The 57,671-nt window shown below is 45.9% G+C and carries 41 protein-coding genes, 4 tRNA genes and 1 other RNA gene (1 of these 46 cut by a window edge); 8 read left to right on the top strand and 38 right to left on the bottom strand.

Annotation, left to right across the window (positions count from 1 at the left end; translation table 11 throughout):
- Both DMI82_RS00535 and DMI82_RS00540 read right to left on the bottom strand, forming a co-directional pair.
- Positions 1–292: the 5' end (the start) of a GGDEF domain-containing protein gene (locus DMI82_RS00535; protein ID WP_242981791.1), read on the bottom strand. 1,613 nt of this gene lie to the left of the window's left edge; the window shows 292 of its 1,905 coding nt (coding positions 1–292); the start codon lies at positions 290–292; its stop codon lies off the left edge, out of view.
- Entirely contained in the window at positions 279–1,958 is a 1,680-nt protein-coding gene (locus DMI82_RS00540) for a GGDEF domain-containing protein (protein ID WP_110102016.1), read from the bottom strand. The genes DMI82_RS00535 and DMI82_RS00540 overlap by 14 nt, the downstream gene beginning before the upstream one ends.
- A 212-nt stretch (positions 1,959–2,170) precedes the next feature.
- Between DMI82_RS00540 and DMI82_RS00545 the strand changes: the two genes are divergently transcribed.
- A tRNA-Glu gene (locus DMI82_RS00545) sits at positions 2,171–2,242 on the top strand.
- A gap of 226 nt (positions 2,243–2,468) precedes the next feature.
- A complete protein-coding gene (locus DMI82_RS00550) occupies positions 2,469–3,632 on the top strand; it encodes a ComEC/Rec2 family competence protein (RefSeq protein WP_110102018.1) in 1,164 nt (387 codons plus the stop codon).
- Positions 3,633–3,759: 127 nt separating this feature from the next.
- Here DMI82_RS00550 and DMI82_RS00555 read toward each other — a convergent pair whose 3' ends face one another.
- From DMI82_RS00555 to DMI82_RS00575, 5 genes are read right to left on the bottom strand one after another with little or no spacing between them, the layout of a single operon-like run.
- Positions 3,760–5,913 carry an RNA degradosome polyphosphate kinase gene (locus tag DMI82_RS00555; protein ID WP_110102020.1) on the bottom strand — a complete coding sequence of 718 codons (2,154 nt, stop codon included), beginning with the start codon at positions 5,911–5,913 and terminating at the stop codon, positions 3,760–3,762.
- A gap of 16 nt (positions 5,914–5,929) precedes the next feature.
- Positions 5,930–7,465, bottom strand: coding sequence for a Ppx/GppA phosphatase family protein (locus DMI82_RS00560; protein ID WP_021650327.1), 1,536 nt, complete (start codon positions 7,463–7,465; stop codon positions 5,930–5,932).
- A 34-nt stretch (positions 7,466–7,499) separates the two neighbouring features.
- Positions 7,500–8,816, bottom strand: a complete 1,317-nt coding sequence (locus DMI82_RS00565) for an ATP-binding protein (RefSeq protein ID WP_044960616.1) — start codon at positions 8,814–8,816, stop codon at positions 7,500–7,502.
- 25 nt (positions 8,817–8,841) lie between these two features.
- Positions 8,842–9,972 carry a prephenate dehydratase gene (gene pheA, locus DMI82_RS00570; protein WP_110102022.1) on the bottom strand — a complete coding sequence of 377 codons (1,131 nt, stop codon included), beginning with the start codon at positions 9,970–9,972 and terminating at the stop codon, positions 8,842–8,844.
- The gene (locus DMI82_RS00575; protein WP_021650330.1) at positions 9,969–11,267 is read right to left on the bottom strand and encodes a bifunctional folylpolyglutamate synthase/dihydrofolate synthase; all 1,299 of its coding nucleotides are present in this window, start codon (positions 11,265–11,267) and stop codon (positions 9,969–9,971) included. Before DMI82_RS00575 ends, pheA begins: the two co-directional genes overlap by 4 nt.
- A 253-nt stretch (positions 11,268–11,520) precedes the next feature.
- Between DMI82_RS00575 and DMI82_RS00580 the strand changes: the two genes are divergently transcribed.
- The 4 genes from DMI82_RS00580 to DMI82_RS00595 all read left to right on the top strand — a co-directional run bounded on the left by DMI82_RS00580 (position 11,521) and on the right by DMI82_RS00595 (position 14,785).
- Entirely contained in the window at positions 11,521–11,922 is a 402-nt protein-coding gene (locus DMI82_RS00580) for a putative ABC transporter permease (protein ID WP_022426606.1), read from the top strand.
- Between the two features lie 69 nt (positions 11,923–11,991).
- The gene (gene pyrB, locus DMI82_RS00585; protein WP_022426605.1) at positions 11,992–12,915 is read left to right on the top strand and encodes an aspartate carbamoyltransferase; all 924 of its coding nucleotides are present in this window, start codon (positions 11,992–11,994) and stop codon (positions 12,913–12,915) included.
- Positions 12,909–13,346: an aspartate carbamoyltransferase regulatory subunit gene (locus DMI82_RS00590; protein WP_015525765.1), complete on the top strand. Its 438-nt coding sequence runs from the start codon at positions 12,909–12,911 to the stop codon at positions 13,344–13,346. Before pyrB ends, DMI82_RS00590 begins: the two co-directional genes overlap by 7 nt.
- Positions 13,347–13,900: 554 nt before the next feature.
- Positions 13,901–14,785 (top strand): hypothetical protein, encoded by an 885-nt coding sequence (locus DMI82_RS00595; protein WP_173722576.1) that lies wholly within the window; start codon positions 13,901–13,903, stop codon positions 14,783–14,785.
- Positions 14,786–14,874: 89 nt separating this feature from the next.
- Here the strand turns inward: DMI82_RS00595 and rnpB are convergent.
- From rnpB to purF, 26 genes are all read right to left on the bottom strand, one after another.
- An RNA gene (gene rnpB, locus DMI82_RS00600) (RNase P RNA component class A) lies at positions 14,875–15,225 on the bottom strand.
- A 68-nt stretch (positions 15,226–15,293) separates the two neighbouring features.
- On the bottom strand, positions 15,294–16,667 hold the full coding sequence (locus tag DMI82_RS00605; protein ID WP_092069463.1) for a sodium-dependent transporter: 1,374 nt from the start codon (positions 16,665–16,667) through the stop codon (positions 15,294–15,296).
- Between the two features lie 679 nt (positions 16,668–17,346).
- Entirely contained in the window at positions 17,347–18,387 is a 1,041-nt protein-coding gene (gene selD, locus DMI82_RS00610) for a selenide, water dikinase SelD (RefSeq protein WP_110102024.1), read from the bottom strand.
- A 209-nt stretch (positions 18,388–18,596) separates the two neighbouring features.
- Positions 18,597–20,264, bottom strand: a complete 1,668-nt coding sequence (locus DMI82_RS00615) for a nucleoside kinase (RefSeq protein WP_173739874.1) — start codon at positions 20,262–20,264, stop codon at positions 18,597–18,599.
- A 148-nt stretch (positions 20,265–20,412) separates the two neighbouring features.
- Positions 20,413–21,195 (bottom strand): Nif3-like dinuclear metal center hexameric protein, encoded by a 783-nt coding sequence (locus DMI82_RS00620; protein WP_092069324.1) that lies wholly within the window; start codon positions 21,193–21,195, stop codon positions 20,413–20,415.
- Positions 21,182–21,910 carry a tRNA (adenine(22)-N(1))-methyltransferase gene (locus tag DMI82_RS00625; RefSeq protein WP_227573898.1) on the bottom strand — a complete coding sequence of 243 codons (729 nt, stop codon included), beginning with the start codon at positions 21,908–21,910 and terminating at the stop codon, positions 21,182–21,184. Before DMI82_RS00625 ends, DMI82_RS00620 begins: the two co-directional genes overlap by 14 nt.
- Positions 21,903–23,030 carry an RNA polymerase sigma factor RpoD gene (gene rpoD / locus DMI82_RS00630; protein WP_021651146.1) on the bottom strand — a complete coding sequence of 376 codons (1,128 nt, stop codon included), beginning with the start codon at positions 23,028–23,030 and terminating at the stop codon, positions 21,903–21,905. Before rpoD ends, DMI82_RS00625 begins: the two co-directional genes overlap by 8 nt.
- A 39-nt stretch (positions 23,031–23,069) precedes the next feature.
- Positions 23,070–24,863, bottom strand: coding sequence for a DNA primase (gene dnaG / locus DMI82_RS00635; protein ID WP_110102026.1), 1,794 nt, complete (start codon positions 24,861–24,863; stop codon positions 23,070–23,072).
- Positions 24,864–24,882: 19 nt separating this feature from the next.
- Complete coding sequence (locus DMI82_RS00640; RefSeq protein ID WP_015525757.1) at positions 24,883–25,893, bottom strand: deoxyguanosinetriphosphate triphosphohydrolase; 1,011 nt, start codon at positions 25,891–25,893, stop codon at positions 24,883–24,885.
- 289 nt (positions 25,894–26,182) lie between these two features.
- Positions 26,183–26,267 (bottom strand) — tRNA-Leu (locus DMI82_RS00645).
- 27 nt (positions 26,268–26,294) lie between these two features.
- Positions 26,295–26,379: transfer RNA gene (locus tag DMI82_RS00650), tRNA-Leu, on the bottom strand.
- A gap of 119 nt (positions 26,380–26,498) precedes the next feature.
- Positions 26,499–28,751, bottom strand: a complete 2,253-nt coding sequence (locus DMI82_RS00655) for a leucine-rich repeat domain-containing protein (protein WP_110102028.1) — start codon at positions 28,749–28,751, stop codon at positions 26,499–26,501.
- 137 nt (positions 28,752–28,888) lie between these two features.
- Positions 28,889–28,973: transfer RNA gene (locus DMI82_RS00660), tRNA-Leu, on the bottom strand.
- 272 nt (positions 28,974–29,245) lie between these two features.
- Positions 29,246–29,572, bottom strand: coding sequence for a cupin domain-containing protein (locus tag DMI82_RS00665; RefSeq protein ID WP_015525755.1), 327 nt, complete (start codon positions 29,570–29,572; stop codon positions 29,246–29,248).
- Between the two features lie 307 nt (positions 29,573–29,879).
- The gene (locus tag DMI82_RS00670; RefSeq protein ID WP_110102029.1) at positions 29,880–31,103 is read right to left on the bottom strand and encodes an LL-diaminopimelate aminotransferase; all 1,224 of its coding nucleotides are present in this window, start codon (positions 31,101–31,103) and stop codon (positions 29,880–29,882) included.
- A 6-nt stretch (positions 31,104–31,109) separates the two neighbouring features.
- Positions 31,110–32,549, bottom strand: a complete 1,440-nt coding sequence (gene gatB, locus DMI82_RS00675) for an Asp-tRNA(Asn)/Glu-tRNA(Gln) amidotransferase subunit GatB (protein WP_110102031.1) — start codon at positions 32,547–32,549, stop codon at positions 31,110–31,112.
- Positions 32,546–34,018, bottom strand: a complete 1,473-nt coding sequence (gene gatA / locus DMI82_RS00680) for an Asp-tRNA(Asn)/Glu-tRNA(Gln) amidotransferase subunit GatA (RefSeq protein ID WP_110102033.1) — start codon at positions 34,016–34,018, stop codon at positions 32,546–32,548. Before gatA ends, gatB begins: the two co-directional genes overlap by 4 nt.
- Before the next feature lie 15 nt (positions 34,019–34,033).
- Positions 34,034–34,327, bottom strand: coding sequence for an Asp-tRNA(Asn)/Glu-tRNA(Gln) amidotransferase subunit GatC (gene gatC, locus DMI82_RS00685; protein WP_110102034.1), 294 nt, complete (start codon positions 34,325–34,327; stop codon positions 34,034–34,036).
- Between the two features lie 14 nt (positions 34,328–34,341).
- Positions 34,342–35,673 carry an aspartate--tRNA(Asn) ligase gene (aspS, locus tag DMI82_RS00690; protein WP_110102036.1) on the bottom strand — a complete coding sequence of 444 codons (1,332 nt, stop codon included), beginning with the start codon at positions 35,671–35,673 and terminating at the stop codon, positions 34,342–34,344.
- A gap of 120 nt (positions 35,674–35,793) precedes the next feature.
- The gene (locus DMI82_RS00695) at positions 35,794–36,348 is read right to left on the bottom strand and encodes an ANTAR domain-containing response regulator (protein WP_110102038.1); all 555 of its coding nucleotides are present in this window, start codon (positions 36,346–36,348) and stop codon (positions 35,794–35,796) included.
- Between the two features lie 38 nt (positions 36,349–36,386).
- Complete coding sequence (glnA, locus tag DMI82_RS00700; protein ID WP_092069303.1) at positions 36,387–37,709, bottom strand: type I glutamate--ammonia ligase; 1,323 nt, start codon at positions 37,707–37,709, stop codon at positions 36,387–36,389.
- A gap of 229 nt (positions 37,710–37,938) precedes the next feature.
- The gene (locus DMI82_RS00705; protein ID WP_021651136.1) at positions 37,939–39,426 is read right to left on the bottom strand and encodes a glutamate synthase subunit beta; all 1,488 of its coding nucleotides are present in this window, start codon (positions 39,424–39,426) and stop codon (positions 37,939–37,941) included.
- A 13-nt stretch (positions 39,427–39,439) separates the two neighbouring features.
- Entirely contained in the window at positions 39,440–43,993 is a 4,554-nt protein-coding gene (gene gltB / locus DMI82_RS00710; protein ID WP_110102040.1) for a glutamate synthase large subunit, read from the bottom strand.
- Positions 43,990–45,618 carry a CTP synthase gene (locus DMI82_RS00715; RefSeq protein WP_022426745.1) on the bottom strand — a complete coding sequence of 543 codons (1,629 nt, stop codon included), beginning with the start codon at positions 45,616–45,618 and terminating at the stop codon, positions 43,990–43,992. Before DMI82_RS00715 ends, gltB begins: the two co-directional genes overlap by 4 nt.
- Positions 45,619–45,939: 321 nt before the next feature.
- Positions 45,940–46,164: an HPr family phosphocarrier protein gene (locus DMI82_RS00720; RefSeq protein ID WP_022426744.1), complete on the bottom strand. Its 225-nt coding sequence runs from the start codon at positions 46,162–46,164 to the stop codon at positions 45,940–45,942.
- Positions 46,165–46,452: 288 nt separating this feature from the next.
- A complete protein-coding gene (gene purF, locus DMI82_RS00725; RefSeq protein ID WP_015525743.1) occupies positions 46,453–47,847 on the bottom strand; it encodes an amidophosphoribosyltransferase in 1,395 nt (464 codons plus the stop codon).
- Positions 47,848–48,238: 391 nt separating this feature from the next.
- On the opposite strand from purF, the gene DMI82_RS00730 reads away from it, so the two are divergent.
- Positions 48,239–50,341, top strand: a complete 2,103-nt coding sequence (locus tag DMI82_RS00730) for a glutamine synthetase III family protein (protein WP_110102042.1) — start codon at positions 48,239–48,241, stop codon at positions 50,339–50,341.
- 291 nt (positions 50,342–50,632) lie between these two features.
- The gene (locus tag DMI82_RS00735; protein WP_110102043.1) at positions 50,633–52,357 is read left to right on the top strand and encodes an ammonium transporter; all 1,725 of its coding nucleotides are present in this window, start codon (positions 50,633–50,635) and stop codon (positions 52,355–52,357) included.
- A 110-nt stretch (positions 52,358–52,467) separates the two neighbouring features.
- Here DMI82_RS00735 and DMI82_RS00740 read toward each other — a convergent pair whose 3' ends face one another.
- From DMI82_RS00740 to nadA, 5 genes are all read right to left on the bottom strand, one after another.
- Entirely contained in the window at positions 52,468–53,118 is a 651-nt protein-coding gene (locus DMI82_RS00740; RefSeq protein WP_022426741.1) for a trimeric intracellular cation channel family protein, read from the bottom strand.
- A gap of 217 nt (positions 53,119–53,335) precedes the next feature.
- The gene (locus DMI82_RS00745) at positions 53,336–53,848 is read right to left on the bottom strand and encodes a transcription repressor NadR (RefSeq protein WP_021651124.1); all 513 of its coding nucleotides are present in this window, start codon (positions 53,846–53,848) and stop codon (positions 53,336–53,338) included.
- Between the two features lie 188 nt (positions 53,849–54,036).
- Entirely contained in the window at positions 54,037–54,891 is an 855-nt protein-coding gene (gene nadC / locus DMI82_RS00750) for a carboxylating nicotinate-nucleotide diphosphorylase (protein WP_110102045.1), read from the bottom strand.
- 101 nt (positions 54,892–54,992) lie between these two features.
- The gene (locus tag DMI82_RS00755; protein WP_110102047.1) at positions 54,993–56,252 is read right to left on the bottom strand and encodes an FAD-binding protein; all 1,260 of its coding nucleotides are present in this window, start codon (positions 56,250–56,252) and stop codon (positions 54,993–54,995) included.
- Positions 56,253–56,325: 73 nt separating this feature from the next.
- Complete coding sequence (gene nadA / locus DMI82_RS00760; RefSeq protein WP_021651119.1) at positions 56,326–57,231, bottom strand: quinolinate synthase NadA; 906 nt, start codon at positions 57,229–57,231, stop codon at positions 56,326–56,328.
- Positions 57,232–57,671: the final 440 nt, after the last annotated feature.

Consider the following 57,671-nt stretch of genomic DNA (forward strand, 5'->3'; position numbering starts at 1 on the left):
TTTGTCTTCCGGTGACGATCCGAATGTAGCAGAAAAGCCCGTAAGTAAGTATGACATCACAGAAATAATAGAGAGTCAGGACCAGCGCTGAACCTCTGCAGCCTTCACTGCTGCCGCCTCCTGCGATTACCGCACTCAGCATATCCAACACCACGTAAACGCCGCTGAAAACCAGAAAACATACAAAATTCCTGTTTTCCGCATTGTTCAGTCTTTTATGAGAAAAATAATGTATTGCGATCATCGTCACCAGAACAAGGGATGTAATCTGAAAACAGTTAATATACTCCATTTTTCAAATCCCCCTTCTTTTTGTTCTCATAAAGCTTCCTGTCTGCCTCATATTTCCATTCTCCCATGGATTTCAGAGAGCCATCCTTATTTCGCAGATGGCTGCCTCCCAGGGACAACGAAAAACGATGCCTGCATCCTCTCCCGATATTCCGGAGCTCTTCTTTCAGGCGTTCCGGCCAGAATTCGTCCGGTACTTCCGGATCATAGACCAGAACCGCAAATTCATCCCCGCCGATGCGGTAGCAGGTTCCTTTTTCCCGGAAAACGTTCTCCACACATCTGGCAGAGCTCACCACCATCTCGTCTCCTGCAGCCCGTCCGTACTCTTCGTTGATCACGCGAAGCTGATCGATATCGATATACATAAGAAGGATATCCCGGTATCTGCCCATATCTGCGGAAATACTTTCCAATTTTTTCTCAAAATTAACTCTCGTCTCAAGTCCTGTCAGCCCATCCTCTCTGGACAGTCGTTCGTAAGCCTGGGATTCCAGACGGTAACGAACGTTATCTGTCATCAGCATGACTGCGTCTGCAATGACAAGCACAAGAAACACAAGATTTCCCAGTTCAAAAATAGATCCATAGTAGGAAATCTCGAACAGCCAGTACAGGATCAGTGCTATGATACCGCTTGCTCCCACGACGATATATGCAATGAGAAGCAGACGTATCTCACGCTGTTTATGCTTCCGGTACTCCCGGATCAGAAGTACCGCTGATATCAGGACCCACACAACCAGCAGAATATGCGTCACAAACAGCATATCCTTAAATTCAAAGGCTCCCAGGATCACCAGGACTCCCTGTAAAGCAGCATTCAGATAAAATGTAAAGATTCCAAGATCCAGGATCCTGTATTTTTTCATGTTTCCGATGTTCTGCAAAAAACGCAGCATCGGAATTGCCAGCAGCATGAACATATAAAAAGAAATAAGACATAATGCTTCGGGGCATCTGCTGTAGCTCTGTGCCAGTGATGAGTCCGTCACCAGCCAGATACTGCACATCATAAGGAACAGTGCCACATCCCGGAACCGACTGTCCGGCATCTGCCTTATCCTCATATAGATGCAGATACACAGAGCGATCATACTTAATACGATCATGATCGCTGCCGCCCCTAAAGGAATGGCTGCTTTTCTGATCTGATACCAGGCTATTGCCCTTCCGGTTCCTATGCATACCGGTTCTATAACATATTTTCCTCTCTGAGGCGCAGAATAGCTAAACGTCAGGACTTTTCCCTCTGTGTCATTACCCAGAGCGGCAATACACTGCACCTTGGAACGCATCTGCACATTTTTGGAAAACATGGCCTCCTTATATTCATACAGGATCTTTCCATTCAGGCGTATCACCAGATCATACTGGGCTCCTGTAGAAACCACGGTCATTCCTCTGCTTTCCGCTCCCAGACTTTCATTGTACAGGATCAGCTTTTCGCCTGTTTTTGCCGGAATTTCCGCAGGCAGGGTGATCTCCTGTTTTTTTCCGTCTTTTATGTAGTACCAACCTTTGTTAAGAAACTGTACACTGTCCTGATGTTGGATCAGCCCCCCTGCGTGGGTCGCTGCAAAGATCGCGCCAAAAACCAGCAGCACCACACCAAAAAGAACGGCTTCTACCTTCCATATCAAATTTTTCTTTTTTCTGTCATTCATACTCTTCCTCTTTATATTTTTTATTCCATTTCGTTTTGTATCTATCATATCATCAATAGATTTTTCCGTCAAAAAAAATGTCAAAAAACAGGATGAAAAATTTTTTCAAAAAAACAAAAAAAGTGCTTGCATTTTGCAAGAAAGTATTATATACTAACGAAGTCGGTTGCGGAAAACAACAGAAAGCTAACGCAAACGACATAAATGAATATGGCCAGTTGGTCAAGGGGTTAAGACACCGCCCTCTCACGGCGGAAACACGGGTTCGATTCCCGTACTGGCTATTAGTTGAAAGCAGTTAGGATTTTTATTCTGGCTGCTTTTTTTGTGATTGTTGTACTTCACTTTTTCCTGTTATCACTTTCAAACTTTGTTCTGAGCATTGCATGTAAAAATCTCGTTCTTCCTGTTTATCTGTTTTCTGTATTTTCACATATATTATTTTTGCATTTCTTTCTCTTCTGTTTTATAATTTCCCCTGAAAATACTTAAGATAAGGGGTGACTTCTCATGCATCACAAACGTTCTTTTCGCAGAAAGCTGCAGACGTTTTTTCTTTCTCTGCTGCTTGTTCTGCTGACAGTCGCAGGAGTTCCCTCTGCTGCTTATACAGCTGAGGCTGCTTCTGCTGACACAACAATGGCTGTACACTTTCTGGATGTGGGGCAGGGGCTTTCGATCCTGGTCCAGTCACAGGGGCAGAATCTCCTGTATGACGGCGGTGACCGGGAACATTCCAGTTTCGTGGTTTCCTATCTGCAGAAGCAGAATATCTCCATCATCGACTATATGATCTCCTCCCATTATGACGAGGACCATGTGGCTGGTCTTGTAGGATGCCTGGACAGCTTTTCCGTAAAAAATGTGATCGGTGCAGATTATGTACAGGATACAAAAATCTATCAGTCTTTTGAAAACAGTGTTGCCGCTCAGGGATTAACTGTGCAGCATCCGGAGCCCGGAACGGATTTTGCTTTCGGAGGCGGGAAATTTACAGTTCTTTCTCCTCAATCGATCAGCAGCAACGATAACGACAATTCTGTTGCGATCCGGCTGGAAAACGGAAACAACCATTTTCTTTTTACCGGGGATGCAGAATCTGCCGGGGAGGAAGCGATCTGCAATCTGGGGCTTGATCTTTCCTGCGATGTGATCGTTCCGGGACATCACGGTTCTGCCACTGCCACCACCTGGGATCTGCTCCAGCAGACTGTTCCGGAGTATGCAGTGATCAGCTGCGGCGCCGGTAATTCCTACGGACATCCTCATAAGGATACCATGGATAAGCTTGCTGATATGGGAATACAGGTATTTCGTACTGATGAGCAGGGCACGGTGATCGCAGTCAGCGACGGAAGCAATATCCAGTGGAACCAGAGTCCCTGTAATGATTATTCTGCCGGAGATGAAGCGGATACCGGCACACAGCCTTCCTCCGCTTATAAGGATTCCGGTGCGTCCGGCTATGGATCTTCTGCTTCGGCTGCTGCAGATCCTCAGACCGGAGTGCAGGCTGATCCGGAGTCAGTGGGTGATATGGTCTGGATCTCCGCTACCGGGAGCAAGTACCACCGGATCCCTAACTGTGGAAATATGAATCCGGATAATGCCACAGAGATGACACGCTCCCAAGCTGAAGCTGCAGGGTATGAAGCCTGCAAGAAGTGTTATTAGAAACGTCCGCAGGCTGTCAGGTTTTCTGAATATCATGCAGTATTGACGTAATATGGATAATCTTTGAGAACATTATTTAAGGACAGCTGTATCATAAATTGATATGACAGGCTGTCCTTTTCTTTTACTATTTTATAATATCCTCCGCCGGTTCAGCCGGTACGAAAACTCTCTTCTTTTCTTTTTTCTCCTTTTTTGCTGCCTTGGCCCGCTCGGTAGCCTCCCTGCAGAATTCCATCTGGGAATTTATCAGCGTTTTGCCACGTTTGTCCTGCTTCTCATACAAACCGGAGGGCTGCAGGATATGTGCTTTTACATTGTCACGGAATTCCAGATCCAGCACATGCATGATCTCTTCCTTGATCCGCTCATCTTCCACAGGGAAAACAATCTCCACACGACGGTCAAGGTTACGTGGCATCCAGTCCGCACTTCCCATATAAATTTCATCGGAACCGCCATTGCGGAAATAGAAAATACGGCTGTGCTCCAGGAAATTACCAACGATCGAACGCACGTGGATATTTTCGCTGATACCCGGAATGCCCACCTTCAGGCAGCAGATGCCGCGGATCAGAAGATCGATCCTGACCCCACAGGAAGAAGCATAATATAGCGCTGCAATGATCTCAGGGTCGCACAGAGAATTCATCTTTGCCGCAATGTGAGCCTCTTCTCCCTTTTTCGCATGCTCCGCTTCTCTTTCGATCATTTTTACAAAACGGTCCTTCATCCAAATCGGTGCAACGATCAGGCGATTCCAGCGCTTCGGCTCGGAATATCCAGAAAGCATGTTGAACACAGCAGTTGCATCCTCTCCAAACCGTTCGTCACAGGTAAATATACCACAGTCTGTATAAAGCTTGGCTGTGGAATCGTTATAGTTTCCGGTTGCCAGATGCACATATCTGCGGATCCCGTTTTCTTCTCTTCTCACAACAAGAGTTATCTTACTGTGTGTTTTCAGGCCCACCAGACCATAGATCACATGACAGCCTGCCTTTTCCAGCATTTTTGCCCAGACGATATTGTTTTCCTCATCAAAACGCGCTTTCAGCTCTACAAGAACAGAAACCTGCTTGCCGTTTTCTGCGGCCTGAGCAAGTGCCGCGATGATGGGTGAATTGCCGCTGACGCGATACAGGGTCTGCTTGATTGCCAGTACATCCGGGTCCTTTGCCGCCTGACGCACGAAATTCACCACCGGATCAAAGCTCATATACGGATGATGCAGGAACACATCACCCTCCCTGATCACCTGAAAAATATCTTTATCATTCTGAAATGCAGGCACTGCTGCCGGTTTGTATTTCGGTTCCTTGAACTGATCGTATCCGTCAATACCATAAACCTTCATCAGCATGGTCAGATCCAGCGGTCCGTTGATAAAAAAGATATCATCTCCATGAACCTGAAACTCCATTTTCAGAATATCCAGAAGCCGCGGATCCATCTTATCTTCCACTTCCAGGCGGATCACCTCTCCCCACTGGCGCTTTTTCAGCTGTTTCTGGATCTCAACCAGAAGATCCTCTGCCTCATCCTCGTCAATAGGAAGATCCGCATTACGCATGATCCTGTACGGATGGGCACAGATCACATCATAGCTTAAGAACAGCTTGTCGATGTTGCGCTCAATGATCTGTTCCAGAAGTGTTACGGTTGTATGGCCTTTTTTCTCAGATGGAATGATCACTACTCTCGGAAGTACAGAAGGCACCTGTACAGTGGCAAAATCAATCTCTTCTTTTCCTTTTTTGGTATCTTTTTTGGAAAGAAGTGCTCCGATATTCAACGTTTTATTACGGATCAGAGGAAACGGTCTGGAAGAATCCATTGCCATTGGTGTCAGGACCGGATATACATTGTCTTCAAAATACTGATCCACAAATTCTTTCTGCTTCTCGGAAAATGCCTCGTGCTCAAAGATCACATGAAGTCCTGCTTTTTCAAGTGCAGGGACCAGAGACCGGTTTAATGTACTGTACTGTACGTGAACAAGATCATGTGTCTGCCGGCTGATGGCTTTCAGCTGTTCCTTGGCTGTCATTCCTGCAATATCTGTTTTTTTGTACCCTGCATGAACCTGATCCTTCAGGGATGCAACACGGACCATATAAAATTCATCCAGATTGGATGAGGTGATACTCAAAAATTTCAGTCTCTCAAACAGAGGTAGATTTTTGTCTCTGGCTTCACTGAGCACACGATCATCAAATTTGATCCAGCTCAGCTCTCTGTTTACAAAATATTCCGATTTGTCAAATTCCTTAAATTTCATACAAAAACCTCCTCCGTTATCTTCTTCCCTTCCGTCTCATTACAAGCCGGATTCCAAACACCTCTTCAAAAAATTCTTTTTTATCTTTCAGAAGCCCCAGCTCCAGAGAAACATCCCTTGCGGAATCCACCACCAGGTAAAGGATCCTGTCTTTTAAGGTTACATTAAGCGCTTTTACCTTCTGGTAATGGCTTCTGTCCATAGCATTGGCCAGGCGGAGAATTGCGGTCAGCTTCGCAGTCAGGAGATAATTTTCCCTGCTCATGGATGTTTCACGGTTGATCTCTTTGTAGCAGCCGAATTCTCTGGTATTGTACCTCACCGCACTAGCGATCACCTGCCGCTCCTCTGTGGAAAGACCTATGATCTCCGTAGCCATGATGATCCGGTAAGAGCATTCTGCCACCTCACTCATACTGATATATTTTCCGCAGTCATGAAGAAGAACTGCGATCTGCAAAAGAAGCCGTTCACGTTTTCCCATGCCGTGGATCTTCCTTGTGCTGTCAAAAATATCCAGTGCCACATCGGTAGTTCCTGCAATGTGGTTCTTTCCACTGGAATACCTTTTGGCAATGTTCCTGGATGCCACCAGGATATCATTTTCAAAATTGTGTACACTTTTCAGATATTTGTTTTTTTCCGCATAGTCATAGGCAATCCCGTCCAGAAGAGAAACACCCGGGATCCAGAGTGCTTCTGCCTGAAAGATTTCTATAAAATTTCGGATGATAACCATGTTCGGCACGATCAGAGACGCATATTCCGGTTCCAACTCCATGGATTCGGCAAGGTCATGATCGGACATGTTTACAATGGTCTCGTATTTCTTCAGGAATTCCTCCTTTGTGATGATATTCTCTCCGGATCTGTCCTGAAAGATCGTATCTGTGAGAAAATCTCCCATCAGGATCAGATTGGAGATTTCCTTGTCCTTAAGATAAAGACGTTGAAAGCTTATCAGATCATTTCGGATAAATTCCTCTATCAGCCGGTCATAATGTGGAGTTGTTTTCTCCAGTTCTTTCAGACGTTCGCGGATACGAAGACTTCCCATACGGATACTCTGGGTCAGCACCAGAGCATCTTTATCAAAGAGAGAGATCTGCAGATTTCCTCCTCCGATATCTAGGATCGCCGTCCCCTTCTGAATAGCCTTTTTGAAGCCGGATTCAATGGCAGCAATGGATTTATATCCCAGAAAATGCTGTTCCGCATTACTCAGGATCTCTACCCGGATACCAGTTCTCTGATAGATCTGCTCCAGGATGATCACCGGATTTTCCAGCTCACGGAGAGAGCTTGTTGCACACGCACGCCAGCTTTCTACCCCAAATTCAGCCATCATGCGTTTAAAATCATTAAGGATCTCGCAGAGCTCATCCACAGTCTCCATCTCTAGCCGTCCTGCAGCATAAGTTCCACGGCCCAGCTCCAGCTGGTAACGGACATCATTGATCTCCCGGAAGCCGATCCGCTTTGACATTTCAAAGATCTTCATACTGACTTCATAGGAGCCTATATCAATTGCTGCAAAGGTTGTCACCGCCATAGTTTTTCATCCTTTCCCCCAATACACAGGTAAACTATTTCTTTTTTTCTTCCTCTGTTCCCACAATGTAATCGATAAACTGCTGCGCTGCACGTCCGGTCAGTCCGCCATGAGAGATCTCCCACTGGTTGGCTTTCAGAAGCAGTTCCTCCTCCGGCATGGTAACTCCATAACGAGCTGCCAGTGTACGGACAATCTCCTGGAACTGTTTTTTGTCCGGTTTGCCAAAGTAGATACGGACGCCAAAACGATATACCAGGGAAAGCTTCTCCTGCACGGTGTCGGAGGAATGCAGATCATTGTCATCTGCGATCTCCAGCTTATCTGTGGCACGCTCACGGACAAGATTACGCCGGTTGCTTGTGGCATAGATCAGGACATTGTCCGGTTTTTTCTCAAGACCGCCCTCGATCACGGCTTTCAGGTATTTATATTCGATCTCAAATTCCTCAAAGGAAAGATCATCCATATAAATGATAAAACGATAGTTACGGTTTTTGATCTGGGCGATGACTTCATTAAGATCCTGGAACTGATGCTTATAGGCCTCAATGATACGAAGTCCCTGATCATAATACTGATTCAGGATTCCCTTGATACTGGAAGATTTACCGGTTCCCGCATCACCAAAGAGCAGACAGTTGTTCGCCTTTCTCCCCTGTACAAATGCCTCTGTATTATCAATGAGCTTTTTCTTGGCGATCTCATATCCTACCAGATCATCGATCTTCACATGTGCGATCCTTGTGATAGGCTGGATCTCCACCTTTCCCTCCTCATCGTGACCGATACGGAATGCCTTATGGAGACCAAGCTTGCCAACACCGAAATCTTTATAGAAGGATACCATATCATCCATAAATTCTTCGGTTGTGGTGGCTGCTGCCAGGGTTTTGCTCATCTGACAGATACGGTCACGGATCCTGGTATTAAAGAGCTTGCTGTTCTCATCCGGTGTCTGGTAATCACAGATCACCCTGCAGCATACAGTTCCGAACACTTTATCAAAGACCGTGATGTCAAAATCATACAATTCCTTGAAAATCTGGAAATCATTTTTTGCCAGGTCGTTAATGCTGCCCTTGATCGCTCCTCGTATCTCGCTTGCCATACTGAAAGCGTTCTCATGATTTACCAAAAGGAAGGTAAGATATGTATGCCAGATATTTCCGGAAAAACCGTACATTCCTGCCAGCTCCACCAGCCCGTTGACACTTTTGAAAAACTGGTCTTCTCTTGCCTTGAGTGCTTCTTCATCTGCTTCATAAAGATTAATAAGTTCTGTCATATCGTCCAGTATCTCACCGTTTGAAAATCCACGGTAAAGGATACATTCCTGAATTCTTGCCAACATAATAATTTAACTCCTCTGTATCTTAATAGTTTCCAAGAACACGGAGAACATTCGCCTCCGCCTCGATTCCTCTTAACGCATTCTCCACAGCGCTTTCGCCAAGTTTCCCTGTGAAATCCACGAAAAAACGGTATTCCCAGGATTTTCCCGGAATCGGACGGGATTCAATTTTGGTCATGTTCAGTCCGTTGTAGATAATATGGGAAAGCATGTTGTAAAGAGTTCCGCTTTCATGAGGCAGCTCAAAACAGATGCTGATCTTCCCGGCCTTTTCCTCGTATTCCGGTTTCCTGCTTACAATAATAAAACGTGTAGAGTTTGCTTTTTCTCTGCAGATATTTTCTGCAAGGACCTTCAGACCGAATACCTCACCAGCCTCACGGCTTGCGATAGCTGCCACGCCTTTGTCCCCCACCTCACTGACCTTTTTGGCCGCGCCTGCGGTGTTTTCCACTTCCTTCTTTTTCCAGGAAGGGTTTTCCTCCAGAAATGCCTTGCACTGGGCAAGCCCCTGAGGATGAGAGCAGACTTCCTTGATATCCCCTATCTGTGCATCCGGCATGCCCAGAAGCACATGATCCACACGGATGATCTGCTCGCCTACGATATACAGCTTGTACTCCATAAGAAGGTCATAGATATCAGCCACGATACCTGCAGTAGAATTCTCAATAGGAAGTACCGCATAATCGGCCTTGCCATGGGTTACATCCTCCATAGCTGTCCTCCATGTTTTTACATGGTAGCTTTCGATATTTTTCCCAAAGTACTGCCGCATAGCCGCATAGCTGTAGGCTCCCTCTACACCCTGGAACACAACCGTTGCGTTTTCAAGGGGAACATGCTTCACAGTTGTGAAATTGCGCTCTCCGTAAATCCCATGCTCTGTCAACAGCTGGTACTGTCTCTTACGGCTGATAGCCATGATCTGACGGAAAAGCTCCTGCACGCCGAGGCTGTTAAAGTCCCCGTGGGCCTTGTTTTTCAGCGTATGGATCTTCTGGCTCTCACGTGCCGGATCCAGTACCTGCTTACCGGTTTTTATTTTATATTCAGCGACTTCCTCACTCACCTTCATTCGTTTTTCAAAGAGACGTACAATCTCACTGTCGATCTCATCGATCTCGTCTCTGTATCTTTCCAAATCCGTCATTGGTTTCCTCCGTTATGTTTCCTGATAATTTCTGTAAGATCCCCCAGGAACGCCAGGGAACCAAAAGCAATGATCACATCCTCTTTTCCTGCCAGCTGATAGGCCTCTGCTACTGCGGCTTCGATGTTGTCAAAGGGCCTTACATCAGAATGAAATTCCCGCACCGCATCTGCCAGCTCCTGCGGGGTCAGAGCCCTGGGGTTATCCGGTGCCGCAATCGTCAGGATGGTATCTGCGTATTTTTCTGTTTTCCGGATGACCTTGCGGTAATCCTTGTCACGGAACATTCCCATGATGTAGATGATCCTTTTTCCCTTAAAATACCGTTCAATGGATGCAGCCAGCATGTCTGCCGCTGCAGGGTTATGAGCTCCATCAACCACAAAATCCGGTTCTGTCCCGAGAAGTGCAAATCTTCCCGGCCAGGTGGTACGTTTCAATCCATCCTGTCTCTGGACCAGTGTTGTGGGATATCCCTGTTCATTCAGGATTTCCAGTGCCCGGAGCGCTGCCACCGCATTTTCCTTCTGATAGGCACCTGCCAGGGATATTGTATATTTTTCTCCTTTATAAAGAAAGGTCTGGCCGGTTATGGATGCTTCCAGTACCTCTGCGCTGTCCCGGTCTGCTGCCTCGTATGGCACATTCTGTTCTGCGCATATTCTTCGTATGACCGCCTCTGCCTCCGGCTGCTGCTTTACAGTTACCATATGACTGTTCGGTTTAATGATGCCGGCCTTTTTTTCTGCTATCTCGCCCAGGGTATTTCCAAGAAATGCCGTATGATCCATACTGATGGATACCAGAATGGAAAGAACTGTAGTACTTATAATGTTGGTGGCATCCAGATCACCGCCCATACCAACTTCCATTAATACCAGATCGCATTTCTCATCCCGAAAATAAAGAAATGCGGCTGCAGTTTCAATTTCAAATACTGACGGATGCGGTTTTCCCTCTTTTACGATCTCATCGATCACCTCCGCGATCCTTGTCACATATGCTGCAAATTTCTCTCTGCTGACAGGTTCTCCGTTAACCTCCATCCTCTCTCTGTAGGAATAGACCGCCGGGGAAATATATCTTCCGACCCGGTAACCTGCACCTGATAAAGCGGAATACAGATATGCGATCACAGAACCCTTTCCGTTAGTTCCCGCTACATGAACATACTTCAGTTCATCCTGGGGATCTCCAAGCCGCCTCATCAGTTCTCTCATATTTTCCAGTCCCAGAACAATTCCCTTTTTCAATTCCGCAGCTCTGATGTAGGCACGACTTTCTTCATAATTCATCGTCTGTTTTCTCCTTCCGCATGTGTTGATGATCCATTACTGCTTTTTCACTTTGCAGTAATAATTTTGTTCATTATAACCCACGTGTATATTTTTTTCAAGGCAGGGAAGGCTATTAAAGACGCTTTTCCACGTTAAATATATTTAAAGTCCAGGCGGATATTCGCAGCCCCGCAGGGGACTTTCTTAATTCAGTTAAACTGACATTTTTCCGGAAAGCGCAGGATTTCTGCTGATGAGAAGGAGCTTTAAAATGCAAAAGAAGGATTTTTTTCTGTGTGGTTTTACAGGCTGGTGTCTGGAGATCTTATGGACAGGACTGCACTCTCTTGTCACCGGACATTTTACTATGATGGGCAAAACCTCTCTTCTGATGTTCCCTGTTTACGGACTTGCAGCACTGATCCGTCCGGCTTACTACAAGCTTGCCCGCTTTCCGGTTATGGTACGGGGGATCATTTACAGCTGCGGGATTTTTTTCGTGGAATTTTTAAGCGGATCTTTTTTTCAGAAGCTTCACATCTGTCCCTGGGATTATTCTCATGTTCCGCTTCAGTATAAAGGAGTGATCCGGCTGGACTATGCTCCTCTGTGGTTTTTTACCGGTCTCTTTTTCGAATGGCTTCTTCGACAAAATCCTCGGAAAGTCTCTTGAAAATCTCACAGTTATATTATATGATAACTGGAAGGAATCTTATTTCCAGTAAATAATTGGAGGTACAACATGAGACATTTAATGAGTCCATTGGATTTCTCGGTTGAAGAGCTTGATAAGCTTCTGAATCTCGCCGACGACATCGGGAAAAATCCAAAAAAGTATGCGCATACCTGTGATGATAAAAGGCTTGCGACATTGTTTTACGAACCAAGTACACGTACACGTTTAAGTTTCGAAGCAGCCATGATGAATCTTGGAGGAAAGGTTCTCGGTTTTTCTTCTGCTGATTCCAGCTCCGCATCCAAAGGCGAAAGCGTTGCCGATACTATTCGCGTTGTTTCCTGTTATGCAGATATCTGTGCTATGCGTCATCCGAAAGAGGGTGCTCCGCTTGTAGCTTCTATGTCATCCAATATTCCGGTGATCAATGCCGGTGATGGCGGCCACCAGCATCCTACCCAGACATTAACCGATCTTTTAACTATCCGCTCCCTGAAGGGCAGACTTGACAATATTACCATCGGCCTCTGCGGTGACCTGAAATTCGGCCGTACCGTTCACTCTCTGATCGAGGCTCTGGTCCGTTATGAAAATGTGAAATTTGTTCTGATTTCTCCGGAGGAGCTTCGTATTCCAAGCTATATCCGTGAGGATGTTCTGAAACGCAACAATGTCGAGTTTGTCGAGGAGGAACGTCTGGAGGATGCACTTCCGGATCTGGATATCCTGTACATGACCCGTGTTCAGAAGGAACGTTTCTTCAACGAAGAGGATTATGTCCGCATGAAAGATTTCTATGTTCTGGACAAACAGAAAATGGAGCTTGCACCGAAGGATATGTATGTCCTCCACCCACTCCCACGTGTTAACGAGATTTCTGTTGAAGTGGATTCTGATCCACGTGCCGCTTATTTCAAACAGGTCCAGTATGGTGTGTATGTCCGTATGGCCCTGATTCTTACATTACTGGAGGTGGAACTGCCATGTTAAACGTAGGTGCTCTTCGTGAGGGTTATGTTCTGGATCATATCAAAGCCGGCAAGGCAATGACGATCTATCATGACCTGAAGCTGGATAAGCTGGACTGTACGGTTGCTATCATCAAAAATGCCCGCAGCCAGAAAATGGGAAAAAAGGATATCATCAAGGTTGAATGCCCCATCGAGGATCTGGATCTGGATATCCTTGGTTTTATCGATCATAATATTACCGTAAATATCATCAAGGACGAAAAGATCGTTGCAAAGAAAGAGCTGAAGCTGCCGAAGCAGGTTGTGAACGTGATCAAGTGCAAGAATCCTCGCTGCATTACTTCCATCGAGCAGGGACTGGATCAGATTTTTGTTCTTGCAGATGAAGAGAATGAGGTTTACCGGTGTAAGTATTGCGAGGAGAAATATAGAGGTAAACGGAATAAATAGAGTTCATATGAGCATGATTAACAAACGGACGCGTCCGGTCCCCGCTTCGATATTTGGCTGTTTCGGAGCCTAGTAATACTAAGCCTGCGAAAGACTGCTAAAAACATTTTCTAAAATCATGAACTCGCTCCTGACGTCGCTCAGACAGCATGATTTTGAAAAATAACGCAGTCTCCCGCAGACCAAGTATTACTACGGCTCCTGCAAAGGCCTGAATATCGAAGCGGGAACCGAGCGCTGTGTTTTCATAGATTTTGAAATGGTGGGCTCCTGCTCATTGCTCCTCTGTTTTTTATTGTTGACTTTTTGTGTTAGATATTTTATTCTTTTAGAAACAGATTTGCATTTCCGGAAAGGATTGTCTGTATTACATTTTTTAGTTTTTCTATTTTTATTCTTATTATAATCTACCGATTCTGGTATTTTTTCATTTTATCAAGTTTACATACACATAGCTGTTGCGCAAAGGAAAATGTATTGTCTGTTTTTATTTTTTCTGTTATATTGTAATCAGACAATTTCTTTCTGATTTCCTTTTGCAGGAAGGATTTTTTATGACACAGAAAGAAATGATTACAAATGATAAAATCGGTTCTGCAACTGTATTTCAGCATGAAGATACGGTTCTAAAGACTGCCGCTCAATTCTTTGCCGAGGAGCTGATTCCTTATCTTGGCATTGATGGAAAGGTTGTATCTTCTGCTCCTACAGAGTCCATTGTTCTTAATCTTAAGAAATTCTACGAAGATATCAATCTCATCATGGAAGATGGTACGTGGAAACACTTTGAATTTCAGAGTAAGAATGAAGGGATTCCCGGTTTGAAGCGTTTTCGATCCTATGAAGCTGTGACCAGTTATCAGTATAGCGTTTCTATCACCACATACGTTCTTTATTCGGGAAATATCCGAAATCCGGTCACTTCATTTACTGAAGGAATAAATACTTATCGTATTATTCCGATCATAATGAAGAATCACAATGCAGATAGGCTGATTGAAACGCTGAAAGAGAAATTTTCCTCTGAAGACATTCTTACAAAGGCTGATCTCGTTCCATTAACACTTATCCCTCTGATGGATGGTCAACTTTCTCAAAAGGAACGGTTCCTTCAGGCATTCTCTCTGACCGAAAATACAAAAGATATTCCATCGGAAGATCTGCAGAAAATCGAGGCGATGCTCTATACTATGGCAGATAAGTTTCTTGAAAATGATGATTTTGAACATGTAAAGGAGTGTATTCGTATGACACGTTTGGGTCAGATGCTGTTTAATGATGGTTTTAATGATGGTTTCAACAATGGTTCCCAGAAAAAGCAGCTTGAAATTGCCAGAAATCTGATAGGAAAACTCAGTGATACTTCTATCGCTGAAACTACCGGTTTGTCTTTGGATGTGATTTTGGAGCTGAAAAAAGAAAAAACTATGAAACTATAAAAAGCTGTCATTCTTTATCAAAAAAGCAACTGATATTTCACAGATCAGATCTGCAAAATACAGTTGCTTTTATTATGTGCTTATTATCATACACAGTCAGACCGATAAGCCGGGTTATGTCGTTGGGTGATCATCTATCTAGGCCTTCCGTTGCCAGAAGGCTCCAGCGACCTACCTGAAAGCACGACGGGCCGCCGTATGGCTTTCTTCTCGGTCTTGCTTCGAATGGAGTTTACATGTGCCCGCTCTGTTACCACAGCGGCGGTAGTCTCTTACACTGCCTTTCCACCCTTACCCCGCAAAACGGGGCGGTTTATTTCTGTTGCACTGGTCTGGGAGTTACCTCCACCGGACGTTATCCGGCATCCTGCCCTGTGAAGCCCGGACTTTCCTCGTCTGGACCCTTTCGTCTGTCCAGCCGCGATCACCTGGCCTGGCTGCGCATCTGCTATTTTAACACAGGTGTATAGACTTGTAAAGTTGGAATTTTCTTGGTCTCCTATGTCTTTTACATGGAAATCCATCCAAATGCATTTGCCACAGAACTGAAAAGAATGATCGCCGCAAAGATTGGGCAAAGATACTGGATCATAAAATTAAAGATTCTTTTTCTGCGGAAAGTACCACCTTCCTGCAGTACTTCCTCTTCAATCTTCTTTGTACCAACTACTCTGGATATCAGAAGACAGGTAGCAATCGCTGCGATCGGCATCATGACAGAGTTCGTCAGGAAATCAAAGAAATCAAGGAACTGCATTCCAATGATCTTAACACACGCCAGAGGACCATAGCCAAGAGAAGAAAGACTTCCGAGAACAACCATGATAATTCCGACAAATACTGTTGCCTTCTTGCGTCCCCATTTCAGTTCATCCTGAAAAGTAGATACTGCACTCTCAGTCAATGCAATAGAACTGGTCAAGGCTGCACAGAGAACCAGTACAAAAAACAGGATTCCAACCAGAGTTCCAAATCCCATGCTTGCGAATACCTTCGGAATCGTAATAAACATCAGTGCCGGTCCCGCCTGTAACGTATCCGGATCTCCACCGGAGAATGCAAACACAGCCGGAATGATCATCAGACCTGCCATCATTGCGATCGCTGTGTCAAAAATTTCTACATTTTGTGTAGACCCTTCAATAGATACATCCTTTTTCATATAAGAACCAAAAGTTACCAGAATACCCATCGCGATCGACAGAGAATAAAACATCTGTCCCATTGCCGCAACCACTGTCATCCAGGAGAAGTTTTTGATATTTGGTATCAGAAAATATTTCACACCTTCCAGTGCTCCTGGCCTCGTTACCGAATAAATGACAATGACCACAGACAAGAATACCAGTATCGGCATCATTAATTTGGAAACTCGTTCCACGCCATTCTGCACACCTGCATAAATGATCACCAGCGTAAGCAGTGTAAAAAACAGGAAACAGGTTTCTGTAGAAAATCCATCCGCTATAAAAGCAGAAAAATATCCGTCTTCAGCAAGAGTCTGACTGCCTCCCTTTACATACTCCACCAAGTATTTAATTACCCAGCCACCGATCACGGAATAATACGGCACGATCAGAACCGGTATGATCGCATTGATCCAACCGCCCAAAGACAGCCACTTTGATTTACCAAAAGTTCCAAACGCACCTACCGGACTTTTCTTTGTCATACGTCCCAGAGCTGTCTCTGCCACGATCATAGAATATCCAAAGGTCAATGCCAAAATGATATAGATCAGTAAAAAAATTCCACCGCCGTACTTTGCCGCCAGATAAGGGAATCTCCATATATTCCCAAGCCCTACCGAAGCACCAGCTGCAGACAGTACAAATCCAATCTTCCCGGAAAATGTACTCCTCTCATGTTTATGTTTCTCCATAATTCTTCCTTTCCCGTCACATATTTGTTTTTTGTATTCTTTATGTCTTCTCAATTTCCGCTCATATGATAATACCATGCTTTTATCCCTCAGGCAAACAATATATTAAAAAAATACAGAGCCTATATTTCCTGAATTACTGTTCACTCCATTCTCAGTAACACGCTTCGCGGTGCACAGAATTTATGCTAATCACATAAATTCGCGCAGTATGGCTCGGGTTTTCTGTGACCTTCGCTCACAAAAAACACCTCGCGGAATATTACCAGTAAACAGTAATTTTCCTGTTCTGCATCCCACAACCATACTCTCCGCACATTTTATATTTTTCCTGCCAGCTGGATGCACCAGCCTGGGGGAGAGGATATCGGTTTGGGCTGCTGCGGAGGAGGGGTGATAACTACTTGGGCTGCGGGAGTCGGCGTTATTGCGGCAGGGTCAGCTGTCTGAGCCAACGGCGAGTTCTGGCCCTGCCGCAATGCTTTTAGCCGACTCACGGAGTCCTAGTAGTATCCCCCGACGGAGTCCCTGCCCGGACCGATATCCTCTCCCCCAGGCGTCCGTCGTCCGCCATCCGCCATCCATCATTCTGCTTCCACCACTTTCCCCAGCAGTATCCCCCCTACGCAACCATCCACTCTGACGTTATCGTCCAAACATTCGTTCGTAAATTAATTTCCTACCGGATCTCCAACGTCCACTCCCGCCGATCCACAACCTCACCGATCACCCCAGCCTGCAGACCAGCCGCATCCAGCCGCTTCATGATCTCCGGCACATCCCTCTCCGGAACCGCCGCCAGCAATCCCCCAGAAGTCTGCGGATCAAACACCAGATCCTCCCGCCAGAGCTCTGCCACACTTTTCACTCCGGTTTTCTCAGCAAACTCCCGGTTCCTGTAAGCCCCACCCGGAATCAATCCCATAGAAGCAAACTCCTCCACATCCGGAAGCACCGGCAGCTTCTCCGTATCGATCACAACCGTCCGGTCACTGGCCACAGCCATCTCCGTAGCATGTCCCCCAAGACCAAACCCCGTCACATCCGTACAGGCATGAACCTCAAACTCTTTAAAAACCTCACAGGCATCCCGGTTCAGTTTCTTCATGGAAGCCAAAACCGCCTTACGTGCACCTTCCGTCACCAGATCCGCCTTGATCGCCGTATTCACGATCCCCGCACCCAGCGCCTTCGTCAGGATCAGCTTATCTCCGGTCTGCGCTCCAAAATTCTTCCAGAACTTCCTCGGATCTACAAAACCCGTCACACTGAGCCCATACTTTGGTGTATCATCCTGGATCGTATGGCCACCGGCAAGAACCGCACCAGCCTCCATCACCTTATCTGCACCACCACGCAGGATCTCCCCGAGAATCTCCACATCCATATCCTTCGGAAACGCCACAATATTCAAAGCCGTCTTTGGAGTTCCACCCATAGCATATACATCACTCAACGCATTGGCCGCCGCGATCTGCCCGAAATCATAAGGATCATCTGCCACAGGCGTAAAAAAATCCAGTGTCTGGATCAGCGCCAGATCATCACTCACCCGGTAAACTGCAGCATCATCCGAAGTGTCCGTTCCAACCAGAAGATCCGGATCACAGAACTTTGGCAGCCCGCCAAGAACTCCCGCCAGAGTCCCCGGTCCTACCTTAGCTGCACAGCCACAGTTTGGAGCCAGTTTTGTCAATTGTATTTTTTCTTTCATGATCATTTTCCCTTTCCTTTAAGTCCTGTAAATCCCGTCATCCATCCGCAGCACCACAGAGGACTTTAACTTTTCCGATTCACACTCAAAAGGCTCCACACACCACAGATCCTATGCACAGAGAAATCCTAATCTTCTCATCTTTGTGCCAACCGATATCTGCATTGCATAGAGCCTTATATCTACACATAGCTTTTTTTATTCATACAATTAATTTATACATTAAAACAACTACCGCCAATAAACTCCCTCAGAAGCGAATTAAACGGAACACCCTCACTGGGCACCGGCACAAAATAATCCAGGAACTTCAAAAGCCGCTTCGCCTCCTGATACTCCGGTTCACTCTTGTCAATTCCAAAAAGCAGCGGTTCCGCATAAACCTTCAGGCAGGCAAGCTCATACACAAGAGCTGAATTAAACATCACATCTGCTTCCTCCTGGAACGGAAAAATATTCTGCTCCTCGCCTCTCCGTACAGAAGGCCACCTTGCAATGGTATCCTTTGCGGAAGTTCCACGTGTACGTGCATCACGGACAATTCGGCGTATCAGTCTTCCATCCGTTGTGGGGATCCGGTTATGCTCATCAATGTTCAGCTGTGTCAACGCACTGATATAGATCTTAAACTTACTCTCTTTTGGAAGGGCATAACTCAGCTTGTCATTAAGCCCGTGAATGCCTTCGATAACCAGGATATCATCTTTTCCAAGCTGAAGCTGGTCTCCCCGGTATTCCCTGCATCCGGTCTTGAAATTAAATGTAGGAAGATCCACGGTTTTTCCCGAAAGAAGATTCAGCATATCTTCATTAAACTGCTTCGTATCAATGGCTTCCAGACACTCATAATTCTTTTCTCCGAATTCATCCAACGGCGTATGTTCACGATCCACAAAATAGTTATCCACAGCAATGGGATGCGGCTTCAGACCATGAGCAGAAAGCTGAATAGATAATCTGTGAGAAAAACTGGTCTTTCCGGAAGAAGACGGACCTGCGATCATTACGAACTTTACATTGCCCCTTCTCCGGATCTCCTCGGCAATCGAAGAAATCTTGGCCTCATGGAGTGCCTCCTGGATCAGCATCAGGCTCTGCACACCTTCTCTTGTGATCCGGTCATTGAGATCTCCTACAGTGGCAACATCCAGCTTATCGCCCCACTCTTCCGATTCCTTCTGCACATGGAAGATCTTATCCTGGGGTTCAAAAGGCTCCAGCACATCCGGGTTCTTCTGTCTCGGAAGAATCAGCACAAAGCCTTCATCATAAAGCTGCAGATCAAAATACTTCACATAGCCGGTATCTGGTGCCATAAATCCGTAAAAATAATCCTCGAAATTTTCCAGGCTGTAAATATTCACTCTGGAAACCCGCCGATAACGGAACAGCTTTTCTTTATCATACATATGATGCCTGTGGAACATGGAAACGGCATCATCCGTGCTGACACTGCGTTTGCAGATCGGAAGCTTCCGGTCTACCAGTTCCCGCATCCGCACTTTTACCCGGTCAAGAAGCTCCTGATCCAGGGTAGCACTGCCTTTCATAGTAAAATAAAGAGCATTTCCAATAGAATAATGGATCACAACATGATCCACATTCTCTTTTCCAGCTACATCAAAAATTGCCTTCAAAAGAATAAAGATCGCACTTCTCCGATAGGTTTTTCGACCGGCACTGTCCTTTGCGGTTATAAATCCCAGTGTACAGTCATGCTGAAGCTTCTTGTGAAGCTCACGGAGCTTTCCGTTCTCAGTCACAAGGATCACCGGATACTCTGTTTTGCCCTCATAATCCCTTATGATCTCAGAATACGGTGTCATTTTGGGGTATTCCCTTGTTTCTCCGTTTATGGTCACTTTAATCATTGTCTGTTCCATAACGATCCCCTCCACAGGCTTATATATTTATACAGCTGCCCGATTTTTCGGACAGCCATGTGTTTCACAATTCATTTTTCCGAAACGGATAATCGTATTCCGTCCCACTACATATTCATGAATACAAACACTTTTTTGCAATCCGCTTTTACAAAACAATATATGGATTTTTCACACTGGCGCAGGTTGTCTTAAGCGCAGGGAATGCCGCATTCAGCTCCTTCTCCATAGCTTCCGCAAAAATATACTCCGTACCGTAATGTCCGGCATCTACAATCGCCAGACCATCTGCCATAGTATCAATGGCAGTATGATAATCAATATCTCCGGTCACATATACATCCGCACCGGCGGCCATTACATCACCGATCATACTCTTTCCGCTTCCTGTACAGATCGCCACAGTCTCGATCTTCCGATCCAGATCACCGTAAACCCGCACATCCGGAAGATGATTGCATTCTTTTACATATTTTCCAAACTCACCAAGAGTCATAACATGGGGAAGCTTTCCCACTCTTCCGAACCCCTCCGGCTGCTCCCCGGATCCATCGGTAACTGTAAGCACCCTTGTATCCTGAAGCTTCAGATGCTCTGCACTTAAATCTGCCATTCCGATCACATCATAATTGGTATGCATGGCAAAATACGGGATATCCTCCTTTATCAGACGGAGGATCTTCCTTCCGGTAAAGGTATGATTGTTGATCTTTTTGATCCCGGAAAAGATCATTGGGTGATGGGTAAGGATCATATCCGCACCAGCAGCCACCGCCTCATCCAACACCGGTTCCGTAAGATCCAGCGCAAGAAATACATGGGAAATCTCTTTCTGGTCATCTCCCACCAGCAGTCCCACATTATCCCAGTCCTCCGCAAATTTTTGCGGATGGTGCTCATTCAGCCATTCGATCAGTTCATATGCTTTCATATCGTTTCAGAGCTGTATGGATCAGCTCCATTTCCTCCTTTACTTCTGCCAGACGAGTTTTTGCGGAAACAGACTCTGCCCCGGAAAGACCGGCAAGTATTTTCTTACGAATCATTTCCTCCCGGAGAAGATACTCTTTAAGGACCGGGTGACATTTTTTCAGAAGGAGAGGTCCAAACCAGGCCTCTTCCTCTGTGTAAACAGACTTTTCTCCCGAATTGTTACGTACCGCTTTCATCATAGGATAAAATTTTCCGTCTTCTTTTATCATTTCTTCCCTTACGATCTCCCAGCCGATCTCAGAAAGAAAATGCCGGAAATGAGGAAGGTCCGACTGAGGCTGCAGGATCAGTTCCTGAAACCCCTCCCGGACCTTCGCTCCATCCTTTAATATCCTTTCCATCAGAGGACCACCCATTCCCGCGATCACCAGGGTATCACCTTCTCCTGGCTCAAGCTTCGCAAGCCCGTCGCTCAAACGGGTCTCTATGTAATCTTCAAGGCCATAACGGGTAATATTCTCCCTGGCTCTTGAAAGCGGTCCCGGGCGTACATCCATGGCAATGGCTGACGGAACTGTTTTTTCACTGACAAGCCAGATCGACAGATAGCCATGGTCACATCCTACGTCTGCCAGCCGGTTTCCTTTTGTTACCATACCGGCAATGGCACGAAGACGCATGGAAAGCTGTACGGATATATTTTTATCAGTCAAGATAATCCTTCAGCTTGCGGCTGCGGCTGGGATGACGCAGCTTGCGCAGAGCTTTTGCCTCGATCTGACGGATACGCTCTCTTGTGACATTGAACTCTTTACCAACTTCCTCCAGAGTTCTGGCACGTCCGTCGTCCAGTCCGAAACGGAGGCGGAGAACCTTCTGTTCACGGTCAGTAAGCGTACTTAAGACTTCTACCAGCTGCTCCTTCAGAAGTGTAAATGCAGCTGCATCTGCAGGTACCGGAACATTATCATCCTGGATGAAATCGCCAAGATGACTGTCTTCCTCCTCACCGATAGGAGTTTCCAGAGATACCGGCTCCTGAGAGATCTTAAGGATCTCACGTACACGGTCTACCGGCATGTCCATCTCCTCAGCAATTTCCTCCGGCGTAGGTTCACGTCCAAGCTCCTGGAGCAGCTGACGGGAAACACGGATCAGCTTGTTGATAGTCTCAACCATATGCACAGGGATACGGATGGTACGTGCCTGATCTGCAATGGCTCTTGTGATAGCCTGACGGATCCACCAGGTTGCATAGGTACTGAACTTGTAGCCTTTTCTGTAATCAAATTTTTCAACAGCTTTGATAAGGCCAAGATTTCCCTCCTGGATCAGGTCGAGGAACAGCATCCCACGTCCAACATAACGCTTTGCAATGCTGACAACAAGACGGAGATTGGCCTCTGCCAGACGTTTCTTGGCAGCTTCATCCCCCTTTTCCATTCTCTTGGCAAGCTCGATCTCCTCATCTGCACTTAACAGACTGACTTTACCGATCTCTTTCAGGTACATACGGACCGGATCCTCGATGCTGACACCTTCCGGTACAGAGAGGTCGATCTTATCAAGCTCTACCTCTTCTTCATCTTCCATCCCATCCATATCCATATCGTTATCAAGGAGGAGTTCGTCACCGCTATTTTCTGTGATACGGAGAACGTCCACACCGCTGGCCTCCAGGAAGTCAAAAACCTTCTCCATCTGATCCACTTCCAGTGGAGAGTCCTTGAAAAAGTCGCTGATCTCCTGATATTCCAGCACATTCTTTTTCTTTTTTGCAAGTTCAAGAAGCTCTACAAGTTTCTCGCTGAATTTTGCCATATTCATTTCCATAGGTGCTCTATACCTCCATATAGTGTTTATATTTTATCCTTAATTGAAAGAAATATGCAGCTGCTGCCTCTTTCTTCCAAGGTCTTCCAGTTCTTTTTTTGCTTTTATCAGTTCCTGAAGCCCGGCCATGTCTGACGGGTCCCAGGTACGGTTTTTTTCTTTGAGGCTTTCTTCCTTGATCCGCAGCAGCGCATCGGAAAAAGCCCTCTGCTGTTCTCCTTCGTTTTCCAGATGGATGGTGGCGTTAAAAAGAGATGCCACCTCCCGCTGCTCCTCACTGTCTGTAAAGGCGTTGAGAAGCTTTCCCGGATTGGTCTCTCCCTCCTTATGCTGTTCAAACAGCATCTGGGCTACCTCTTTATACAGCGGTACCACAAAATCGGAAGGGGAAATGTATTTTTCCACCTGTTCAAAAATACCCGGATAATTTACAAGCCAGGTCAGCATCAGCTTCTGTGCTTTGTCTGCGGCGGATTCCTTTTTCTTTGTTTCCGGAGTCCCGGACTTTGGCTGGATCCGTTTCTCTGCAGGCGTTCCCTTCAGAGCCAGCGTGTTGACCCTTTTCCGGATATCCTCCGTGCCCACTCCATAGCGGCCGTATTCCTTTACAATGGCTTCTATATAAAGATTCCTCTCCAGTTCATCGGAAAGCTCCAGAAGCATCCCGGCACACCGCTCAAAAAACTGATTCTGTCCCTGGGGTGCATCCATGGCAAATTCCTGTTCCGCAATATGTACACGAAACATAAAGCTGTCCATGGCCCGGTTCAGACGTTCCTCAAAGGCCTCCGCTCCTTCATTCTTGATGAACTCGTCCGGATCCTTCCAGGGCTTCAGGCTTACTACCCTGGACGTGACTCCCGCCTCCCGCAGGATCGGAATCGCACGAAGTGCCGCCCGGATCCCTGCACCGTCACTGTCATAAAGAAGCAGGACTTCCTTGGTGTAACGTTTCACAAGGCTTGCATGTCCGGAGGTCAGTGCAGTTCCAAGCGACGCCACTGCATTGGTAAAGCCTGCCTGATGCATGGCGATCACATCCATATATCCCTCACAGAGGATCAGATAATTCTTCCTGGTGGTCCTGGCCACATTCAGCCCGTAAAGATTCCGGCTCTTATCAAAGATCTTCGTCTCCGGTGAATTCAGGTACTTGGGCTTGCCATCTCCCATGACACGACCTCCGAAACCAATGACCCGGTTGTTTACATCCATGATCGGGAAGATCACACGGTTCCAGAACTTATCATACATACCTCGCCGCTCATCTACATTGAACAGGCCGGATTCCCTGAGAAGTTCATCACTGTAGCCCTTCCCCTTAAGATATTTGTACAGATCATCACTATACTTATCCGAATATCCAAGACCGAATTTACGGATGGTTTCCTCGGAAAGACCTCTTCCTGTCAGATATCCGTAAGCCGTCTTTCCGCCTTCTCTCCGGAGCTGATAATAAAAGTACTGTGCTGCCAGCTTGTTGATCTCCAGAAGATTTGCTCTCTGTTCTGCTTTTTCTCTGGCTTCTCTGGAATACTCGATCTTCGGAAGCTCTACCCCTGCCCGGTCAGCCAGATGTGACAGCGCCTCACCAAACGAGTAATTCTCATATTCCATGATAAAATTGTATACGTTTCCTCCTGCCCCGCAGCCAAAGCAGTAATACATCTGCTTGGATGGTGTTACGGAAAAGGAAGGGGTTTTCTCATTATGGAAGGGACACAGCCCAAAATAGGAACTCCCCCTCCGTGTCAGTTTCACATACTGGGATATCACGTCTACAATGTCATTTTTCATTCGGACTTCTTCTATGATGTCATCTGAATAACGCATGCTTATCCCTCTTTTCCATTTAATAGACCTCCCAGGCTCTCGGTATATAGATCTCCCTGAATTTCTCCATGGAATACTGATCCGTCATTCCCGAAATATAATCACATACTGCCTGTTCCTTAGGTACTCCCCGGTATTCCACCAATTCCCTGTATTCCCGGGACATTGCCTCCGGATGGTCAGTATAATATCCGTACAGTTCACTCAGCATCTGGATCACTTTATCCTCTTCCTTCCTGGCAACCGGATTCTCATAGACATTCCGGAACATCAGCGCCCGAAGCTCCATCATCGCCTCAAAAACATCCGGCGACATGGAGATGCTGTCTTTCCCCATACTGTTCTCTATAATATTATGTACGAAAGTATTCAGCCGTTCTCTCGTGGTATAGCCCAGAAAAGTTCTCATTGTGACAGGAATATCATCTTCTGTGATGATCCCTGCCCGCTGGGCATCGTCCATATCATGGTGGATATAGGCGATCTTGTCAGAAAAACGTACCACCTGTCCTTCCAGTGTGAAAGGATTTCCGCTGGTGCGGTGATTCATGATCCCATTTCGGACTTCCCAGGTAAGGTTCAGCCCGTTTCCGTTCTTCTCCAGTACTTCCACAACCCGGACGCTCTGCCTATAGTGTGCAAAGCCACCCGGATGTACCTGATCCAGTGCTCTCTCTCCTGCATGTCCAAAAGGCGTATGCCCCAGATCATGTCCCAAAGCGATTGCTTCCACCAGATCTTCATTTAGGCGAAGTGCCTTGGCAATAGTCCGGGCGATCTGCGATACCTCCAGTGTATGTGTCAGCCTGGTACGGTAATGATCTCCCTGTGGTGCCAGAAACACCTGTGTCTTATCCTTCATACGGCGAAAAGCCTTACAGTGAAGGATCCTGTCTCTGTCTCTCTGATACGTTGTCCGCACATCGCATTCCTCTTCCGGGTGCTCCCGGCCTCTGGTATCTGCGCTGTGAGAAGCATAAGGGCTCAAAAGCTCCCGTTCTCTCTGTTCCATGCTCTCTCTGATGTTCATAAGCATTTCCTCCACAGTCTGACAAACAGCGGCGACAAAATACCCTCTGTTAATTATATTCTACACAAAACCACAAATTCCTCTTTTCTGAAAAAATAATTCAAAAAATATTGGAGTTACGGTCTGATCAGCCCTTAAGATGTCCAAAATTATCCTATTGTATATGAAACGAATACAAATATATCACGCAGATCTTCCCATTTCAGCTTCTCACCAGTGCAGGCATGCAATAATTTACTTTCATATAGCCAAAAACAGAGCTGCAATTCACAGCTCTGTTTTAAAGTCATGCGGAAGATGGGACTTGAACCCACACAAGCGCAATGCTTACAAGATCCTTAGTCTTGCTCGTCTGCCAGTTCCGACACTTCCGCATATCGCATTTCATTGGAAATTTCCAATGCGGAAGATGGGACTTGAACCCACACGAGCGCAATGCTCACAAGATCCTTAGTCTTGCTCGTCTGCCAGTTCCGACACTTCCGCATGACCGCATTTCCTTGGGATTTTTTATTTTCTCCCTCGCGACAAGTGATAGTATAGCAAAGTGGATCTTGTATGTCAACACCTTTTTTCAAAAGTTTTCTATTTTTTCGGTTTTTCTGTTATTTTGTCACGATTATCTTTGGTCCGGCACCCTTTGCACGGAGGAGTTTTTTGTATGCACTTACCCTGGAAGCCGGTACTTTAAATCTGCAGTTGGAACGGATCCCCTTAAATGCATTGGCTCCGGTCTTCGCTGTCGTAAGCTTTGTGCTGAAGATCGTTACATTGGAGAGTTTACTGCAGCCGCAGAAGGCTTTCGCACCTACTGTCATTATATTCGCTCCGATTTTCACTGTTGTCAGCTTCTTCGCTCCGGACATTGCAGAGGTGCCAATGGCTGTTACACGAAAGCTCTTTCCACCAATCTTTACTGTCGTCGGGATCGTAAGTGTCTTTCTTGCTGCCTTATCCGTAGCTCCGGTAAAGACTACGGTTCCCTTGCCGGATGTGTCTGCATTGGATATCTTATATTTCAGCCTGCTGACTGTATAGACTGCGTTTTTCTGAACCGTGATCCGGAATTTTTTTGTAACAGAACCGTTATATTTTCCTTTTCCTTTGATCGTAACGGATGCAGTTCCGATGTTTTTATTATTCTTCCAGGTAAGGGTGTAATCCCTTCCGTTTACAAGCTTCTTACCGCCGTAGGTTATGGTGAGTGCCTGGGTCAGCGGCTTTCCGGTAAAGGCCCCGGTCTTAAGTGCGGATATCTTTGTTTTGCTGATATTGGTAACCGCTGCAGTCTGTCCACCAATGGAAACAAATTTCACATCTTTAAAAAATACATGATATAAATTTTCACATTGATGCATTCTCTTTACATATCGTTCCGCTGCCGAGCCTGTATAACCTTCTACTGTAAAACCACCGGGAATAACTTCCTCTGCACCATTTCCCCTGTTATAACGTATTCCTAATGCCAGTCCACCAATATCTGTAACTGATTTCGGAATACGGATCTTTTTCAGCTTAAGGCAATCATGAAACGCCCCATCTTCGATCTTCGTCAGTCCCTCATGTAAGGTCACACTGGTCAGCCCGGTATTGCAAAATGTATCAGGCCCGATCTGCGTCAGACCGGCAGGTATGTCAATCTTATCCAATGATGTACAATTTCTGAATGCATCTGTCCCTAATTTATTTAACTGAGCCGGAAGCTGGATCTGTGTCAGATTTTCGCAGTTAAAAAATGCACCCTCACCCAGCTCTTTTAATTGAGGCGGAAGCTGTACCTGCTTCAGATTTTTGCAGTTACAAAATGCCCCTCCTCCTATCAGCGTCAGTTTTTCCGGAAGCTGGATATTTCTGAGTCCGGTCTCGAAAAATGCATTCCTTTCTATTTCTGTTACGGAATCCGGTAACACAATAGAACTCAGCGCACTGCAGCCCCAAAATGCTCCGTCACTGATTTTTTCCAATACTGTATTCTCAAATATCACACCCTCCAGACTGCTGCAATCTCGAAAGGCATCCTCTCCAATAGACCTCACTCCATTTTTTAATGTAACCTTTTTCAGCCCGGTACATTTTCCAAACATATCTCTCGGCACATCCACTGCACCGGATATCACCACACTCTCTATATTTGGCACATCGTAAAAGCATTGCTCCGGCATATTCATGCCTGCATTTCCATGGATTTCCAGTTCCTTAATATATTTTTTCAGATTCCACATGCCCCATCTATCAAAGCCTGTGATCCCATTCCCGATTACAAGCTTATTTACTCTAGAAAAATCGATGCCTGCCTTCTCCAAAGCACTTTCAGATATCTCATTTTTTGTCAACTCCATGTTATTTCCCGTAATGGTCAGTGTTCCATTCCCGTCCAGTACCCACGTAAATTTTCCATCAGAGTATTCTGCAGATGCCTGCACTGCATCCTTCGTTCCATCATCAAAAGCTGCGTTTTCTTCTTCCTGTTCGCATTCCTCCAACGCTTCGGCTGCATCCATTGCCGCTTCCGGAGTCTCCGGATCTTCCTCTTCTGCAGTACCCTCTGGCGCTTCTTCACCAGGCTCCATTACGCCTGTTTCCGCATTCTCCTGTACGTTATTCCCGGTATCTGGCTTGTCTGTATCTGTGGTTTCCTGTTCCTCTGTAGCAGCTGATCCATCTGCAATCTCTGCTTCCGTCTCTGCAGTATCTTCTTGATCTGAGGATGCAGCATCTCCACTTTCTTCTGCCAAAAATGTTGCTTCCGCACCCTCTGGTTCCATTTCTGCCGCCACTGTCAGCTCCGCCGGAGTCAGTGCCAGACTTGCCGCTACAAGTACGACCATGATCTTTTTTCCTGCACTTTTTCTTCTCATATGACTATGCTCCTTCCATTTTCTTCTATCATATCATATAAACATGATATATTCTATCCGGATTCCTTTTTTACAGATATTTTTAGGTAGCAAAAAAACTGCATCCGTTTCCAGATGCAGGTTTCTCAAATAAAAAATGCGGAAGATGGGACTTGAACCCACACGAGCGCAATGCTCACAAGATCCTTAGTCTTGCTCGTCTGCCAGTTCCGACACTTCCGCATATCGCATTTCTTCGGGATTCTTTATCTTCTCCCTCGCGACAAGTGATAGTATAGCAAAGTGCTTTTTGTATGTCAACAGTTTTTTTCTAAAAAAATCCAAAAATATTTTTTGTTTATACAATTAATACATTTCGTTTAATAACAATCTGAGACAGAGAATCTTTCATCCCAGAATTTATACTCCGACACAGGTTACGCCTCAGTCGTAAAAAGAGCAGCCTCTTCAAAAAGGCCGCCCTTCTGTCTCACTTCTGTTTTCTTCTATATGGATCAGTCAAAAATGATCAGTGCCATAAACACAAGATCTGTGTCGCCTGTATTGGTAAGACCGTGTCCTTTTCCATCTGGTGTGATGGTGATGTCGCCGGCCTTTACCGGGCGTTTCACGCCGTTATCGTCGTACTCGCCTTCGCCGCTTAAGATATAGTAGGTTTCTGTCTCGCCATGATGCTCATGGTATCCCAGAGAACATCCTTTTTCGATGGTAACCTGTGCGTAAAGTCCGCATTTTCCCTTCAGCTCGTCTCCCTCAAGGATGTCTTTGATGATCACATGACCTTTACCGCCGCACATATTTTCTACTCTTCTGATACCCATGATAAAATCCCCTTTCGTGATTGCATAAATTTGTGAAATTTTATGAACACAGGCTTTCTGCGGCCTGTGCCTTACTTCCTGTACAATTATAAATGATATGATAAATTTTCGCAATCCTTATTGTTATTTTCGCAAATTAACTTACAGGCAAATTTTTTCCACTGTTTATTGCTTTTCGCAGCCCTGCCGGGAGCTTCTTTGATTCAGAGCAAGTGGACATTCGCAATTGAAGCAGGATACTTCTTTGATCCGGTTAAAAAACGAAGCAGCTCTTTTTCAAAGACCTACTCCGCAATTTATACTCATATTACAAATTTTTAATTCTCTCAATTGCCTCAAGAGTATTCTCATAGCTTCCGAATGCTGTCAGACGGAAATATCCCTCACCATGTGCACCAAAGCCTGAACCTGGTGTTCCTACGATGTGTGCTTTCTCAAGGAGATAATCAAAGAACTCCCAGGAGGTCATCTGATCCGGTGTTTTCAGCCAGATATATGGAGCATTTTTTCCACCGGACACGGAAAATCCTGCTGCGGAAAGGCCCTCCAGGATCGTCTTTGCATTACGCATGTAATAAGCGATCTGCTCCTTCAGCTGTACTTTTCCCTCCGGAGAGTAAACAGCCTCGCCTGCTCTCTGTACAATGTACGGAGCACCGTTAAACTTGGTTCCGTGGCGTCTTGCCCAGAGACTGTGAAGCTCTACGCCATCACGCACCAGTTCCTTCGGAACAACGGTAAAGCCAAGACGAACGCCTGTAAAGCCAGCATTTTTGGAAAAGCTTCGAAGCTCGATGGCACAGGTTCTTGCACCCTCGCACTCATAAATGCTGTGCGGGACATCCTCCTCAGAAATATATGCCTCATATGCTGCATCATAGATGATCACGCAGCCGTTTTTGTTGGCGTAGTCGACCCACTCCTGAAGAGCTGCCTTTGTGATCGCACCACCGGTGGGATTGTTCGGGAAGCAGAGATAGATCAGATCCGGTACTTCATCTGCCGGGATCTCCGGAAGGAAACCATTCTCCTCTTTGCAGGGCATGTAGATCACACCGTCAAAATTCTCACGCTCTTTGTTATAAAGGCCAGTACGTCCAGCCATAACGTTGGTATCTACATATACAGGATAAACCGGGTCGCAGACCGCAACCTTGTTATCCAGTCCGAAAATCTCCTGGATGTTTCCGGAATCACTTTTTGCTCCATCGGAAACAAAGATCTCATCTGCGCTGATGTCGCAGCCTCTGGACTGATAATCATTTTTTGCAATGGCACTTCTTAAGAACTCATATCCGAGATCCGGAGCATATCCGTGGAAGGTTTCTGCGTGTGCCATCTCGTCTACGGATTTATGAAGGGCATCGATGATCGCCGGTGCAAGGGGCTGTGTCACATCACCGATTCCAAGACTGATCACAGAATCCTTAAATTCCGGATTGGCCTCCTTATATGCGCTTACCTTCTTTGCGATATTGGAAAACAGATAGCTTCCCGGAAGTTTTAAATAATTCTGATTTACTGTAACCATAGTATTTTATCTCCTTCTCTCAATTTCCTCTGCCAGTGCTTTTCTGACGCTGTCAGGATTTGCCTTGCCTTTCAGCTCTCTCATCAGCTGTCCTACAAAAAATCCCATAACCTTATCCTTGCCGCCCAGAAACTCTGCCAGCGGTCCAGGGTTTGCATCTACGATCTTTTTCACAGTTTCGGTGAGAAGGCTTGTATCTTCTACGATCTTAAGACCATTCTCTTCTATATATACAACCGGATCAATATCCTCGTCAAACACTTTTTCAAATACTTTCTTGGCATTCTGTGCGCTGACCTCTTTTTTCTCCACCATGGAAAGAAGGTCTGCCAGATGCTTCGGGGTAAAGCTTACCATTTCCGGATCAAGGCCCTTGTCCTTTGTCAGGCGGAGAACCTCCACCATAAACCAGTTTGCCACCTTTTTCGGGTTTCCGAGAAGAACTGCTGTCTCCTCAAAAAGTCCTGCCAGATGTCTGGATTCGGTCAGGATCCCTGCATCATAAGCCGGAAGCTCATACTCCTTCTGATAACGCTCCATCTTGGCTTCACGAAGCTCCGGAATGGAAGTACGCAGCTCTTCGATCCATGCATCGGAAATGTGGATCGGCGGAAGATCCGGGTCCGGGAAGTAACGGTAATCCTTTGCATCCTCCTTGGAACGCATAGCATGGGAAGACTCTTTGTTATCGTCCCATCTTCTTGTCTCCTGTACAACGGCTCTTCCTTCTTCCAGAAGCTCGATCTGACGTTCTCTCTCTCCTTCGATCGCTCTCGCAATGGCCTTGAAGGAGTTCAGGTTCTTCATCTCTGTTCTTGTTCCGAAGGTCTCACTTCCCACCTCACGGACGGAAAGGTTGACATCGGCACGCATGGAGCCCTCCTGGAGCTTACAGTCAGAAACTCCAAGATACTGCATGGTGCAGCGGAGCTTTTCCAGATATGCGATAACCTCCTCGGAACTTCTCATATCCGGCTCGGATACGATCTCGATCAGCGGTACCCCGCTTCGGTTGTAGTCAACCAGGGAGCAGTCCTCCCACTCATCATGGATCAGCTTACCGGCATCCTCCTCCATATGCATCTCATGGATACGTACGGTCTTTTTGCCTGCGGAAGTCTCGATCTCAACAGCTCCGTCATAGCAGATCGGCAGATACAGCTGAGAGATCTGGTAGTTCTGGGGATTATCCGGGTAAAAATAGTTCTTACGGTCAAACTTACAGTACTGATGGATATGACAGTTTGCCGCAAGACCTGCCTTGATGGCAAACTCTACCACTTTTTTGTTGAGGACCGGAAGAGAGCCCGGCATACCGGTGCAGACCGGGCAGGTATGTGTATTTGGTGCGCCTCCGAATTCTGTGGAGCATCCGCAGAAGATCTTTGTTTTTGTGGCAAGCTCCACATGCACCTCAAGTCCTATGACTGTCTCATACTGTTTCATGCCTTTTCTCCCCCTTCCATTGCTGTTCCGAAATCACCACGTTTTTTCTCATAGGCGTGTGCTGCGCGGAACAGGTTGTTTTCTTTGAAGCAGTCACCGATCATCTGGATCCCGATCGGAAGTCCTGCTGCGTCTTTTCCGCATGGAACTGTGATTCCGGGAAGTCCGCACAGGTTTACTGCTACCGTATAAATATCGCCAAGATACATGGCAAGAGGATCTTTCAGGCTCTCTCCCAGCTTCGGTGCGGTAAACGGTGATGCCGGGGCAAGAAGAACATCATATTTGGAAAAGGCCTGATCAAATTCCTTTTTGATAAGGGCTTTTGTGCGAAGTGCTTTCAGATAGTAAGCATCGTAGTAACCGGAGCTTAACACAAAGGAGCCAAGCATGATACGGCGTTTTACTTCCTCGCCGAAACCTTCAGTCCTTGTCTTCTTGTACATATCATGAAGTCCCTCGTACTCTTTTGCACGGAAGCCGTACTTCACACCGTCAAAGCGCTCCAGATTGGAGCTGGCCTCTGCGCTGGCAATGATGTAGTAAGCAGGGATCATATATTCTGTTGTCTTCATGGAGAAAAATTCTACGACTGCACCCATCTCGGTAAGGCTTTTCAGCGTATTCATAAATGCCTCTTTTACCTCCGGGTTCAGTCCCTCTGAGAGATATTCCTTCGGCACACCGAATTTCATTCCCACGATCTTATCTGTCATGGAAGAGGAGAAAGCAAGATCCTCTCTCTTCATGGAAGTGCTGTCTTTTGCATCGTGTCCGGCAATGATCTCAAGGAGTGCCGCACAGTCCGCAACATCTTTTCCAACCGGTCCGATCTGATCCAGAGAGGATGCATAAGCAACCAGTCCGTAACGGGATACTGTTCCGTAGGTCGGTTTGATTCCGGTAACACCGCAGTAGGAGCTTGGCTGACGGATGGAACCGCCGGTATCAGAACCCAGTGCCAGGTAAGTCTCTCCTGCTGCCACTGCCGCACAGGAGCCGCCGGAGGAGCCGCCCGGAACATGCTCCAGATCCCACGGGTTTCTGGTGACGCCGTAAGCGGATGTCTCTGTGGTACTTCCCATGGCGAACTCATCCATGTTTGTCTTTCCGATGATCACAAGACCTGCCTGTTCCAGACGGTCAATAACCTCGGCATTGTACTGCGGCACAAAATTCTCAAGGATCTTTGATGCACAGGTAGTTGTTTTTCCCTTAATGCAGATATTATCCTTAATTGCAATAGGTACACCGGCAAGAAGTCCTGTATAGGTTCCATCCTCAATGCCCTTCTGTACCTCTTTTGCTCTTGCATAGGCTTCTTTTTTGTAAGTATCAAGATAAGCGTGGACCTTGTCCTCTTTTGCTTCGATCTGATCAAATACGTATTTCACACCGTCCAGGACGCTTATCTGATGCTGCTTGATCTTTTCCGCAAGCTGTAATGCGGTTAATTTTCCCAAATCCATGTCCTGTCTCCTGTCTTATCCAATTGTTTTCGGAACCTGATACTGGTTTTCTTTCTGTTTCGGTGCATTGGCAAGCATCGCCTCATGATTGTCTCCGTTTGTCACAATATCTTCACGAAATACATTTTCGTCCTCAAAAATATGGGACATGGGCTCTACGGAAGAAGTGTCAAGTTCATCCAGCTTGTCTACATAATCCAGCATCTTCTGCATGTCCTCTTTTGCTTTTTCCTTTTCATCCTCTGTCAGAGAAAGTTTTGCAAGGATGCAGACATTTTCCATTGTTTCATCATCGATTATCTTTGCCATCTTTTTTCTCCTTATTACGGCTCAAGTCTGTTCATATCACGTGGGAACAGACAGGTCTCACGAACGTTTTCTTCTCCGAGGATTTGCATGGTAAGACGTTCCAGTCCGATTCCAAGTCCTCCGTGAGGCGGCATTCCATGCTTGAAGGTATCCAGGTACTGCTCCATACCCTCTTCATCCATACCACGGGCTGCGATCTTATCCTTCAGCATCTGATAATCATGGATACGCTGTCCGCCTGTAGTTACCTCAAGTCCCTTGAACAGAAGGTCAAAGCTTAATGTAAATTTCTCATCTGACGGATCATCCATTGCGTAGAACGGACGCTTCTTAGACGGATAATGTGTGACAAAAACAAAATCAGCATCATATTCTTCTTTGAAATATCTTCCGATCAGCGCTTCTTCCTCCGGCTCCAGATCATATGGGTTGCGGATCTTACGATTATATTTTTCGGCTACCAGCTCTTTGGCCTTGTCAAAACGTACTGCCGGGATCTTGTCCACCTTCGGAAGCTCCACCTTCAGAATGGAAATCTCATGAGCGTAGTCTTTCTTAAGAAGTTCTACCGCATACTGGAGAAATCCGGTTTCCATCTCCATGATATCCTCAAATCCGTTGATATAGCCCATCTCAAAATCAAGGCTTGTATATTCATTCAGATGACGTTTTGTATTATGCTTCTCTGCACGGAATACAGGGCCGGTCTCAAATACACGGTCAAAAACACCTACCATCATCTGTTTATAAAACTGCGGGCTCTGTGCCAGAACTGCCGGTTTATGGAAATAACTCAGCTTGAACAGGTTTGCACCACCCTCTGCACCTCTGGCTCCGATCTTCGGTGTGTGGATCTCGGTGAACCCCTTCTCATAGAGGTAATCACGAAATGCCCGCACCAGAGCCTCCTGGATCTTGAATTTTGCACGCTCCTGCACATTACGCAGGGCGATAGGACGATAATTCAGCTTTGCCTCCAGGGAAGTGTTCAGCTTCCATTTGTCGATGGCCAGCGGAAGAGGCTCTGCAGGTGAGGAAAGGATCTCCACATGGCTGATGCGGAGTTCTCTTCCGTGAGGTGCTCTTTCTTCCTCATGAAGAGTTCCTGTGAGGCGCACACACATCGCCTCCTTCAGATCATGAATGGAAACATTTGTCTTGTCGTTTTCATATACGGTCTGAAAAAGCCCTTCTTTTTTTCGAAGTATCACAAATGCCACGTCACCCATATTACGGATGCTGTGTATTGCACCTTCCACTGTTGCTTCCTGGTCTTTCATGCTCTCGGAAAGAAGCACATCCCAGGCACATTCTCTAGTCTTACAGATTCCATCCATAAATTCCATTCCCTCATCCTCCAATTCAAAGTAGTTTCACCGAATCAGGAAATCCCCTGCGGAATTTTTCCCGATCCGGTGTGATATCAGGCATTCAGAGCAGATCATTTCTGTCCGCCCTGTTGTTTTTTACACAGAATCATATAAAAGCATCAGAACCATCTGGGCCGTTTCAACCATATTGGTTCCGGAATCCATACTGCATTTCTGGATATAGCGGTATGCGTCATCCTCGCTCAGGTGATTTCTTTCCATTAAAAGCATCTTTGCATTTGAAATATAATTCTGTTCTTTCCATGAACGCTGCTTCGGCTTTTTCTTATCTTTTTTCCAGCGCCTTTCGATCTGAGAGATCATCATGCTCACCGTATTTACCAGATCTCCGACCTTCAGAGGCATTCCCACACATAAAATGGATGTTGGCGCCTCACTGATCACTCCCCGGGAGGCCATAAGCAGCATTTCAAAATAATCCGGCATATAGTCCAGAAGATCACGGTAGTACATATCCTGAAGATGATAACCGCAAAGCAGAACGCCGCCATCAAGCTCCGAGATACTGGCAAGGGCATTGGCACCTGAATTGCATACTGCCGCCACCGTGAATCCATATCGGTTAAGGACTGTGCGGATCTTTTTTGCATCTTCTATTTTCGGTAATGCAATCACGATACTCGTGTTCATAAGCCGCCACTCTCTTTCGTCCCATTATGCCTCGTTCATCAGATCCGATACAGATACTCCTCGATCTCCCAGTCGGAAATCTCCTGGGAATAACGCAACCACTCTTTTCTCTTTGCCTGCGCATACTGTTTGCAGAAAGCTTCTCCAAGGATTTCCTTCATCCAGCTGCTGTCCTCAAACAGTGTGATCGCTTCCCGCAGGTTCTCCGGTAAATTCTCGATACCCTGTTCCTTCTGATCCGACTCGGAAAGAGAACGGTTAGAAGCTTTTGTAGGATAGATCTTCTTCTGGATTCCATCCAGGCCCGCTGCCAGGCATACCGCAAAAACAAGGTATGGGTTGGATGCAGCATCCGGGCTTCGAAGCTCGATCCTGGTATCAGCACCATTGACTCTCGGGATCCTTACCAGTGAATTCTGGTTATTTCTCGTCCAGGTCAGCTCTGTAGGCGCATCAAATCCAGGTACAAGACGCTTATAAGAATTTACAAGCGGATTGGTGATCAGAGTCATCTCACGGCTGTGAGCCAGAAGACCTCCGATAAAATAGTATGCCTCTTCACTTAATCTGGTCGGATCCTCCGGATCCACGAAAATATTTTTTCCATTTTTAAACAGCGAAAAATGGATATGCATGGCTGAACCGTTTACTTCCCGTCTTGGCTTCGGCATAAATGTCGCATGAAGTCCATGACGTTTGGCTACAGTTCTTACCGCCATCTTAAAGGTTATAACTTCGTCTGCCATCTCACGCGCTTCCCCGTAATGAAGGGCAATCTCATGCTGTGCGGGTGCTGTCTCATGATGAGAGGATTCCACCTCAAATCCCATATCCTCAAGAGTCAGTACCATGTCACGTCTTGCATTTTCGCCCAAGTCCACCGGACTTACATCCAGATATCCGGCCTTTTCGTGAGAAACCGTTGTAGGCATTCCGTTATCATCAATATGAAACAGGAAAAACTCGCATTCCGGGTCAACATAACAGGTATACCCTGCCTCCTCTGCTGCCTGCGCTGTTTTTTTCAGAATATATCTGGAGCTCATCTCATGCTCAGACCCATCTGCACGGCGCATATCACAGATCAGTCTTGCGACCTTTCCCTGCTGAGGACGCCATGGGAGAATTGAAAAGGTATCATAGTCCGGATACAGGATCAGATCCGGCTCCTTCTCTCCCACAATGCCCGCAATATGAGAGCCATATACAACGCACTGGTTATCCAGGGCTCTTGGAAGCTCTCTTGCTGTGATCGCAATATTTTTCAGAGTTCCAAACATATCTGTAAACTGGAGGCGGATGAACTCTACGTCTTCCTCCTCTGCCATTGCAAGAATCTCTTCTCTGGTATAATTCCCCATAGTATTCTCTCCTTTATTTCCTCATCACACAAAATAATTACCCTCAAAATCAGAAAAAGGGTGCACTTCAGAGAGCTTCCGCTCCTGAAGAACACCCTTGTTCATGGACGTAATTATAGCAATCGGTCAATTCTTTGTCAACCATTTTTTAAAAGGGGCAAAAGTTCAAAAGCTTTATCGCGGAAACACGAACAGTTTTTTTGACCTTTTGCCCCTGGTACCTGTTATTTTACTGTAAATATGAATAGCTCATCAGTGATTCATCCACTGCTTTCGCAGCCTCACGTCCCTCATGGATCGCCCATACGACAAGGGACTGTCCACGATGCATATCACCTGCTGTGAACACACGATCTACGCTTGTTGCATACTGCTCCGGTTTTGTTTCCACATTGGTTCTTGGTGTAAGCGCTACACGGAAAGCATCTGTCACATATTTCTCGCTGCCAAGGAAGCCTGCCGCAATAAGGACCACATCTGCAGGGATCACTTCCTCACTGCCCTCGACCGGTACCATATTGAATCTTCCGGTCTTTTCATCCTTTACGCTTTTCAGTTTTACGATTTTGGCCTTGCAGACATTTCCTTTTTTGTCCTTGATAAACTCGGTAACGGTTGTCTGATAGATCCGAGGATCATGGCCGAATACTGCAATAGCCTCTTCCTGGCCGTAATCAGTTTTCAGGACCTTCGGCCACTCCGGCCATGGATTGGAAGGAGTTCTTGCTGCAGGAGGCTGCGGCATCATCTCAAGCTGTGTTACAGATTTCGCCCCCAGACGGATGGATGTTCCCACACAGTCATTACCAGTATCACCACCGCCAATGACCAGAACATTTTTGCCCTTTGCAAGCTCATATGGGAATTTTGCAAAATCTGTATCCAGAAGACTTTTTGTTACCTGCTTCAGGAAATCCACTGCAAAGTAAATTCCCTTGGCATCTCTTCCCGGAACCTTGATATCTCTTGGATGGGAAGCTCCGCAGCAGAGAAGGACACGGTCGTAATCTTTCAGAAGCTGCTCTGCTGTAATGTCCACCCCAACATTGATATTGGTGACAAATTTCACGCCTTCCTCTTCCATCAGTTTCAGTCTGCGGTCGATGACTTTTTTCTCAAGTTTCATATTCGGGATACCGTAACGGAGAAGTCCTCCGATACGGTCGTTTCTCTCAAATACGGTTACGCTGTGTCCGCGACGGTTCAGCTGCTGTGCTGCTGCCAGTCCGGAAGGTCCGCTTCCGATGACTGCGATCGTCTTTCCTGTGCGGACAGGCGGGATCTGCGGTTTTACCCATCCTTCTGCATAGGCTGTCTCAATGATCGCTTTCTCATTCTCCTTTGTGCTGACCGGATCTCCGTTCAGGTTACAGGTACATGCAGCTTCGCAAAGTGCTGGACACACTCTGGATGTAAACTCCGGAAAGCTGTGTGTCTTGTTTAAACGAAGGAATGCCTGCTTCCAGTTTCCTGTGTACACAAGATCATTTGTCTCAGGAACCAGGTTGTGCAGCGGGCAGCCGGAAGCCATTCCGCCGATCATCATACCTGACTGGCAGAAGGGGACGCCGCAGGCCATGCAGCGTGCTCCCTGAAGTTTCTGTTTTTCTTTATTTAATGGAATACGAAATTCGTTGAAATTCTGAATACGTTCCTTTGGCGGCAGAACCTTTGCCGTTTCTCTTTCATAATCTAAAAATCCAGTTGGCTTTCCCATTTCCTCATCCTCCTTAATGTTTCACGCCGATGCTCTCATAGAACGCTTCCATCTGTGCCTGCTGGCTGGTCAGACCTTTTTCTTCCAGCTTTGCACTTAATGTGATCATTCTCTTGTACTCATCCGGAATGAGTTTTTTGAAGTGAGGCAGATAGGAATCAAAATCAGCCAGCACCTTCTTACCGATCTCAGAGCCTGTTGCTTCCACATGAGCCTCGATAAGATCACGAAGCTCTTTTTTATCATATTTATTCTCCACTTTTTCAATGGAGATCATTGCTTTATTGAGGTTCTTATAAAGAACGTTATCCACATCAAGGACATAAGCGATACCGCCGCTCATACCTGCTGCAAAGTTCTTTCCTGTTTTTCCAAGAACTACCACACGGCCGCCTGTCATGTACTCGCAGCCATGCTCGCCAACACCCTCAACAACTGCAACCGCACCGGAGTTACGTACTGCAAAACGCTCACCGGCAACGCCGTTGATAAATGCAGTTCCGCTGGTCGCACCATAGAGTGCCACGTTTCCGACGATGATGTTCTCTTCAGCCTTGTATCCGGCCTTCTCTGGAACCTTAACGATTAGCTTTCCACCGGAAAGGCCTTTTCCGAAGTAGTCGTTGCTGTCACCGGTCAGTTTCAATGTCAGTCCTTTCGGAATAAAGGCACCGAAGCTCTGTCCGCCTGCACCTGTACAGTTTACAGTTACCGTATCCTCCGGAAGTCCATCCTTATGATTTCTTGTGATCTCAGATCCGAGGATGGTACCAAATGCACGGTCTGTATTGGTAACATTTACATCAACAGAAACTTTCTCACCCTTCTGGATCGCCGGTGCACATTTCTTGACCAGAACTTTTTCATCCAGAGTTTTCTCAAGATTGAAATTGTATACAGCCTTCGGATCAAAGGTTACTTTGCCCTTTCCTGCATATGGGTTATTCAGGATGGCACTTAAGTCAACCTTACCCTTATGCGGCTCCTGCACACTGTCAGAAACTGTAAGAAGGTCTGTACGACCTACCATCTCATCGATGGTGGCAACACCAAGGCGTGCCATGTACTCTCTCAGCTCCTGTGCAATAAAGCGCATGAAGTTCTCCACATACTCCGGTTTTCCGCGGAATCTCTTACGCAGCTCCGGGTTCTGTGTAGCCACACCTACCGGGCAGGTATCCAGATTGCAGACTCTCATCATCACGCAGCCCATCGTTACAAGTGGCGCTGTTGCAAAACCGAATTCCTCTGCACCGAGAAGTGCTGCAATGGCAACGTCACGGCCGCTCATCAGCTTACCGTCTGTCTCGATACGTACACGGTTACGAAGTCCGTTCATGATCAGCGTCTGATGTGTTTCTGCAAGTCCAAGCTCCCATGGAAGTCCTGCATTATGGATAGAGCTTCTTGGCGCTGCTCCTGTACCTCCGTCATATCCGGAGATCAGAACAGTCTGTGCACCGGCCTTTGCAACACCGGCTGCAACCGTACCAACACCCGCCTCAGAAACCAGCTTTACGGAAATATCCGCATATTTATTGGCGTTTTTCAGGTCATAGATCAATTCTGCCAGATCCTCGATAGAGTAGATATCATGATGTGGCGGCGGAGAGATCAGGCTGACTCCCGGTGTGGAATGACGGGTTTTTGCGATCCACGGATATACCTTCTTTGCAGGAAGATGTCCGCCCTCACCCGGCTTTGCACCCTGTGCCATCTTGATCTGGATCTCTCTTGCGGAAACCAGATAACGGCTGGTAACACCGAAACGTCCGCTGGCTACCTGTTTGATCGCAGAGCAGCGGTCATTGTCTGTTCCTGCTGAATCCAGACGCTCATCACTTTCACCACCCTCACCGGTATTGGATTTTCCATGGAGATGGTTCATGGCAATAGCCAATGTCTCATGTGCTTCCTGGGAAATAGAACCGTAGGACATGGCACCTGTCTTAAATCGTTTTACAATATCCTCAACACTCTCAACCTGGTCGATGGGAATAGGCTCCTTGGCAAACTTAAAGTCCAGAAGGCCTCTTAAGTTTCCATGACCCTCGTCATCTACCAGCTTTGTATATTCCTTGAACATCTCATAGCTGCCCTGTTTTGTGGACTGCTGGAGAAGATGGATGGTACGCGGATTATATTTGTGCTCCTCGCCCTGGCTTCTCATCTTATGGGCACCTACGCTGTCCAGAGTAAGATCTGTGGCAAGTCCAAGGGGATCAAATGCCTCAGAATGAAGTTTTTCTACATTATCCTCGATATCTTCCAGTGTGATTCCACCTACACGACTTACGGTTCCTGTAAAGTAACGATCGATCACATCCTGGGAAATTCCGATTGCCTCAAAGATCTGAGATCCCTGATAGGACTGGATAGTGGAAATACCCATCTTGGAAGCGATCTTTACGATACCGCTGATCACTGCATGATTGTAATCATCAACGGCTGCGTAATAGTCCTTATCCAGCATATGTGTATCGATCAGCTCATGGATCGTATCCAGTGCCAGATACGGATTGACTGCACTTGCACCATATCCGAGGAGTGTTGCGAAATGATGTACCTCTCTCGGCTCACCGGACTCCAGGATCAGGGCAAGGGAAGTGCTCTTCTTTGTTTTTACAAGATGCTGATGTACTGCGGAAACTGCCAGCAGGGACGGAATCGGCATATGGTTCTCATCCACACCGCGGTCAGAAAGGACCAGGATGTTTGCTCCCTCACGGAAGGCTTTGTCTACCTCTACGAACAGACGGTCAATGGCACGTTCAAGCTTTGTGCTCTTATAATATAATGTGGAAATAGTCACAACCTTGAAGCCGTCCTTTTTCATATTCTTGATCTTCAGCATATCGGTGTTGGTCAGGATCGGATTGTTGATCTTCAGCACCTGACAGTTCTCCGGCTTCTGGATCAGAAGATTTCCGTCTTTGCCTACATATACACTTGTAGAAGTAACGATCTCCTCACGGATCGCATCGATCGGCGGGTTTGTTACCTGTGCAAAAAGCTGCTTGAAATAATCGAACAACGGATAATGTTCCTTGGAAAATACTGCAAGGGGAGTATCATGTCCCATGGCTCCGATGCTTTCTGCGCCGTTTAATGCCATGTTTCGGATCGAAGTACGGTACTGCTCATAAGTATATCCGAAGGCTTTCTGAAGGCGTGCTCTCTCCTCCGGAGTGTATTCGACAACTCTCTGATTCGGGATCTTGATATCACGAAGCTGTACCAAATTGCTGTCCAGCCACTCACCATAAGGCTGTTTTTTCGCATATTTTTCTTTGAGCTCATTGTCATCAATGACACGACCCTGAACGGTATCAACCAGAAGCATTTTTCCCGGATGAAGACGTTCTTTTAATACGATCTTCTCCTCATCCACAGGAAGAACACCAACCTCGGAGGAAAGGATCATATAGCCATCCGATGTGATATAGTATCTGGATGGACGAAGACCGTTTCTGTCAAGAACCGCTCCCATCACATCACCATCTGAGAACAGAATGGACGCAGGACCGTCCCATGGCTCCATCATAGTCGCATAGTACTGATAAAAATCTCTCTTCTCCTGAGAAATCGTATCGTTGTTTGCCCATGGCTCCGGAATCGTGATCATCACTGCAAGTGGAAGATCCATTCCACTCATAACCAGGAATTCCAGGGTATTGTCAAGCATTGCAGAGTCAGAACCATTGCGGTTAACTACAGGAAGGACCTTGTGAAGCTCATCCTTCAGATACGGAGACTCCATGTTTTCCTCACGTGCAAGCATCTTATCGGCGTTTCCGCGGATCGTGTTGATCTCACCGTTATGTACGATGAAACGGTTCGGATGTGCTCTCTCCCAGCTTGGATTCGTGTTGGTACTGAAACGGGAATGTACCACTGCAATGGCAGACTCGTAATCCTGGCTCTGAAGATCGCCAAAGAAGGTACGGAGCTGTCCTACCAGGAACATACCTTTGTATACGATGGTACGGCTGTTCATGGAAACTACGTAAGTATTATCATTACTCTGCTCAAATTCACGACGTGCGATGTAAAGCATACGGTCAAAGGCAAGACCTTTTTCCACATCCTCCGGCTTTTTAACAAATGCCTGCATAATGCACGGCATGCACTCTTTCGCTTTATGACCAAGAACCTCCGGGAAGACCGGTACTGTACGCCATCCAAGAAGTTCCAGCCCCTCTTTTTCCACGATGATCTCGAACATCTTCTTTGCCTGAGCACGTTTGATCTCCTGCTGTGGGAAAAAGAGCTGGGCTACACCGTATTCTCTCTCTCCGCCGATATCAAAGCCTTCTTTTTTACAAACCTTCTTAAAAAATTTGTGGGAGATCTGAAGAAGGATACCGACACCATCACCGGTTTTTCCTTCTGCATCCTTACCAGCACGATGCTCAAGATTCTCTACGATCTTAAGAGCATTGGCAACTGTATCATGTGTTTTCTTTCCTTTTATATTAACAACGGCTCCGATACCGCAGTTATCATGTTCAAATTCAGGGCGGTAGAGGCCCTGCTGCTGATTTGCTACTTCTCTCATTTTTCTCATCCTTTCATTGCAGCTTCTTCTGCCGTCTTTTTATCAACTGCTGCCTGCACAAATCCACGGAACAGTGGATGTGCATGATTTGGCCTGGATTTAAATTCCGGATGTCCCTGTGTTCCCACAAAGAACGGATGTCCGGCAATTTCGATCATCTCAACAATGTGAGCATCCGGGGATGTTCCTACAATGGACATTCCCTTTTCGTCCAGTTCCTTACGAAATGCGTTGTTTACCTCATAACGATGTCTGTGACGTTCCTGGATCTCTTTCTTTCCAAAAAGCTCATAGGATCTGGAGCCTTCTGCAAGCACACACGGATAGCTCCCAAGACGAAGAGTTCCTCCAAGATCTTCCACATCCTCCTGATCCGGCATCAGAGCAATGACCGGATGTGTTGTTTCCGGTGCCAGCTCAATACTGTTGGCATCTTCATATCCAAGCACATGGCGGGCAAATTCCACAATAGCCATCTGCATTCCCAGGCAGATCCCAAGGTATGGGATCTTATGAACTCTTGCATACTGTGCCGCAAGGATCATTCCTTCTGTACCACGGTTTCCGAATCCTCCCGGAACCAGGATTCCATCTACAGAATGGAGAGTCTGATCCAGATTTTTTTCATTGAGTTCTTCGGAGTCCACCCAGGTGATATCAACCTTTGCACGGCAAGAGATCCCGCCATGCTTCAGTGCTTCCACAACACTCAGGTATGCATCATGAAGCTGTGTATATTTACCAACCATGGCGATTTTCACAGTTTTATCCGGGTGGCGGAGATTTTCTACCATATTTTCCCAGTCTGTAAGATCTGGTTTGCGATTCTCCAGTCTTAAGCTCTGCAGTACTACGTCTGCAAGCTTTTCTCTCTCCATTGCAAGAGGAGCTTCATATAAATATTCCACATCCAGATTCTGAAGCACATTGCTTACAGGCACATTACAGAACAGGGCAATCTTTCCACGGATATCCTCGGTAAGAGGATACTCACTTCTGCATACCAGGACATCCGGCTGGATTCCCATTCCCTGAAGTTCTTTTACACTGGCCTGGGTGGGTTTGGTCTTCATCTCTCCGGAAGCACGGAGATACGGGATCAGAGTTACATGGATAAGGATCGCATTGTCATGTCCCACATCATGCTGGAACTGACGGATGGATTCCAGGAACGGCTGGCTCTCAATATCACCGACTGTACCACCAACCTCGATGATGGCAATTCTGTCTTCGTCTGCGGATTTTGCTCTGTAAAAACGGCTCTTGATCTCATTGGTAATATGCGGGATCACCTGAACGGTACCTCCGCCGAAATCACCATGACGCTCTTTCTGAAGAACAGACCAGTAAATCTTACCGGTTGTCACATTGGAATTTTTGTCAAGGCTTTCATCAATGAAACGCTCATAATGTCCAAGGTCAAGGTCAGTCTCTGTACCGTCATCCGTTACAAAAACCTCTCCATGCTGAATGGGATTCATAGTTCCCGGGTCAATATTAATGTAGGGATCAAATTTCTGCATGGTCACCTGATACCCTCTGGCTTTCAGAAGGCGCCCAAGAGACGCTGCGGTAATTCCTTTTCCCAGACCTGAAACAACTCCACCTGTTACAAAAACATACTTTACTGCCATCTTCGATTTCCTCCTCCATTTTGTGTCCCACAACAAAAAGGCGTCCGGAACAGATTTCAAGGGGTGAGAATTCCCCTGTGGTATCCGTTCCTGACGCCTTTGTCAGTTATCTTTCATATAAAATATGGTTTACTATAAACTATTTTTTTTTATTTGTCAATAACTGATTTTTCATATAGTCTGCGGAATTTCTTCCTATGAAATGGATGTAAAGAAAAAACAGACGCCTGCTGAGGATTTCAAACTGATCTCCTGTCTCTGCAGTCACGTCTGCCTTTTCTTGTTATGTCTTTCATATCTTGTCTGTCTCTGCACTGTCTGTCAGGCAACTGCATATTTCTGAAGGAAACGATCAAACTCATGATCCTCGCCATGACAGGTTACTGTAAGAACTCTGGTCAGATCCATGCTGAGGATTCCAAGAATAGATTTTGCATCAATTAAAATTCTGTTATATGAAATATCTACATCAAAATCACATTTACTTGCAGCCTTAACAAATTCTTTAACATCCTCTGTCGCATTCAATCTAATTTTTTTAGACATAAATATCATCCTCTCTTTTATCTCGGCAAAAAACCGGCCTTTTTTCGGCCTTGCTGTTTTCCTGTATATTCCAGACCAGCGGCCTTTTTTCATCTGGCTGTTCCACATTATGTCTCATGTTGTCAGATTTGTCAAGTTGATGTTTTTTATCGTTTTTAAGAGTCTTTCTATAAAAACCCGGATTTTATATGACAAAATCCGGGTTTTTTATATATTTATTGTGCAGTTTTTACATTTTCGTTTTTCAATCCATTATTTTTTACTGTGAGATTAATTCCACATAGTTCATTAATCCTGTTTGATTTCTGCCGGTATTTCCATCGGATAATTGCCATCAAAACATGCTTTACACAGCGGAAGTCCACCTGCCATGCCTTCCAGATAATCGATCTGCATATAACCCAGGGAGTCTGCACCGATCATCTTACGGATTTCTTCCGTGCTGTGCTGTGCTGCGATGAGCTGGTCATTGGACGGCACATCGGTACCAAAATAACAGGGATGTAAAAATGGCGGGGAGCTGATACGTACATGGACTTCTTTTGCTCCTGCTTCTTTCAGCATGTGGATCAGATTGGCAATGGTAGTTCCGCGGACAATGGAATCATCCACCAGAACGATTCTCTTCCCCTTCACCACGGATTCCAGAACGCTCAGCTTCAGATGGACACTGGACTCTCTCTCCTGCTGTGTAGGCTTGATAAAAGTTCTTCCAATATAACTGTTTTTATAGAACGCAAAGCCAAACGGGATTCCGGATTCCTCAGAATAGCCTTTTGCTGCCGGAAGTCCGGATTCCGGTACACCGGTCACCAGGTCCGCTTCTACCGGATAGGATTTTGCAAGAGATTTTCCTCCACGGATCCTTGCATCATAGATTTTCACGCCATCCATGGTGCTGTCCAGTCTTGCAAAATAAATATATTCAAAAACACAATGAGCATGCTTTTTCTTCTCAGTCAGTTTACTGGATTTCAGTCCGTTCTTGGTGATCGTGACGATCTCACCCGGTTCAATATCACGGATAAATTCCGCTCCTACAGATGTCAGCGCGCAGCTTTCAGATGCAAGGACATAGGCATTATCTCTTTTTCCAAGACAGAGGGGTTTCAGTCCGTAAGGATCACGGGCACCGATCAGCTTCCGGGGGCTCATGATCACAAGAGCATATCCTCCGCGGATCTTCTCTACGGTTTTATGTACTGCTTCCTCTACAGTGGCAGAATGCACACGTTCTCTTGCGATATGGAACGCGATAACCTCTGAGTCGGTAGTTGTATGGAAAATTGCGCCGGTCTGGATCAGCTCCCATTTCAGAGCTTCTGTATTAACCAGATTTCCGTTGTGCGCAAGTGCCAGACTTCCCTTGATATAAGAAAGTACCAGCGGCTGTGCATTCTCTGCGACAGATTCTCCGGTGGTGGAATAACGAACATGTCCGATTCCGATATCACCATTCATATTATGTACAACATCTTTTCGCAAAACTTCGCTTACCAGTCCGAGATCTTTATGGAACTGTACGTTTCCTCTTTCTCCGTCCGTCCTTGAAACGGCCATTCCGCAGGACTCCTGTCCCCTGTGCTGCAGCGAGGTAAGACCATAATAAATAGATGGTGCAATATTCCCTCCATCCAGATCATAAATCCCGAATACGCCACATTCTTCCTTTACTCCTGACATATTTTCCTCCATCTGTTCTTTCCGTATTGTACATCTTTGTCACTGGTCAAAAAGCTTCTTTTGCCTCGATCACTTATAGCGATCGCTGACTTTTCGACTGTATAACTACGATATCAGATTATAATAAAAGGACAAGATTTGTCAACCCCGCCTATTTTCCGACAGTCCGATCGCCCTGGTCGATTTTTTAGATTTTTTCAAAAAAGTTCTTGACAATATTTTATTTTGGTGTATACTGCAACACATAAAGCAAAGGCGCTTTGGATACGGCAGGTATCTGAAGCGCTTTTTTTGTTTTCCGGTCCGTTTATACCCGGTTCTTCCGGCAACGGTCCTTATAAAATAATTAAAAATTATAATGAATGAGTGAAATCGAAAGGAGTGTACCTATATGGCACAGAGTATCCCTGAAATGTATGGCAGCCTTGTATTCAATGACAAAGTGATGCGAAGCAAACTGCCAAAGGACATGTACAAAGCATTAAAGAAAACAATTGAAAACGGAACTCATCTGGAACTGGACGTTGCAAATTCCGTAGCAGTTGCCATGAAAGAATGGGCTACTGAAAACGGTGCGACACATTACACACACTGGTTCCAGCCGATGACAAACGTAACTGCTGAGAAGCATGACAGCTTCATCTCCCCTACAGGTGACGGACAGGTGATCATGGATTTCTCCGGTAAAGAGCTGGTAAAAGGTGAGCCGGATGCATCCAGCTTCCCGTCAGGCGGACTTCGTGCTACTTTTGAAGCAAGAGGATATACAGCATGGGATCCTACTTCACCTGCATTCATTAAAGATAAAACTCTTTACATTCCTACTGCATTCTGTTCCTACAGCGGAGAGGCACTGGATAAGAAAACTCCTCTTCTTCGTTCCATGGATGTTCTGAACAAAGAAGCGGTTCGTATTCTTCACATCCTCGGAAACAAAGAGGTCCGTCACATCGACACAACCGTAGGACCTGAGCAGGAATATTTCCTGGTTGACAAGGATCTTTACAAAAAGAGAAAAGACCTGATCTTCTGCGGCCGTACTCTTCTGGGCGCTTCTGCACCAAAAGGACAGGAAATGGAAGATCATTACTTCGGAGCCCTGAAGCCTCGCGTTGCTGCTTACATGCATGATCTTGACGAAGAGCTTTGGAAGCTTGGCATTCCAGCAAAAACAAAACATAACGAGGTTGCTCCTGCACAGCACGAACTGGCTCCTGTATTTGATACCACAAATGTTGCTGTTGACCACAACCAGCTGACCATGGAGATCATGAAGAAGGTTGCCGACAAGCACAACATGGTCTGCCTCCTTCACGAGAAACCATTTGAGGGAATCAACGGAAGCGGTAAACACAACAACTGGTCCATGAGCACAGACACAGGTGTAAACCTTCTTGATCCAGGAAAAACACCGGCAGAAAATACACAGTTCCTGGTATTCCTGGTAGCTGTCATCAAAGCCGTTGACGATTATGCTGATCTTCTCCGCGTATCCGTTGCAAGCGCCGGAAATGATCATCGTCTTGGAGCAAACGAGGCACCGCCTGCAATCGTATCCATCTTCCTTGGAGATGAGCTAACAGACGTACTGAAATCTATTGAAAACGATACCTTCTTCAGCAATAAGCATGCGGTACAGATGGATATCGGAGCAAAGGTACTTCCGCACTTCATAAAGGATACCACAGACAGAAACCGTACTTCACCATTTGCATTTACCGGAAACAAATTTGAGTTCCGTATGCTTGGTTCTGCAGCATCTGTCGCAAACCCGAACATCGTACTGAATACCGCTGTTGCAGAGGTTCTTGCAGAATTCAGCGCAGCTCTTAAGGATGTTCCGGAAGAAGAAATGGAAAACGCAGTACATGCACTTCTTAAGAAGACCATTGAAGAGCATAAACGCATCATCTTTAACGGAAACGGATATACAGACGAATGGGTTGAAGAAGCTGAGAAACGTGGTCTCTACAATCTGAAAACAACTCCGGATGCACTTCCGCATTTCATTGCTGAGAAGAACATTGCGCTGTTTACAAAGCATGGCATTTTTACAAAGGAAGAGCTTTTCTCCCGTTACGAGATCTGGCTTGAGAACTATTACAAGACCATCAACATCGAGTCCAACACTCTGGCTGAGATGATCCAGAAGCAGGTAATTCCTTCTGTATATACATATGTTGAAAAGCTTGCAGATACTGCAGCTGCAAAGAAATCCGTAGTAGCTGATATTTCTGTAGCAAGTGAAGCTGCTCTGATCTCCAAACTGAGTACACTTGCAGACACCATGGCAAAAGATCTGGAAACTCTGAAAGCAGATACAGCAAAAGCTCTTGCTTCTTCTGACGATGTACTTGCATGCTCCAAGGCTTATCAGGAAACTGTTCTGGAAGACATGGAAACTTTAAGAAAATCTGCAGATGAGGCAGAGGCTCTGATCCCGGATGAGTTACTTCCTTATCCGACCTACGACGAGCTGTTATTCTCCATCTGATCACGGATATCAGATAACAATTTCATACGGTAAATACAGGGGATATCCCTTATGAACTCTACTTCATAATTCATTATCGATTTCCTCATCCATTAATCACACGATACAGATATCCCCTGTTTTACATATACTAATTTTGATTTCGTAAAGGCGCGGAAGAGAATTTCCTCTCTCCTGCGCTTTTTCGTTATACTGATACTGGATAAATTCCATCTGTTTTTTTGTCCGGTATTACAAAAATTCTTTCTATACATAATAGGAAAGAAAAAAATTGGGAAAGGGAGTGTTACTATGTATTCTTCAGTAAACACAACTTGGGTCCTCGTCGGTGCAGCACTGGTCTTCTTCATGCAGGCTGGATTTGCAATGGTCGAAACAGGATTCACAAGAGCAAAAAACGCAGGAAATATCATCATGAAAAACCTGATGGACTTCTGTATCGGTACACCGGTCTTCTGGCTGGTTGGATTTGGCATCATGTTCGGTGCAGGAAACGGTTTCTTCGGCAAGATTGGCGGAATCGCCTCAGAGGCAAACTACGGAAACGCAATGCTTCCAGATGGAGTTCCTTTCTGGGCATTTCTCATCTTCCAGACTGTATTCTGTGCTACTTCTGCTACCATCGTATCCGGTGCCATGGCAGAGCGTACTAAATTCATCTCCTACTGTATCTACAGTTTACTGATCAGTCTCGTTGTATATCCGGTATCCGGTCACTGGATCTGGGGCGGCGGCTTTATCAGCCAGATGGGATTTCATGATTTCGCAGGTTCCTGTGCCGTTCACATGGTTGGTGGTGTTGCTGCACTGATCGGTGCCATCATCCTCGGACCTCGTATCGGAAAATATTCCAAATCCGGTAAATCCAGAGCGATCCCGGGACATAACCTTACGGTTGGTGCACTTGGTGTATTCATTCTCTGGTTCTGCTGGTTCGGTTTCAACGGTGCATCTACTGTCAGCATGGAAGGCGATGCCATTGTAAGCGCCGGAAAGATCTTCGTAACAACAAACCTTGCAGCTGCTGTTGCTACTGTAACAGTTATGCTGATCACATGGATCCGCTACAAAAAACCGGATGTTTCCATGTCCCTGAACGGTTCTCTTGCAGGACTGGTAGCCATCACAGCAGGCTGTGATACCGTATCTCCTACATCTGCAGCTATCATCGGAATCCTCTCCGGATTCATTGTAGTATTTGGTATTGAATTTGTTGATAAAGTTCTCAAAATTGATGACCCGGTTGGTGCTGTTGGCGTTCACGGTCTTAACGGTGCTTTCGGAACTCTTGCTGTCGGTCTTTTCTCCGACGGTGCAGGTACCGAATGGAAAGGTCTTCTCACAGGCGGTGGTTTCCATGGCTTCGGTGTTCAGTTTATTGGTATGGTTATCACCATCGCATGGGTTGCTATTACTATGACAATTATCTTCCAGGTGATCAAACACACCATCGGTCTTCGTGTTTCCGCTGAGGAAGAGATCGCAGGTCTGGATATGAAAGAGCATGGCCTCGCAAGTGCATACGATGGATTCTTTGTACAGGATACCATGACAAAGGCTCCGACTCCAATGGGAACTTCCGTAAAAGCCCCTGTTGTAAAACATGCTCCTTCTGCTCCTGCTGAATCTGTTCCTGAAATTCCTGCAGACGGCGTACACAAACTGACAAAGGTTGTTATCATCACACGTCAGAACAAGCTTGATGAGTTTATGCAGGCTATGAACGAGATCGGCGTAACCGGTATCACTATCACAAACGTTATGGGCTGTGGTGTTCAGAAGGGTGCTCCAACCTACTATCGTGGTGTTGAGGTTGACATGAACCTCCGTCCGAAGGTTAAGATCGAGATCGTTGTAAGTCTTGTACCGGTTCAGAAGGTTATTGATACTGCAAAAGAAGTTCTTCATACCGGTCAGATCGGTGATGGTAAGGTCTTCGTTTACGATATCGAAAACGTTGTCAAGATCCGTACCGGCGAGGAAGGCTTCCTGGCTCTGCAGGATACAGACGCATGATTCTCTTATGAGAGGAACAGATAAAATCTTCTACGCAATATAAACCAAATAAAAGCCAAAAAGATCCGGAACATTATTCCTTAAATGTTCCGGATCTTTTCATATTTTTTTTATTCTCTTCTCAGTCTCGGCAGATTCCACCGGTAATGTGCCGCCAGGTACCGGATCAGGATCACTACTACCGTTCCGATCACCATGGCCGGCACTCCGCCCCACAGCCTGTATATCCAAACACAGGCAATGGCCCCTACAATAGACGCACAGGCATAAATATGGCGCACAAAAATATACGGCGGTACTCCTGCCATCATATCACGGATAAGGCCGCCTCCAACTCCTGTGACAGTTCCAAGAAATACAAGAAAAAATGTTCTTTCCATATACCCCTGGGAAATCCCCTTATCAACCCCCATGACAGTAAACACACCAAGGCCAACCGTATCCATCACCAGCATCACCTTATCATAGACCAGCCGGTTCCCGCCTTCCAAAAGCTCCTGCTTCCAGTACATCACTGCAAAAACAATACAGGACGTCACGGTTGCCACAATGGTATACAGCGGATCCTGAAACATCCCCGGCGGCACGATTCCCAGGATAATATCCCTGGTAGCTCCTCCGCCCACTGCAGTCACCACTCCAAGAACGCAGACCCCGAAAATATCCATTCCTCTCTGCGCCCCCACCATAGCTCCGGAAGCAGCAAACGCAATAGTTCCTGCCATCTCCAGCATAAATGTAAACATACTCTGATAATCCATTTCCCCCTCCATGCATATCAAGCCGTATTTTTTCTCACCCTCATATCTGCATCCTGTTTTCCCTGTCTGCACATTTCCACAAGGTGCACATTTCCGCAGGGTGCAAGAAGGAACCCTGCCATGCAGGATTCCTTCTCCTATTTTCGTGGTCACTATATTTTCATATTAACAGAATTTTCTCATTCTGTATATCTTTTCTTTTTATATCTGACTTCTGCTATTCTGCTTCGATCAGAAATCCTCGCCGTTTCAGCATATCCTGGATCATATCCAGGATTTCCTCGGATTCTGCTTCTACTTTATGATAATGATAATCCGATGTGATATTCTTCAGAGGACTGGACTTGCCGCTTCGGATATCCTCCATAAAATTCTCAACCTGGCGCCTGGAGCTGATATTCAGTTCTGCCTCGATATGTCCGTAAACTCTGTGATTCACCATTACGTTGATCACTTTTCCGCCAAGATCCACAATCCCGCAGAGCTCGTTTTCCAAATCCGCATCTGTATGATGCACCTTGAATATCCGGCTCACAGTATGGGGAGCAGTAAAAATATATCCTCTATTGGTGGAGATCACGTCATTCCCCTCCGCGCGTATCAGCGCAATATCCTGCACGATCACCTGTCTGCTGACCTGAAATGTTCTGGCCAGAGCACTTCCTGAGACCGGCCGTTCACTGTTTTTAATTTGATCCATGATCGCTGTCCTGCGTTCTGAACCAGTCATTTAAGTTCCCCTTTCCTGGCTGTGCCTGTACTTTTTGTTCCGATACCGCTCTCCTTCATTCTCGCGATCTCTCCAACCCGGCCCGACATCATCTGCTATGCCTCTGCTTCCGGCAATTCACGCTTCTTTTCTGATATTCGGGGTATTTCCTGTCACAGCACTCGGTATTCTGTAAAATCCTGCATTTTTCAGGAAAGCGGATGAAGATTCTTAAGCGAAATATCAAGGATCGGTGCAGAATGCGTTAATGCACCACTTGATACATAGTCTACACCAACAGCCCTGATCTTTGCAATGTTTTCTTTTGTAACATTTCCAGAACATTCAGTTTTTGCTCTTCCATCGATCAGCTGCACCGCCTCTTTCATCATCTCCGGAGTCATGTTATCAAGCATGATGATATCTGCGCCGGCCTCAACAGCTTCTTTTACCTGATCAAGAGTTTCTACCTCAACTTCGATCTTGCGGACAAAAGGAGCGTACTCCTGCGCCATTTTTACAGCATTCGCAACGCTTCCTGCTGCTCCGATGTGATTGTCTTTCAAAAGAACTCCATCTGAAAGATTATATCTGTGGTTCTGTCCGCCGCCTACACGAACAGCATATTTCTCAAAAATACGCATATTCGGCGTCGTTTTTCTGGTATCCAGCAATGTGATCCCTGTTCCTTCAAGAAGTGATGCAACCGAATGTGTATAGGTTGCGATCCCGCTCATTCTCTGAAGATAATTCAGCGCCACACGCTCGCCGGAAAGAAGCACCCGGATATCTCCTGTAACTTTTCCCATTTTCTGACCTTTTTTTACTTCATCGCCATCCTTGCAGAACAGCTCCACTTTTGTGTCAGCATCCAGAAGCGTAAATACACGGCTGAAGATTTCCAGTCCCGCAATGATTCCATCCTCTTTACAGATCAGATCTACCTCTCCCGGAACTGCTTCTTTCATAACAGAGTTTGTGGTAACGTCTTCGCTTGAAATATCTTCCTTTAAAGCCTCCAGGATCAGGTGATCTACCTGAAGTGTCATTGTGATCTTATTCATTTTACAATACCTGCTCTTTCTTAATTATCACAGCAGCCCTGTTCTCCAAAGCAAGGCTGCTCCTGTCTTTCATAATACGGATATTTATATTCCGGCTGCATTTATGCCGCACCTGCAGCACTTTTCTTTTCTGCTGAGATTGCTTTGGCTGCACGTTTTGCAAATACAAGGCTCTCCAGCAGGGAATTACTTGCCAGTCTGTTCGCGCCATGTACACCGTTGCAGCTGGTTTCTCCCACTGCATAAAGCTGGTCCATGCTGGTCTTGCTGTTAGAATCCACCCAGATACCGCCCATGAAATAATGCTGAGCAGGAACAACAGGGATGCATTCTTTTGTCACATCATAGCCTTCTTCCAGACACCTCTGATAAATATTCGGAAAATGATTCAGGATCGTATCTTTATCAATATTTTCCATGGAAAGCCATACATGGTCTGTTCCTTCTTTTTTCATTTCTTCCCGGATCGCATTTGTTACTACATCTCTTGGAAGAAGTTCATTGACAAAACGCTCTTTTTTGCTGTTATAAAGTACTGCACCTTCTCCTCGAACCGATTCTGAGATCAGGAATCTGCGGCCCGGTCTCTTGGAATACAGCGTTGTCGGATGAATCTGCACATAATCCAGATGTTCCAGACGCACATTGTGTTTTTTTGCAATATCAAGAGCATCCCCTGTAAGATGCGGATAGTTGGTGGAATGCGCATATCTTCCTCCGATCCCGCCGCTGGCCAGGATCGTATCCTGTGCATAAATCTCTACCTGGATCTCTCCGCCCGGCTGGATCTCTTCCTGGGTTTTCACTGCTTTTCCGGCTTCCATAGCTTCAAGACGTGCCCTGTTCGCTTCTGCGGAAACTGCCTTCAGGCCTGTACATTTGCCATTTTCCACAAGAATATCCTGCATGGTAGTATATTCCAGAATTGTTACATTTTCAAGCTTCAGGACCTGCTGGAGCAGTTTTTCGGAAATTTCTTTTCCTGTGATATCCTCATGATAAAGGATCCTCGGTCTGGAATGTGCACCTTCTCTTGTATAGGCAAAATCATCTCCATCCATCTTAAAATCCACGCCATATCCGACAAGATCATTAATGATATCTCTGGAGCCTCGGATCATAATGTCTACCGACTCTTTTCTGTTTTCGTAATGTCCTGCCTTCATGGTGTCTTCAAAATAGCTGTCGTAATCGTTTTCATCACGAAGCACACAGATTCCCCCCTGCGCCAGGAAAGAATCACTACTCCTCATATCCTCTTTTGTGATGATCACGATCTTTTTGTCCCGCGGAAGCTTCAAGGCACTGAACATACCTGCAACACCTGTTCCCACGATCACTACGTCTGTTTTAATTCTCATTGCTTTTCGCCTCTCTGTCTTGATTTCTCTTTTCAGCCAACTCAGACAAATCTTTTATACAAATGTGTTTTATTTATTTTGCCAGTTCTAGCATCCGCTCCAGCGGCCTCTTCGCATTTTCACGTGTCTCGTCTGTTACATGAACCTCATTCTCCCCGGTTTTCAGAACGTGGAGAACTTTTTCCAGAAATACTTTTTTCATGTTTTTGCAAACCGGTACGGTTTCTGTGAAGTAGAATTTTTTATCCGGGCAGGTAGTTTCCAGCTTGTACTGAACGCCACATTCTGTGCAGATGATAAACTCTTTATTGTCACTTTCCTGTGCATATTTAATGATTCCGGATGTGCTTCCGATGTAATCAGCCTGTTTCAGAACTGTCTGAGGACATTCCGGATGTGCCAGAACCAGTGCATCCGGGTGCGCTTCTTTTGCTGCTTTTACTTCTTCCGGATCCATAAATTCATGGACAATACAGAAACCTTCGTTATAAATAAAGTTCTTCTCAGGAACCTGTTCTGCAATAAAATGTGCAAGATTTCTGTCCGGGATAAAAAAGATGTTTTTGTTCGGAAGCGCTTTTACGATCTTTACTGCATTTGCGGAAGTAACACATACATCAGAAAGCTCCTTCAATGCTGCTGTGGAATTAATGTAACAGACAACTGCCACATCGTCATACTCCTCTCGCACCTTGCGGATGCCTTCTTCTGTTGCCATATGAGCCATCGGACAGTCTGCATCCATGGCAGGCATCAGAACAGTTTTATCCGGACTTAAGATCTTGGCACTCTCTCCCATAAATCCTACTCCACAGAACACGATCGTCTTCTCTTTTGCGCTGGCTGCGATCTTGCTAAGATAAAAGGAATCTCCTATATAGTCAGCTACATCCTGCACTTCGGGACGCACGTAGTAGTGTGCAAGGATGATGGCATCTTTTTCTTTTTTTAATTTCTGGATTTCTTCTGCAACTGTCATTATCTTTCACCTTTCCTGCAGGATTTCTTTTTTGAGTTCCTGCTTTTGCTTTCTAGTACAGCGAATATTAAGTAACCGCCATATTGACTTGTCTGATTTCTTCATCTGCTGCGTCAATATAGCAGAAACTTAATTTTCGCTGTACTAGTCTTTATTATGCAGATGCTTCTGATCTGCTTTTTTATTATCATGTAACTTTTTTCAAAACATCTTACACATAATACCACAGTCCTTTACATGTGACAAGACAGTTGTTTGATATATGTAAAGTTTTTTTGTAAAGAAAGACATCAAAAAACACGGTTTCCACAATGAAACTTTCATCCTGGAAACCGTGTTTCTGCACACATTCATTATTTTATCAGTCTTATTCACCGTTCTGCGTACTGTCAGCTGCTCATTTATTACAGTTTTCTTTCTGATCTGCCGCAATCACCCGA

The organism is Blautia sp. BCRC 81119 (genome assembly GCF_003184505.1).
GTDB classification, from domain to species: Bacteria; Bacillota; Clostridia; order Lachnospirales; family Lachnospiraceae; genus Blautia_A; species Blautia_A fusiformis.

Bases quoted from the DNA above. Each gene is read 5' to 3' on its own strand.
- gatC (WP_110102034.1), bottom strand. From the start codon at position 34,327: ATGGCAAAGATAATCGATGATGAAACAATGGAAAATGTCTGCATCCTT.
- nadA (WP_021651119.1), bottom strand. From the start codon at position 57,231: ATGACAGTTGCAGAAGAAATCCAGAAATTAAAAAAAGAAAAAGATGCC.
- gatB (WP_110102031.1), bottom strand. From the start codon at position 32,549: ATGAAACAGTATGAGACAGTCATAGGACTTGAGGTGCATGTGGAGCTT.
- pheA (WP_110102022.1), bottom strand. From the start codon at position 9,972: ATGACGGATTTGGAAAGATACAGAGACGAGATCGATGAGATCGACAGT.
- DMI82_RS00595 (WP_173722576.1), top strand. From the start codon at position 13,901: ATGACACAGAAAGAAATGATTACAAATGATAAAATCGGTTCTGCAACT.
- glnA (WP_092069303.1), bottom strand. From the start codon at position 37,709: ATGGGGAATTATACCAGAGAAGAGATTCTTGCAATGGCAGAGGAGGAA.
- DMI82_RS00550 (WP_110102018.1), top strand. From the start codon at position 2,469: ATGCATCACAAACGTTCTTTTCGCAGAAAGCTGCAGACGTTTTTTCTT.
- DMI82_RS00580 (WP_022426606.1), top strand. From the start codon at position 11,521: ATGCAAAAGAAGGATTTTTTTCTGTGTGGTTTTACAGGCTGGTGTCTG.
- DMI82_RS00715 (WP_022426745.1), bottom strand. From the start codon at position 45,618: ATGGCAGTAAAGTATGTTTTTGTAACAGGTGGAGTTGTTTCAGGTCTG.
- DMI82_RS00735 (WP_110102043.1), top strand. From the start codon at position 50,633: ATGTATTCTTCAGTAAACACAACTTGGGTCCTCGTCGGTGCAGCACTG.
- DMI82_RS00745 (WP_021651124.1), bottom strand. From the start codon at position 53,848: ATGACTGGTTCAGAACGCAGGACAGCGATCATGGATCAAATTAAAAAC.
- DMI82_RS00730 (WP_110102042.1), top strand. From the start codon at position 48,239: ATGGCACAGAGTATCCCTGAAATGTATGGCAGCCTTGTATTCAATGAC.
- DMI82_RS00560 (WP_021650327.1), bottom strand. From the start codon at position 7,465: ATGGCGGTGACAACCTTTGCAGCAATTGATATAGGCTCCTATGAAGTC.
- DMI82_RS00755 (WP_110102047.1), bottom strand. From the start codon at position 56,252: ATGAGAATTAAAACAGACGTAGTGATCGTGGGAACAGGTGTTGCAGGT.
- DMI82_RS00695 (WP_110102038.1), bottom strand. From the start codon at position 36,348: ATGAACACGAGTATCGTGATTGCATTACCGAAAATAGAAGATGCAAAA.
- DMI82_RS00575 (WP_021650330.1), bottom strand. From the start codon at position 11,267: ATGAATTATGAAGAAAGTCGTGCCTACATCAGAGCTGCGGAATTGAAA.
- DMI82_RS00740 (WP_022426741.1), bottom strand. From the start codon at position 53,118: ATGGATTATCAGAGTATGTTTACATTTATGCTGGAGATGGCAGGAACT.
- DMI82_RS00620 (WP_092069324.1), bottom strand. From the start codon at position 21,195: ATGAAAGCATATGAACTGATCGAATGGCTGAATGAGCACCATCCGCAA.
- selD (WP_110102024.1), bottom strand. From the start codon at position 18,387: ATGATCATGAAAGAAAAAATACAATTGACAAAACTGGCTCCAAACTGT.
- dnaG (WP_110102026.1), bottom strand. From the start codon at position 24,863: ATGCGTTATTCAGATGACATCATAGAAGAAGTCCGAATGAAAAATGAC.
- DMI82_RS00540 (WP_110102016.1), bottom strand. From the start codon at position 1,958: ATGAATGACAGAAAAAAGAAAAATTTGATATGGAAGGTAGAAGCCGTT.
- pyrB (WP_022426605.1), top strand. From the start codon at position 11,992: ATGAGACATTTAATGAGTCCATTGGATTTCTCGGTTGAAGAGCTTGAT.
- DMI82_RS00640 (WP_015525757.1), bottom strand. From the start codon at position 25,893: ATGAACATCAGAGAGAGCATGGAACAGAGAGAACGGGAGCTTTTGAGC.
- DMI82_RS00720 (WP_022426744.1), bottom strand. From the start codon at position 46,164: ATGTCTAAAAAAATTAGATTGAATGCGACAGAGGATGTTAAAGAATTT.
- DMI82_RS00555 (WP_110102020.1), bottom strand. From the start codon at position 5,913: ATGAAATTTAAGGAATTTGACAAATCGGAATATTTTGTAAACAGAGAG.
- gatA (WP_110102033.1), bottom strand. From the start codon at position 34,018: ATGGATTTGGGAAAATTAACCGCATTACAGCTTGCGGAAAAGATCAAG.
- DMI82_RS00590 (WP_015525765.1), top strand. From the start codon at position 12,909: ATGTTAAACGTAGGTGCTCTTCGTGAGGGTTATGTTCTGGATCATATC.
- DMI82_RS00655 (WP_110102028.1), bottom strand. From the start codon at position 28,751: ATGAGAAGAAAAAGTGCAGGAAAAAAGATCATGGTCGTACTTGTAGCG.
- DMI82_RS00605 (WP_092069463.1), bottom strand. From the start codon at position 16,667: ATGGAGAAACATAAACATGAGAGGAGTACATTTTCCGGGAAGATTGGA.
- DMI82_RS00665 (WP_015525755.1), bottom strand. From the start codon at position 29,572: ATGGGTATCAGAAGAGTAGAAAATATGTGCGGCGGTAAAGGTCATGTG.
- purF (WP_015525743.1), bottom strand. From the start codon at position 47,847: ATGTCAGGAGTAAAGGAAGAATGTGGCGTATTCGGGATTTATGATCTG.
- rpoD (WP_021651146.1), bottom strand. From the start codon at position 23,030: ATGGAAATGAATATGGCAAAATTCAGCGAGAAACTTGTAGAGCTTCTT.
- aspS (WP_110102036.1), bottom strand. From the start codon at position 35,673: ATGGAATTTATGGATGGAATCTGTAAGACTAGAGAATGTGCCTGGGAT.
- DMI82_RS00670 (WP_110102029.1), bottom strand. From the start codon at position 31,103: ATGGTTACAGTAAATCAGAATTATTTAAAACTTCCGGGAAGCTATCTG.
- DMI82_RS00705 (WP_021651136.1), bottom strand. From the start codon at position 39,426: ATGGGAAAGCCAACTGGATTTTTAGATTATGAAAGAGAAACGGCAAAG.
- nadC (WP_110102045.1), bottom strand. From the start codon at position 54,891: ATGAATAAGATCACAATGACACTTCAGGTAGATCACCTGATCCTGGAG.
- gltB (WP_110102040.1), bottom strand. From the start codon at position 43,993: ATGAGAAAAATGAGAGAAGTAGCAAATCAGCAGCAGGGCCTCTACCGC.
- DMI82_RS00615 (WP_173739874.1), bottom strand. From the start codon at position 20,264: ATGGAACAGACAATGATTAAAGTGACCATAAACGGAGAAACAAGGGAA.